Genomic DNA, 45,730 nt, shown 5'->3' with positions numbered 1-45,730 from the left:
CCGCGCGCGGGGCGGGGCCCGGGGGGGGTTGGGGGGGGGGGGGGGGGGGGGGCGGGCCCCCCCGCGCGGGGGGGGGGGGGGGCCCGCCGCCCCCCCCCCCCCCCCCCCGCTCGGGTGATGCTCCGACGGTCCGTCAGACCTCCACGACCACAGGGAGGATCATCGGCCTGCGGCGATACGTGTCCGAGACCCACTTGCCGAGGGTGCGCCGAATGAGCTGCTGGAGCTGGTGCGGCTCCACCACACCGTCCTGTGCGGACCGCTCCAGCGCTTCCGTGATCCTCGGGATCACGTCGCCGAAGGCCGAGTCCTCGATGCCGGAGCCGCGCGCCTGGACGTGCGGACCGCCGGTGATCTTGCCGGTGGACGAGTCCACGACCACGAAGACCGAGATGATGCCCTCGTCGCCGAGGATCTTGCGGTCCTTGAGGGCCGGCTCGCCGACATCGCCGACGGAGAGGCCGTCGACGTAGACGTAACCCGCCTGGACCTTGCCGGAGATCTTGGCCTTGCCCTCGACCAGGTCGACCACGACGCCGTCCTCGGCGATGACGATCCGGTCGTGCGGGACCCCCGTCAGCGCGCCCAGTTCGGCGTTGGCGCGCAGGTGGCGCCACTCGCCGTGGACCGGCATGAGGTTCTTCGGGCGGCAGATGTTGTAGAAGTACAGCAGCTCGCCCGCCGACGCGTGGCCGGAAACATGCACCTTGGCGTTGCCCTTGTGGACGACGTTGGCGCCCCAGCGGGTCAGACCGTTGATCACCCGGTAGACGGCGTTCTCGTTTCCGGGGATCAGCGAGGACGCCAGGATGACCGTGTCGCCGTCGACGATCCTGATCTGGTGATCCCGGTTCGCCATCCTCGACAGTGCCGCCATCGGTTCGCCCTGGGAGCCCGTGCAGACCAGGACCACCTCGTGGTCGGGGAGGTCGTCCAGCGTCTTCACGTCCACGACCAGCCCCGGGGGCACCTTCAGATACCCCAGATCCCTCGCGATGCCCATGTTGCGGACCATCGAGCGGCCGACGAAGGCGACCCGGCGGCCGTACTCGTGGGCCGCGTCCAGGATCTGCTGGATGCGGTGGACGTGGCTGGCGAAGCTCGCCACGATGATCCGCTTGCGGGCGCCGGCGAAGACCTGGCGCAGCACGTTGGAGATGTCGCGCTCGTGCGGGGTGAAGCCCGGGACCTCGGCGTTCGTGGAGTCGGTGAGCAGGAGGTCGATGCCCTCCTCGCTCAGCCGGGCGAAGGCGTGCAGGTCGGTGAGCCGGTTGTCCAGCGGGAGCTGGTCCATCTTGAAGTCGCCGGTGTGCACCGCCATGCCCGCGGGGGTGCGGATGGCGACGGCCAGGGCGTCCGGGATGGAGTGGTTGACGGCGATGAACTCGCAGTCGAAGGGGCCGACGCGCTCGCGCTGCCCCTCGGCCACCTCGAGGGTGTACGGGCGGATCCGGTGCTCCTGGAGCTTGGCCTCGATCAGGGCGAGGGTCAGCTTGGAGCCGATCAGCGGGATGTCCGGCTTCTCGCGGAGCAGGAACGGGACACCGCCGATGTGGTCCTCGTGGCCGTGCGTGAGGACGATGCCCTCGACGTCGTCGAGGCGGTCCCGGATGGACGAGAAGTCCGGCAGGATCAGGTCGATTCCGGGCTGCTCCTCCTCGGGGAAGAGCACTCCGCAGTCGACGATCAGCAGGCGGCCGCCGTATTCGAAGACCGTCATGTTTCGGCCGATCTCGCCGAGACCGCCGAGCGGGGTGACCCGCAGACCTCCCTCGGGGAGGGGCGGGGGCGGGCCGAGTTCGGGATGCGGATGACTCAAAAGACTCTCCTCACCACACGCGCCACGTACCGGTCGGGCACGTGGCGCGTGAGACGTTCGTGCAGAAGCAGTTGTCGTTGTGGGGTGCGGGCACCGGTGGCCCGTCTCTTCTGTTGTTCTTCAGTTGTGAAGCCCGTGTGGTGCCAAGTCTGTTGTCAGAGCTGTACCCCGCCGGCGGCAAGATCGATCTTGAGCTGGGCGATCTCCTCGGGCGAGCACTCGACCATGGGCGAGCGCAGCGGGCCTGCGGGCAGTCCCTGGAGGGCAAGCGCGGCCTTGGTGGTCATGACGCCCTGGGTGCGGAACATGCCGGTGTAGACCGGGAGCAGCTTCTGGTGGATCTCGGTGGCCTTGACGACGTCGCCGGAGACGTACGCGTCGACGAGGGCGCGCAGGTCGGGGGTGACGACGTGGCCGACGACCGAGACGAAGCCGACCGCGCCGACGGAGAGCAGCGGGAGGTTCAGCATGTCGTCGCCGGAGTACCAGGCGAGGCCGGACTCGGCGATGGCCCAGCTGGCGCGGCCGAGGTCGCCCTTGGCGTCCTTGTTGGCGACGATCCGGGGGTGCTCGGCGAGCCGGACGAGGGTCTCGGTGTTGATCGGGACGCCGCTGCGGCCGGGGATGTCGTAGAGCATGACCGGCAGGCCGGTGGCGTCGGCGACGGCCGTGAAGTGCCGGTACAGGCCCTCCTGCGGGGGCTTGTTGTAGTACGGCGTGACGACCAGCAGGCCGTGTGCGCCGTCGCGCTCGGCCTGGCGGGCCAGCTCGACGCTGTGGTGGGTGTCGTTGGTTCCGACGCCGGCGACGACGTGGGCGCGGTCGCCGACGGCCTCCAGTACGGCTCGTACGAGGTCCGATTTCTCCGCATCGCTGGTGGTGGGGGACTCGCCGGTGGTCCCGTTGATGATCAGGCCGTCGTTGCCTGCGTCCACCAGATGGGCGGCGAGCCGCTGCGCGCCGTCGAGGTCGAGTGCGCCGTCCGCCGTGAAGGGCGTGACCATGGCGGTGAGGACCCGCCCGAAGGGGGTCTGCGGAGTCGAGGTCGGAGCCATGGGTAACACGCTACTCGGTGCTCCCTGTGCGGTCTGCCCTCGGGGGGTCGGGAAAGTCAGGACAAATGCGGAGCCCGGCACTGCCTGCTCGGGGGTTCAAGCAGTGCCGGGTCCGTTTGATCAGGCTAGATGAACTTCTCTAAATGCCGCAATACGGACACTTCGCCAGGCTGATCCGTACATCCGTTCCGGGCGGGGGAACAGGGCTTCGTAGGCCTTTCTTACGGGGCCACGCGCCCGTTCGCGTTGAAGGCGGCGTACGTCAGCGGCATGAGCTTCGCCCACTCCGCCTCCATCTTCTCGCCGACCATCTCAATCTCCCGTTGCGGGAAAGAGGGCACCTTGGCCAGTTCGTGCTGGGTGCGCAGGCCGAGGAAGTGCATCAGGGAGCGGGCGTTGCAGGTGGCGTACATCGAGGAGTAGAGGCCGACGGGGAGGGCCGCGCGGGCGACCTCGCGGGCGACGCCCTCGGCGAGCATCTTCTGGTAGGCCGCGTACGCCTGCTCGTACGACTCCCGCAGGGTGCTGGAGACCGCCTCGTGCTGGGCCGGGGTGCCCTCGACGAAGACGTACTTGCCGGGGCGGCCCTCCTGGACCAGCTTGCGGTCGGTGCCGGGGACGTAGAAGACCGGCTCGAGCTCCCGGTAGCGGCCGGACTCCTCGTTGTAGGACCAGCCGACGCGGTGCCGCATGAACTCGCGGAAGACGAAGATCGGGGCACTGACGAAGAACGTCATCGAGTTGTGCTCGAACGGGCTGCCGTGCCGGTCCCGCATCAGGAAGTTGATCAGTCCCTTGGAGCGCTCGGGGTCCTTCTTCAGCTCGTCCAGGGACTGCTCGCCGGCGGTGGAGACCCGCGCGGCGAAGAGGACGTCGGCGTCCGAAGCGCTGGACTTCACCAGCTCGACGGTGACGTCACTGCGGAACGTGAGCGACTCGGGGGTGGTCACGGAGGTTGGGGTCCTTCCCATCACAGCTGCGGTTCGCGCCCACCTTACGGGGCACCCGCCCGGCCCACGGCAGTACCCGGCCTCGAAAATCCCACCAAGGATTTTTTCCGACATGGGCACCTTTTGTGTCACTCGATCGTCTGTATCGGTGAGAATCACTCGTTCGGTCCCGAAAGGAGACGTACCCACGATGTTCCGTCGGCGTGAGCCCGTGCCCTTCGCCTTCCTGGACGAGGCGGACAGGTTCCGGAGCAATGTCACTCCCCCGCCCCGTCCTCGGGCGTCCTTCGGGGAGATAGCCGGGCGCTGGCTGCTGGGCCTGACCCTCGTCGCAGGGCTGGTGGGAGCCCTGATCCTCGGCATGCCGGCGATGTCCACCCCGTCCAGTACGCCGACGCAGCAGTCCCAGGCCTCTCAGGGGCACTGACCCTTCCGGCCACCCAAGGGTGGTGAGCGGGAACAGCGGCGGATAGCCTCACGTCACAGCCACGCACGCATCGAGTGAGGACCAGCCGTGCCCCTGTCCTTTCTGACGGCCGACCGCACCTTCGAGGCCGCTTCCGAGAGCGCGTTGCCCTACGACGACCGGGAGCGCTGGCGGCGCCCGTACCGTCCCGGTCCCTGGCGTGTGGCTGTGGCGGCGCTGGTGCTGCTGCTCGCCTCCTTCGTGCTGTTCTCGGCGGTGGCCATAGCCCTGACCCGCTCGGTGTCCTCCGCAGGGGCGATCCTGACAGCCGGGCTCGTGGTCATAGCCGGCGCGCTGCGGCTGCTGCGCATGGGCGTGTGGGTGAGCGGGCGCGGGCTGCGCCACGTCGGCTTCCTGGTGACGCGTACGGTGCCGTGGGCGCGGGTGATCTCGGTGCGGACGGTGCAGCAGCCGGTGCGCTGGCTGGGGCTGCCGCGGGCGGTGCAGGGGCAGGCGCTGGAGCTCGTACGCAAGGACCGGCCGGCCGCGGACACGCCGCCGCTGCTGACCACGCACACGCTGGACTTCCTGGGCCGCCCGGCCGCCTTCGACCGCGCGGCGGACACGGTGGAGGCCTGGGCGGCGGAGTACGGCCGCAGGCGCGGCTGAACGGCAGGGTGGCCGGGTGCTGGTGCCGGCCGGCCGTGGGGTTGGACCGCTTACCGGCGTCGGCAGGGTGCCGCCTGCGCGGAGAAAGTTCGGCGCCTGAGCGCCGCCGGCCGGCGTCAGGCCCCGGCCGGCTTGCCGTCGTGCAGGGCGATGGCCCTTTGCATCGCCTTGCGGGCGCGGGGCGTGTCGCGGGCGTCGTGGTAGGCGACGGCGAGGCGGAACCAGCAGCGCCAGTCGTCGGGGGTCGCCTCGGTCTCGGCCTTGCGCTTGGCGAAGACCTCGTCGGCCGAGTCCCGGTCGATCCGGCCGCTGGGCAGGCGCTTCAGCTCGTCCACGGGCAGTCCGCCCTCGGCGTCGAGTTCGGCGGCGAGAGCGTTGGCCCTGCGGACGAACTGGGTGTTCTTCCACAGAAACCACAGGCCGATGACCGGCAGGATCAGGACCGCGACCCCGAAGGTCACGGTCACGACCGTGCCGGACTGGATGAGCATGACGCCGCGGCTGCCGACCAGGACGAAGTAGAAGACCAGGACGGCGGCCGTGACGAGGTAGGAGATCTTCGCGCGCATCGGGGAGTCTGTCTCAGCTCAGGTCCAGGAAGTGCTCCAGGCCGAAGGTCAGGCCCGGAGTGGTCACCACGCGGCGGGCGCCGAGCAGGATGCCCGGCATGAAGCTGCTGTGGTGCAGGGAGTCGTGGCGGATGGTCAGGGTCTCCCCCTCGCCGCCGAGCAGCACCTCCTGGTGGGCCAGGAGGCCGCGCAGACGGACGGCGTGGACCGGGATCCCGTCGACGCTGGCGCCCCGCGCGCCGTCGAGGGCCGTCACCGTGGCGTCCGGGGCGGGGGCCGTACCGGCAGCCCTGCGGGCCTCCGCGATGAGCTGGGCCGTGCGCGTGGCCGTACCGCTCGGAGCGTCCACCTTCTTCGGGTGGTGCAGCTCGACGACCTCGACCGACTCGAAGTACGGCGCGGCGATCTGCGCGAACTTCATCGTCAGGACGGCGCCGATGGAGAAGTTCGGCGCGATGAGCACACCGGTCTCCGGGGACTCGGCCAGCCAGCCCTTCAGTCGCTCGAGGCGCTCCTCGGTCCAGCCGGTCGTACCGACGACCGCGTGGATGCCGTGGCGCACGCAGAAGTCGAGGTTGTCCATGACGGAGTCGGGGGTGGTCAGCTCCACGGCGACCTGGGCGCCGCTCTCCGCCAGCGTCTGGAGCTTGTCGCCCCGGCCGAGGGCGGCGACCAGCTCCATGTCCTCGGCGGCCTCGACCGCCTTGACCGCCTCGGACCCGATCCGGCCCCTGGCACCGAGGACCGCCACGCGCAGCTTGCTCATCTCTTGCTTCCTTAGGGAGTGACCGGGAGGTGACTAGGCGACGGCGTCGTGCAGCCGCGCGGCCTGCTTGTCCTTCAGCGGGCCGATGACCGACAGCGACGGGCGCTGTCCCAGGATGTCGCGGGCGACCGAGCGGACCTCGTCCGGGGTGACCGCCGCTATCCGGTCCAGCATGTCGTCGACGGACATCTGCTCGCCCCAGCACAGCTCGCTCTTGCCGATGCGGTTCATCAGCGCGCCGGTGTCCTCCAGGCCGAGGACGGTGGAGCCCTGGAGCTGGCCGATGGCGCGGGCGATCTCGTCGTCGGTGAGGCCGTTGACGGCGACATGGTCGAGTTCGTCGCGGCAGATCTTCAGCACGTCGTGCACCTGGCTCGGCCGACAGCCGGCGTACACGCCGAACAGGCCGCAGTCGGCGAAACCGGAGGTGTACGAGTACACGCTGTAGGCCAGGCCCCGCTTCTCCCGGACCTCCTGGAAGAGGCGGGAGGACATGCCGCCGCCGAGGGCGGTGTTGAGGACGCCCATGGCCCAGCGGCGGTCGTCGGTGCGGGCGAGGCCCGGCATGCCGAGGACGACGTGCGCCTGCTCGGTCTTGCGGCCGAGCAGCTCGACCTTGCCGAAGGTGCGGATCGCACGGCTGCCGTCGCGCGGGCCGATGGGCTGCGCGTCGAGGCCGTTGAAGGCGCCCGCCTTCTCGAAGGCCGCGCGGACCTGTCGTACGACCTTGGCGTGGTCGATGTTGCCGGCGCAGGCGACCACCAGGTGGGTGGGGTCGTAGTGCTTCTTGTAGAAGCGGCGGATGCGGTCGGCGGTGAGGGCGTTGACCGTGTCGACCGTGCCGAGCACGGGGCGGCCGAGGGCGTTGTTGCCGAACATGGTGTGCGCGAACAGGTCGTGCACACAGTCGCCCGGGTCGTCCTCGGTCATGGCGATCTCTTCGAGGATCGCGCCGCGCTCGACGTCGACGTCCTCCTCGAGGATCAGCGAGCCGGTCAGCATGTCGCAGACGACGTCGATGGCGAGCGGCAGGTCGGTGTCGAGCACGCGCGCGTAGTAGCACGTGTACTCCTTCGCCGTGAAGGCGTTCATCTCGCCGCCGACGGCGTCGATGGCGGAGGAGATGTCCAGCGCGCTGCGCTTGTCCGTGCCCTTGAAGAGCAGGTGCTCCAGGTAGTGCGTGGCGCCGTTCAGGGCCGGGGTCTCGTCGCGGGAGCCGACGTGCGCCCAGATGCCGAAGGTCGCGGAGCGGACCGAGGGCAGGGTCTCGGTGACGATGCGCAGGCCCCCGGGGAGGGTGGTCTTGCGGACCGTGCCGATGCCGCCTGTGCCCTTGATGAGGGTTTGGGTACGGGCGACGGCCCGCGCCTCCGAAGAGGGGCGGGCCGTCACCTTGGAGCTACGCGACGTCACTGCTCGGCGTCGTCCTTGTCCGAGTCGTTGCCTTCCTCGCCCTCGATCACCGGAATGAGGGAGAGCTTGCCGCGGGAGTCGATCTCGGCGATCTCGACCTGGACCTTCTGGCCCACGCCGAGGACGTCCTCGACGTTCTCCACGCGCTTGCCGCCGGCGAGCTTGCGGATCTGCGAGATGTGCAGCAGACCGTCCTTGCCGGGCAGCAGGGAGACGAACGCACCGAAGGTGGTCGTCTTGACGACCGTACCGAGGTAGCGCTCGCCGACCTCGGGCATCGTCGGGTTGGCGATGCCGTTGATCGTTGCGCGGGCGGCCTCGGCGGAGGGGCCGTCGGCGGCACCGATGTAGATCGTGCCATCGTCCTCGATGGTGATCTCGGCGCCGGTGTCCTCCTGGATCTGGTTGATCATCTTGCCCTTGGGGCCGATGACCTCGCCGATCTTGTCGACCGGGATCTTGACGGTGATGATCCGCGGGGCGTGCGGGCTCATCTCGTCGGGCCGGTCGATGGCCTCCATCATCACGTCGAGGATGTGCAGGCGGGCGTCGCGGGCCTGCTTGAGGGCCGCGGCCAGGACGGAGGCGGGGATGCCGTCCAGCTTGGTGTCGAGCTGGAGGGCGGTCACGAACTCCTTGGTGCCGGCGACCTTGAAGTCCATGTCGCCGAAGGCGTCCTCGGCACCGAGGATGTCGGTGAGGGTGACGTAGTGCGTCTCGCCGTCGATCTCCTGGGAGATCAGACCCATGGCGATACCGGCGACCGGGGCCTTCAGCGGCACACCGGCGTTCAGCAGCGACATGGTGGAGGCGCAGACCGAGCCCATGGACGTCGAGCCGTTGGAGCCGAGGGCCTCGGACACCTGACGGATCGCGTACGGGAACTCCTCGCGCGTCGGCAGCACCGGCACGAGCGCGCGCTCGGCGAGGGCGCCGTGGCCGATCTCGCGGCGCTTCGGGGAGCCGACGCGGCCGGTCTCACCGGTGGAGTACGGCGGGAAGTTGTAGTTGTGCATGTAGCGCTTGCGGGTCACCGGGGAGAGGGTGTCCAGCTGCTGCTCCATGCGGAGCATGTTGAGGGTGGTGACGCCCAGGATCTGGGTCTCGCCACGCTCGAACAGCGCGGAACCGTGCACCCGCGGGATGGCCTCGACCTCGGCGGCGAGGGTACGGATGTCCGTCACCCCACGGCCGTCGATGCGCTTCTTCTCCTTGATCACGCGCTCACGGACCAGGCTCTTGGTCAGCGAGCGGTACGCGGCGGAGATCTCCTTCTCGCGGCCCTCGAACTCCGGCAGGAGCTTCTCGGCGGCCAGACCCTTGACGCGGTCCAGCTCGGCCTCGCGCTCCTGCTTGCCGGCGATGGTGAGCGCCTGGGCGAGCTCGGGCTTGACCGCTGCGGTCAGGGCCTCCAGGACGTCGTCCTGGTAGTCCAGGAAGATGGGGAACTCGCCGGTCGGCTTGGCGGCCTTGGCGGCGAGGTCGGACTGGGCGCGGCACAGGACCTTGATGAAGGGCTTGGCGGCCTCCAGACCGGCGGCGACGACCTCCTCGGTCGGCGCCTCGGCGCCACCCTCGACCAGCTTGATGGTCCTGTCGGTGGCCTCGGCCTCGACCATCATGATCGCGACGTCGCCGTCCTCCAGGACGCGGCCGGCGACCACCATGTCGAAGACGGCGTCCTCGAGTTCGGTGTGCGTCGGGAAGGCGACCCACTGGCCGCGGATCAGCGCGACGCGGACGCCGCCGATCGGGCCGGAGAAGGGCAGACCGGCCAGCTGCGTGGACGCGGACGCGGCGTTGATCGCCACGACGTCGTACAGGTGGTCGGGGTTGAGCGCCATGACCGTGCAGACGACCTGGATCTCGTTGCGCAGGCCCTTCTTGAAGGACGGGCGCAGCGGGCGGTCGATCAGGCGGCAGGTGAGGATGGCGTCCTCGGACGGCCGGCCCTCACGGCGGAAGAAGGAACCGGGGATCTTCCCGGCCGCGTACATGCGCTCCTCGACGTCGACCGTGAGCGGGAAGAAGTCGAGCTGGTCCTTGGGGTTCTTGGAGGCGGTGGTGGCCGACAGCACCATGGTGTCGTCGTCCAGGTACGCCACGGCGGAACCGGCGGCCTGCTTGGCCAGGCGGCCCGTCTCGAAGCGGATCGTACGGGTGCCGAAGGCGCCGTTGTCGATGACGGCCTCGGCGTAGTGGGTCTCGTTCTCCACTAGCGTTTTCTCCGTTACATATCGTCTTTCGTCCCTTGGCTGCCCGTGTGGCAGGGGGACGGCGGTGGAGAAGCGCGCCGTGCGGTGCGGGCCGGTCTTCGATCGAAGCACCCGGGGCTCGCTTCCCCCCGGGGGCCACTACCGAGGACCGGCGGCGGCTAGGTGCGCTTCTCCTCGTTCTGTGTTGTACGTCGTTCTGTGTCGTACGTATTGCGTTGTGCTACCACACTACAAAGCGTGAGTGACACTCCGCACGTTTCCGCACGTGCGAGCAAGGATTCCGCACGTACGACGAAGGGAGCGGTCCCCGGGTGCTTCCGGGAACCGCTCCCTTCACGGCGTCTTACTTGGCGCCCGCCGCACCACGGCGGATGCCGAGGCGGTCGACCAGCGTACGGAAGCGCTGGATGTCCTTCTTCGCCAGGTACTGGAGAAGGCGGCGGCGCTGACCGACCAGGATCAGCAGGCCACGACGGGAGTGGTGGTCGTGCTTGTGGGTCTTGAGGTGCTCCGTCAGGTCGGAGATCCGACGGGAGAGCAGGGCGACCTGGACCTCGGGGGAGCCGGTGTCGCCCTCCTTGGTACCGAACTCGCCGATGATCTGCTTCTTCGTAGCGGCGTCGAGCGACACGCGTACTCCTCATAGTCTGTTGAGTGCCACCGAGTGCCCCCGGTCTACGTCTCGGGAGAGCTTCCGTTACTCGGGAGGCGGGGATCCGCTGGGCGCGGCCACCAGAGCCTTTTCACAGAGCTCCGGAGGTGCGTACACAAACGGCCGTCACTCAGGGTACCAGCACGGTTCGGCCGTCCGTGTCACCGGTCGCGCTGGGCGTTCCAGACCAGGAGGGCCACGATCACGAGGATCAGGGCGATGACCGTCAGCCACACGAAACCGCTGCCGCCGGATCCGTGGCTCCCGTAGTGGTGGTAGCTGCCGTGATAGCCGCTGTGGTAGCCGCCGCCCCGGCCGCGCCCAAGGGCGAGGACGTCGGTCGACGGGAGGAACACTGGGGCAGTGCCAGGCATGCTCATGCCCGGGAATTTACGTGGGCATGGCATGCCATGGGTGCGCCCGTTGCCCGCCTGTGACGAAACCTCCGCTCTCCGGGCACAAGCGGCCGCCCGTCCGGCCGGCCCCTCCTCCGGGCGTTGACCAGGCGATTTCACCGTACGCGTGCGTGGCCTCCCAGTAGGGTGACAACGCAATGCTGTCCGTATGCCGAAGGGGGCCGCTTCACCATGGCCGAGACACAGGGCACGAGCACCGGGACACCGGCGCCGGAATCGCAGGAAGACGTCGAGGCACGCAAGGAGCGGGAACGGGACGAGCTGTACGCCCTCGACATCTCCGGCGCGGAGTGGCACTGCGCGCCCGGCACGGAGGAGCACGAGGAGCGCGTCGAGATCGCGTACCTGCCCGGCGGGGCGGTGGCGATGCGCTCCTCCCTCGACCACGACACCGTGCTGCGCTACACCGAGGCGGAGTGGCGGGCGTTCGTCCTGGGGGCGCGGGACGGGGAGTTCGATCTGGAGCCTTCGGAGCGGAACGGGGGGCTCGGAGGGTAGCGAGCGGAACGTGAGAAAGGGGCGGCACGCATGTGTGCCGCCCCTTTCTCCGTGGCTTTCCCCGGCGCCGGTCCTCAGCTGGTCATCGCCCGTGCACGCGCGTACACGTCGAACACGGCCAGCGCCAGCGGAATCAGCGTGAGCAGGACGAAACTCTCGGCGATCTCCAGGAAGCGGCCCCAGAAGGGGGTGACACCGCGGCGCGGAGTGATCAGACCGATCGCGGTGACCAGGGCGGCGGCCGCGCCGACCGCCGCGGCGAGCCAGAGGCTGCGGATGTCGAGCGACGAGGTGTCGCCCCGGAAGGCGTCGATCAGGTAGCCCCGGGGCGGGTTCAGGGCGAGCCCGAGGCCGAGGAAGACGAGGGCGGCGAGGCCGGCCGCCAGGGTGGCACCGACCTGCGCGGTGTAGCGAAACAGGTGCGCCCGCATCAGCATCGCCACGCCGGTCGCGAGGGCCAGGAGCTGGGCCCAGACGTTGCTGGAGAAACCGAGGACGATCGACGCGCCCACGGCGACGAGGGCACAGCCCCCGACGAGGCCGACGAGGAGTTCGTGGCCGCGCCGGGCCTGGGCGGCCACCCGCTCGGCGTCCACGGGCTCCTGCGGGGCGGGCTCGCCGGTGTCGTAACCGCCGCGGGAGGGGTTGGGCGGTTCGAAGCCGATGGGCAGCCGCGCGAAGCGCATGGACAGGCCCGGCAGGAAGGCCAGCGCCACGACGGACAGCGGGGCGCAGATGGCGGCCGTCTCGATGGGCTTCAGATCGGTGAGGGTCGCGATGAAGGTGGTGACCAGACCGATGGCGGAGGCGAAGAGGAACGCCACGAAGGGTCCGTCACCGCCGGGCGAGACCAGGGTGAGTACCAGGGAGGCGACCAGGACCGCCGTGCAGGCGAGCAGGAACTGGAGCCGTCCGATGCCCTCGTGATCGGCGAGCGGCAGCAGTCCCGAACCGGCCACGCCGATGTTGGGCAGGGCGCCGAGCCCCAGCGCGACCGCGGAGCCCCGGTCGTCGTACACACGCGCGCGTACGCAGGCGAGGGTGACCAGCAGGATGCCGGTGACGCCCGCGATGATGCCCTGCAGGCTGTGCATGTCGTGGTGGACCTGGGAACTCCAGGCCACGAAGGCGAGCAGCGCGGGCAGGATGCCGCCGGCGACGAGACCGGCGGCGCGGGTGAGGTCGCCGCTCCACAGGGTGCGGTCGCGGGTGACGGCGGAGGCCACCGCCTCGGAGACGTCGTCGAGGACGGCGGGCGGCAGCGACTCGGCGAACGGGCGCAGGGTGAGCAGCTCGCCGTCGAGGATGCGTTGCGCCGTGAAGGACCGGGCGCCGTCGAGGACGGTGCCGTCGCGCCGTACGAGGTGATAGCCGACCGGAGCGCCCTCGGCGGGGCTCTGCTGGGACAGGCGCAGTATCTCCGGGTACAGGTCGGCAACTGGTACGTCGTCGGGCAGCGCCACGTCGATGCGGCTGTCGGGCGCCACGATGGTGACCCGGCAGAAGCCGAATCCCATGCCCGCCCCGGAAGGGGCTCCGGTGCCGTGTCCGCCGGGCGCGCCGGCCGGCGCGGAGGCCGTCATGCTCACCTGCTGTTCCCCCTCGTCGGTGGTGGGGCGGTCCGCGGTGCCGCCGCGCACCTTCCGCCCGTAAAAATCCTGTGTAGGTTGTGCGGCGCCGCACGCTCCACCGGTGAACCGAGCGGTCTCATCCGGGGTTTGCGGGGAGGCGCCTCCTTCGAACCGTTGCGGATTGCCCGAGTTTTCCCAGAACGATTCGCAACTGCTCACGCGTCTCACCGGCACCCTACCGCCAGCCGTTGTCAGTGGTTGTCAGTAGGATCGCGCTTCGCGATCGACGTTCGCCTGACACGGGGCGGCGGACGAAAAATCTCGGTCCGGCAAGGGAATTGGTGCGTAGTGAGCCACATCGTCGTCAAGCGCCCACCGCGGGCACTGCCGAAGGAAGTGCCCACGGACGAGGTCCTGCTGCAGGCTCCGCCGGAACTCCCGCGCGGCCAGCAGGAAAGCGCTTGGATGCAGCTCCTGCCCATGCTCGGCATGGGTGGATCGGTGGTGTTCTTCTTCAATCCCCAGGCCCAGCCCTTCATGAAGATCATGGGCCTGTTGATGGTGGCCTCGACGGTCGCCATGGGCATCTCGATGCTGGTCCGCTACCGGCGCGGCAACCAGGGGCAGATGGCCGACATGCGCCGTGACTACCTGCGTTACCTGTCGCAGACCCGGCGGTCCGCCCTGGACACCGCGCAGGCCCAGCGCGACGCGCAGTACTACCTGCATCCTTCGCCGGAGCAACTGTGGGCGCTGGTCGCCGAGGGCAGCCGGGTGTGGGAACGGCGCACCGGGGACGAGGACTTCGGGCAGGTGCGCGTGGGTCTCGGTCCGCAGTCCCTGGCCACTCCCCTGATCCCGCCGCAGACCGGCCCGGTGGACGAGCTGGAGCCGCTCACCGCGGGCGCCATGCAGCGCTTCCTGGCCACGCACAGCACCCTCGAAGAGCTGCCGATGGCAGTCTCGTTGCGCGCCTTCTACCACGTGACGATCAGCGGCGAACCCGGCACCGTGCGCGGCGCCGCCCGTGCCGTCACCGCCTCCCTCGCCTCGCTGCACTCCCCCGAGGACCTGGTCATCGCCGTCGTCTCGGAGCGCCAGTCGGCACCCGAGTGGGAGTGGGCCAAGTGGCTGCCGCACGTGCAGGCCCCGGGCCTCGCCGACGGCGCCGGCAGCATCCGTCTGATCACCACCGACCCGGTGGAGCTGGAGGACCGGCTCGCCGCCCGTCTCCAGGGCCGCCCGCGCTTCCACCCCGGTGGCCCCCCGGTCCCCGAGCAGCCGCACGTGGTGGTCGTGCTCGACGGCGTCTCCCTGCCCCCGAACTCCCTGCTGGCCAGCCCCGAGGGCATGCAGGGTGTGACGGTCCTGGAGATCGTGCCGGGCGATCTCACCATCGGCCGGGGCGACCTGTCCGTCATCGTGCAGCCCAAGGAGCTGCGCCTGGAGTCCGCGCACGGCATGGTCTACGAAGGGACGCCCGACGTCCTGTCGTACGAGGCCGCCGAAGCCCTCGCCCGTCAACTGGCGCCGCTGCGGGTGGCGTCGGGCGGGGACGACGACGAACCCCTGCTCGCGAACCTGGAGTTCACCGACCTGCTGAACCTGGGCGACGCTGCCTCGGTCGACCCGAAGCGGACCTGGCGGCCGCGCTCGCAGTCGGAGCGGCTGCGGGTGCCGATCGGTGTCGGTGAGGACGGCCGGCCCGTCATGCTCGACCTCAAGGAGGCCGCGCAGGAGGGCATGGGCCCGCACGGCCTGTGCGTCGGCGCGACCGGCTCCGGCAAGTCGGAGCTGCTGCGCACGCTGGTCCTCGGCCTCGCGGTGACCCACTCCTCCGAGACGCTGAACTTCGTCCTCGCCGACTTCAAGGGTGGTGCCACGTTCGCGGGCATGGCCCAGCTGCCGCACGTGGCGGCCGTGATCACCAACCTGGCCGACGACCTGACCCTCGTCGACCGCATGGGCGACTCGATCCGCGGTGAGCTGAACCGCCGCCAGGAGCTGCTGCGCGACGCGGGCAACTACGCCAACATCCACGACTACGAGAAGGCCCGCGCGGCCGGCGCCCCCCTGCAGCCGATCCCGTCCCTCGTCCTCGTGATCGACGAGTTCAGCGAGCTGCTGACCGCGAAGCCTGACTTCATCGAGATGTTCGTGCAGATCGGCCGTATCGGCCGTTCGCTGGGCGTGCATCTGCTGCTGGCCTCGCAGCGCCTGGAGGAGGGCCGCCTGCGCGGCCTGGAGACCTATCTGTCGTACCGCATCGGTCTGCGCACGTTCTCGGCGGCCGAGTCCCGCGCCGCGATCGGTGTCCCGGACGCCTACGAGCTGCCGAACGTCCCGGGTTCCGGCTTCCTGAAGTTCGGCACCGACGAAATGCTGCGGTTCAAGGCGGCGTACGTCTCCGGCGTGTACCGCACGAGCTCGCAGCAGGCCGCGGCGTTCGGCGGCCCGCTGCCCGTCGACCGCAGGCCGGTCCTCTTCACCGCGGCCGAGGTGCCGGTGCAGTACGCGCCGGTTCCGAAGCAGCGTCAGGAGTCGGTGGACGAGCGGCAGGACGACGCGCTCGCCGACACCGTCCTCGATGTGATCGTGCGGCGCCTGGAGGCGCAGGGTCCGGCCGCCCACCAGGTGTGGCTGCCCCCGCTGGACAGCCCGCCGTCGCTCGACGCTCTGCTGCCCGGCCTCGCCCCGGTGCCCGGCCGTGGCATGACCCAGCCGGGCTACGAGGGCGCCGGCCGGCTCGTCGTCCCCGTCGGCCTCATCGACAAGCCCTACGAGCAGCGGCGCGACCCCCTGTGGCTCGACTTCGGCGGCGCGGCCGGCCATATGCAGATCATCGGCGGCCCGCAGTCCGGCAAGTCGACACTGCTGCGCTCGATCATCGCGTCGTTCGCCCTCACCCACACCCCTTATGAGGTGCAGTTCTACGGCCTGGACTTCGGTGGTGGCGGTATGGCGGCGGTGGCCGGCCTGCCCCACGTGGGCGGCGTGGCCTCACGCCTCGACCCGGAGAAGGTCCGGCGTACGGCGGCCGAGGTGTACGGCGTCATGACCCGGCGTGAGGAGTACTTCCGGTCCGCGGGCATCTCCTCCATCGCCGAGTTCCGCACCCGTCGGGCGCGCGGCGACATCTCGGTGACCGACCAGCCCTGGGGTGACGTCTTCCTCGTCATCGACGGCTGGGGCAACTTCCGCACGGACTACGAGGCCCTGGAGCCGCTGGTCCTGGACATGGCCCAGCGCGGGCTCGGCTACGGCATCCACGTGATCATCACCGGGTCGCGTTCGATGGAGGTCCGGGCGAACCTCAAGGACCACCTGATGAACCGCCTCGAGCTGCGGCTCGGTGACCCGATGGACTCGGAGATCGACCGCAAGATCGCGGCCAACGTGCCCACCGGGGTGCCTGGCCGCGGCCAGACCCCGCAGAAGCAGCACTTCATGGCGGCGGTCCCGCGTATCGACGGTCTCTCCTCCGACACGGACCTGGCGGAGGCCACGACCGCGCTGGCGGCCGAGGTCACCCGGCACTGGCAGGAGCCCGGCGCGCCCGAGGTACGCCTGCTGCCGCGCGAGTTCCCGGCGACCCAGCTGCCGCCGGGCGACCGGTTCCCCACCCGGGGCATCTCCTTCGCCCTCGACGAGGACAACCTCGAGCCGGTGTTCGTGGACTTCGAACAGGACCCGTTCTTCCTGGTGTTCGGCGAGAGCGAGTCCGGCAAGTCGAACCTGCTGAAGCTGCTGATCAAGCGCCTCACCGAGCGCTACGACGGCAACGACTGCAAGCTGTTCGTCGTCGACAACCGGCGCTCGCTGCTCGGCGTGACCCCGGACTCGCACCTGGCCGAGTACATCCCCATGTCGAACCAGATGCAGCACCACATGGACGCGCTGGCCGACCTGATGCAGCGCCGTACGCCGACGGCCGACGTGACCCCGGAGCAGCTGCGCAACCGCAGCTGGTGGCGGGGGCCCACGGTGTACGTCGTCATCGACGACTACGACCTCGTGTCCACATCGAGCGGCAATCCCCTGGCGGGCCTGACGGAACTCCTCCCCTTCGCCCGCGACGTCGGCGTCCGCTTCATCATCGCCCGCTCCACGGCGGGCGCCGGCCGCGCCGGCTACGAGTCCTTCATGCAGCGCATCAAGGAACTCGGCGCCCAGGGCGTGGTCCTCGCGGGCGACCCGGCCGAGGGCGAACTGCTGGGCGGAGTACGGCCGCGGGCGATGCCAGCGGGGCGGGGCATCTTCGTCTCGCGGAAGCGGGGGAAGCCTATGGTGCAGGTGGGGTTGGCGGAGTCCTAGCGGACAGTCGTCCTTTCGAGCAATACGGCCCTCGGCCGACCCGGATGCCGCCGACCGTGAAGGTCCGCGGCATCCGGCCGTTGTGCGCAGGACTGGCTGGCGTGGAGGCCCTGTGCGTATCCGGCAGCGCCGCTGTCTCCGATCCGGCGTCCTGCTATTTTTACCGGCGCTAGACGATCCAGAGGGATGTGCCAGACGGTCCATATGGACATCGATGACCGAGCGGGCACTGCGCGGGGGATGATCATTCATGGCATGGGACGAGTGGGAACAGCTCAAGGCGGACGCGCAGGCGCGTCGGCAGGGTGGGGCGACACACATGCGGCTCAACCAGCTGGCTCCCGACAGCGGAGGCGGCGGCGGAAGCACCCGTGGTGACCTCACCGTTCAGCAGAAGGACCTCGCCGCGATCGGTTCCGCGGCGCACGAGCTGTTCAATGACTTCAGCCACTACAGCGATGGCGCCCGCCTCTCCTCCATGAAGGCGGCCGGAGGACTCAAGAGCCAGGGATTCGCCATAGGTGGCGCCCTCGATCACGTCGCCGAGCACTGGGTCGACCAGGTGCAGACTCTGCTCGACGCCTGCGCCCACATCTCCAATCACCTGCGGTACACCAAGAACCAGCATGCCGCCGACGAGTCCTACATCGCCGGCACGCTGAGCAGCATCTCCCAGCTGGACCACGGCTTCGACGAGCGGAAGGGCAGCTGACGCAGTGGATCTGGATGTGTTGCGCCATGGAAATTTCTCACAGCTCGGTGAGGCCATCACCGACTGGGAGAAGATGACCAAGGATCTCGCGACCCTGAAAGAGGACGCCCGCAGGAAACTCAAGGGCGCGGCTGACAAAGCCAGTTGGGCTGGAGTCAATGCCCAGGTGAGCCGCGAGTTCATCGACAAAACGGCACAGGAGTTCGCAGACGCCCATACCCAGGCGGACTCCATCACGAAGATCCTCAAGGACACCCGCGGCGAACTCATCGGCTACCGCGACGAACTGAACGACACCCTCGAGCGCGTCCCGTACAAGTACTGCACGGTCATCGACACGGGTCACGGCACGTTCACTGTCACCGGGAATCCCCGTCCCGACTGGGCCTCCGATCCGAGCGGCGAGACAAGCGCGGTCAGCCAGAAAGACGTCGACGATCTCCGCAACGAGATCCAGCGCATCCTCAACAAGGCGACCGAAAGTGACAACACCGCAGCAAAGGCGCTCAAACTTCTCGTCGACCAGGCCAAGTACGGGTTTTCCAGCGCCCACTACGAGAACCGCGACGAAGCTGCCGAGGCAGTCGCGGACGCCGACCGGATGGCCAAAATCCTCGCGAAGAACCCGCATGACGTGACCACCACAGAGCTCGCGTCGCTCAACTCCACCTTGGCCAAGTACAAGAACGATCCCCTCTTCGCGGAGGAGTTCGCCACGCAGGTAGGCCCCAAGAAGGTGCTCACCTTCTGGGCCGGCATCGCCGATCCCTACCAGGGCACGTACGACCCCGACCGCGCCAAGCAGGCCAAGCAGCTTCAGAAGAACCTCGGGACCACGATCGGTCTGGCCACGCTCTCCGACAGCGACAAGATGGAGAGCTGGGAGAAGCAGATGATCAAACTGGGTCCTGATCAACTCGGCATCGACGACGCCAGCAATCCGACCGGTTACGCCGTCATGAGTAACCTCATGCGTTTCGGTGACTACGACGACCAGTTCCTCAACGACTATGGCGACAAGCTCCTGGCGTATGACAAGAAGGTCAACGGCGAGGGCATCAACCTCTGGGTCAACAACGCCAACCAGGGCGACCTGAATTACTGGGGCTACAAGAACGACCGCGGCCGCGATCCCGTGACCGGCTTCCTGGAAGCGCTCGGGCACAATCCGGACGCCTCCACGCAGTTCTTCGCACAACCCGACGGCACCGGTGACACCGTCAACAAGGACTCCGAGGTCAACGACCATCTGAAGTTCCTGACCAAGGAACGCGTCTGGGTGTCTGACACCACTCTTGACGGCAAGCATGACTACATCGCCGGACGAGACTCGCTGGGGCGCGCGCTCGAAGCAGCCACCACCGGGTACTCGGCCGACGCCAGCGCGAAAGACGTTGTAGCGGGCGATCGACGCACCGCAGCCACGGCGGGAGTAATGGAGCAGGTCGTCTACCTCTACGGAGGTCAGGACGGGCCGAAGATGCTGCACGACCAGCCCGAACTCGCCGACAGCCTGGGCAAGATGGGCGGTGCGTACATCGATGACATCGATTACGAACTCTCTGGAATCGGTGACCACGGCAAGGACGGAGCCGAGTTCCCTGCTCGGTACGCGGGGCGCGCACGCTTCGGGAACCAGGGAGCCATCGATTTCCTGAGCGTTCTCGGACAGGACGAGAACTCGCACAAGGTTGTGACGACCGCCCAGCACTTCTACACCTTGAGCATGCTGGATGCGCACCCGCCGACCAGTGATGCGAATATGGACCACGCGCGGGACATCATGACGGTGGGTGCGGAATCCCGCGGCATCCTGGACAACTCTCGTGTACAGCAAGCAGAAACGACGTACGGCGAGAATTCCGAAGAGGCCAACAAGGCACTGGGCCGGTCGGCCGACTGGAAGAAACTGATGGTCGGAGCAGTCGTCGCGGGCGGTGTGGCAGCCGTCCCCCTCCCCGGCTCAACGGCCGCCGCTCTCTTCATCGCCCCACTCGCGGCGGACACGGTCACCGATGCGGCCAACACGCTACTCGGCCAGGAAATCGACAAAGCCACGGACGATGCGGAATCCGATCCACTTGTCCCGTCTCAGATGACCAGCCGAGAGTTCTACGGCCAAGGAGTGGACGACCTTGGTTCGACCTATGACTCGTACTTCAAGGACCACCCGCAGGCAAGAAACAAGGCAGACGAACAGCAATGGGTCCAAGAAGTAAAGAGCAGCTATCTGGGTACCGGCTCACATGAAAACGACTATCGAGGCCGGCCGCCGTACAAGGATTGATCAGGGATGGAAGATGCAACCTCTGTCAGTACACGGTAGGCGCAGCACGGCCCTTTTTATCGCAGCTGTGACGCTGCTCGTCGGCGGTTGCGGAGACAACTCCCAAAAGGGCGACAAGGAGGAGTCCGGTACGGGCGTCGCTGCGGGCACGATCTGCGATGGAACGCTCGACGCCGCAGCCGTGGAAGCGCTGCAGCGTCTGGCCGGCACGAGTCGGTTCGATGAAGGCACAGGAGCCAATGAGGCGGGTGAGCCGCGCAAATTTTCCTTGAGGAACGCGGTCGAGCACCTGCATGACGAGTACCGCAAGCGAAGCGCATGCTGGGTTTACAAGGCGGGTGACGACAGCGGGGAGCCACTCCTCGAGATCCGGTTCTCGGCATCAAACAGCCATCCCTCGGCCACTCAAAAGGAATCCAGCGGCCATCAGACCACATATCCCCTGGGCGTGTATGCCAACGCAGGACCCGATGGAGCGGATCTGTTCTTTCGATGCGCCACCAAAGCGCCATCCAAAGATTCGTACATCGGCGATACCAAATATGTAAAGGCGGAGCTGTATTCTGCTGCCACCAAGATGCGAGGCGAGAGTATCAACAAGGACCGAATGGTGATTCTCAATTCCATTTCTCGCAAATTGACTCAGGAAGCGGGATGCTCTTCCGAGGCCGACCTTCCGACCGAGGTGGCCTATCAGTAATATCTGTACACCTTTCAGCAGGAATAAGCCCTTCCGGCGGAGAAGAAGTCCTCGTCCATGAAGAGCGGCGGCTCCTCGGTGCGTCAACACCGCTCAGAACGCCGCAAGAGCGATGACCGAACTGTCGTGCAGAACGAAGACACGATTACCGGCGGCGGCTAGGCGGGCGTAGTCCGACTGGGGCAGCTGGTAGCTTCGTGCGCGCTCTCCGTCGGATACTCGCACGGAATTGACCAGCAGCGCGGGCCGGTTCGCACTGTTGTCGAATTCAAGCGCCCAGACGGCGTGGCCCTGCCGTACCACCGGGCTCGCGGAGTCCGCACAATCGAAGGCATTCCACAGCACCTTGCCATCCTTCTTGGACAGGTATCGGATGCCGTCCCCCGCGCTGGCATAGACCGCGTCCTCGTAGGCTGCGGGAGGGCCCCACTTGTCCCAGTCGGTCTCCCAGTCGCCGAGCCTGGTGCTCCAGATCTTCTCTCCGTCGCTCAGCCGGCGGGCGTCCAGGTACTTGCCGTTGATGTACACGGTGTCGTTGTAGACAGCGGGACGGACAGTGACTTCCTGGTGGTCGAGACGGGTCCACGCCGTGCGGCCGTTGCCGGTATGCACGACCAGTACGGTGCCGTCCACGGTCGACATGACAAGCATGCCCTGGCCGATCACGGCCGGGTTGAGCAACTTGCCGAGGAAATCGACAGGGACGGGCACCGTCCAGCGAACCTTGGCCTCGGAGCGGTTCACGCTGCGCAGCTTGTTGTCCTTCGTCACGAAGTACACCGCATCCTCGTCAGCCGCGAGGAGCGTGGCCGCCTCGGCCGCCGGGCACGTCCACTTGGGTTCACCGGTGGAGGGCACGAAGGTCCGCAGCACGCCCTTGCCGTCGGCCCCGATGACGAGCCGGTCGGAGAGGGAGAGGTAGCCGCTCTTCGTTCTGAGGTGAGGCGCGGTCCAGCGACGCTTCCCGTTCGTGATGTCGAAAGCCGCGACACCACCGGTCGCGACACCGAAGACGATGACGTCTCCGACCGGCAACAACGGCCGGGAGTAGGCATCTGCTTCGTTGGCCACTTCCCACAGATCCGTCGGCTGGACGTCATTGCTGAACGGTTCCTTGACACCCTTGATGTCCAGCTTCTGTGCAGGCATGCGCACAGCCGGAGGAATGTCGAAGGGGTCGCTCTTCCTCTTCGTCGACCCGGCCCGCGAGCCGATCCACCACGCCGCCGTACCGCCCCCGCCCGCCAGGACCACGCCTCCCGCGGCGAGCCCCGCGAGCAGACGCCTACGGGTGACGGACGGGGCCGTCTCCATCGTGACAGGCGTAGTCAGCCGACGTGCCCCGGCCTCCCGTTCCTTGATGCCGTCAGCGATCGGTCCACGCCGCCACACCCGGTCGGCCCCCTTGGGCGCTGCCATGGCCTGGATGATCTGGGCCGGAGCGGGACGCGCGGCGGGGTCCTTGGCCAGGCAGGGCAGGATCAGTGCCTGCAACGGCGGGGCGATCCCGTCGAGCCGAGGCTCGCCGTGTACCACTTCGTACTGCACGGCCGCGATATGCGAGCCCTCGTACGCCCGTCTGCCACTTGCCGCATAGGCCAGCACCGCGCCGAGCGAGAACACGTCAGCCGACGGAGCCACCCGCTGGCCGAGCACCTGCTCGGGAGCGCCATACCCCGGGGTGACGGGCACCTGCCCGGTCGTTGTGAGAGTCAGCCCGTGTTCGGGTCGGGCGATGCCGAAGTCGATGACTCGCGGACCGGACGAGGTCAGCACGATGTTGGGCGGCTTGAGGTCCCTGTGAATGAACCCGGCCGCATGGATGTCGGCGAGGGTCCGGGCGAGCGCGCTGGCCAGAGCACGCAGCGCCGGCCCGTCGAGAGGACCGTAGGTGTCGACCGCCTGGTCCAGAGTGAGCCCCGCGAGAAATTCGGTAGCGATCCAGGGCCGTCCGCCCTCGGTCCACGCGCCGAGCACGTTCGCGATGCCGCTGCTCCGCACCGCCTGCGCGGCCTGCGCCTCGCGCACGAACCGCTGGGCGAGGTTGGTGTCGTGGGTGAGCTCGGGCCTGAGCACCTTGACGGCGGCCAGGCTGCCAGCGCCGTCTTGGCCGACGTAGACCTTGCCCATGCCGCCTTCGCCGAGGACCCCGAGGACGCGATAGGGACCGAGGCGGAGTGGGTCGCCAGTACCAAGGGGTTTCATAGGGGGGTCCTTCTGCCCGGAGGTGATGAGTGGGGGCGGACGAGCGGCGAGGCCGTGGCCAGGCGTCGCTGAGCGCGATCCGCGGTTTCGCCGCTTCCGGTCATGTCACTTGAGGGGATAGGCGGTCAGGTCGGTGCTGCTCACGCCGAGAACCAACTTTGAGTCCGTGTCCGCACGGAACTGCTTTCCGCTCGTCTGGTAAGTCAGCGCAGTGGCGCGGTCCGACAGGCTGACCACATGCAGCAAGGCCGCGTTCTTGTAGTACGCGTACTCGGTTCCGAGGACGGGCTGCCAGGCGGTGGATGCCTCGTCCGCCGCTCCGCCCTTCTCGGTCCACAGCACTCGTCCGCTGGCCGCATCGAACGCCGTCAGCCCGGTCCCCGCACCCACCGCGTACAGCACGCCCGCCCTGAGCGCCGGTGGACTGTATGCACGGTCCGTCGTGGTCTGCCAGGCCACGGCCCCGTCGCTCAGCCGCAGCGCTCGCAGCCGTCTGCCACCGAGATACACATGATCGCCATCCGCGGCGATCCCGCCGCGGAGGATGTCCGGATCGTCGATGTCATACGGCCTGTCCCACACCACAGCTCCGGTCGAGGTGTCCCGTACGACGATGTGTACGGTCCACTCCTGCACCTCTTGGAGTGTCACCAGGCGGCGGCCAACGGCCCGGGCGGCGAGAAAGTGCAGCCTCTTGCTGTCGTCCGGCCGTGCAGGCAATGCCTTCGACCACAGCTGCTTGCCGGTCCGAAGGTCGGCGGCGCGGAGGGTGAAGGTCTGCCGGGCCATCATGTAGCCAGTTCCATCCTCCTTCCCGTTACCAACGACGACGTACGCGACGCGATCGGTGACGTAGAGGAGTTGATGTGTTGAGAGCTCGTCGTTGGTATCCGCGAGCCGGACCAGTGTCTTGGCCGTCTTGCCATTGTGCGGATCGACGGTCCGGAGGCTGACGGCGGACCCGAACCCGTCGTCGGTCACACTCCCCAGCGTGAGCCCGTAGAGGCGGCCACCTGCCACGATCATCTGCCAGCCGCTCTCTTGGCTGTACACCTGCCACTTGCTCGCGCCGCTCTTGGGACTCACGCCATGGGTATATCCGCCCATGGGAACCACGATCATCCCGCCGATCCCCTGGGGGACGACCATGCCGAAGACGTCCGTGAGCATCGGGGAGTCGAACTGGTACGACCACAGCGGATCGAGGTTCCGCGTCCGGCGGGCGCTGCCCTGGCCAGTCGTACCTTCACCGCCCCGCGCTGCGGCGCGCTCCTGCCACCACCACGCGCCTCCGCCCGCCACCGCACCGGCGGCAAGTACGCCGGCGAGAGCGAGGAACCCGCGGCGCGACGGGCGACCACCGGCCGTCGTGGTATCCACCGCAGCCTCCGGACCGATCGCCGGCGCGGGTAGCCGCTGTGGCACCAGCTGCCAGACGTCGGCAGCCCGCCGCCCGATGTCCGCGAGCATCTCGTTGGGCAGGTGGTCCGCGAACTCGCCTCTGCCGTCGTGGAGTTGCTCTGCGAGCTGCCCCGTGGTGGGACGGGCCCCCGGCTCCTTGACCAGACACTGGGCCAGCACCGGCACCAGCCCGGCCGGTACACCGCTGAGGTCCGGCTTCGCGTACCGCACCCGGTACAGCAGATCCGCTGCCTGCCCGTGCCCGAACGGGCCGCGCCCGGTGGCCGCGTACACCAGCACCCCGGCGAGCGCGAAGACATCGCCGGACGCGTCGTGCTCCTCCCCCGTCGCCTGTTCCGGGGACATGAAGGCCGGAGTGCCGACGGCGGCGCCGGCGCGGGTCAGGCGGTCGTCGCCGATCGCCCGCGCGATGCCGAAGTCGATGACCTTCGGCCCGTAGGCGGTCAGCAGGATGTTGGACGGCTTGAGGTCGCGGTGTACGACGTCCGACCGGTGCAGCTGGCCGAGTGCCGAGCACAGGGCGGCGCCGAGAGCGCGTACGGACTGCTCGGGCAACGGTCCCCCGGCCTCGACAGCCGCGTCGAGCCGGGGGGCCGAGCACGTACTCCGTGGCCAGCCAGGGCGTCTGAGCGAGCGGATCCGCGTCCATCACCCGCGCCCCGAACTGCTCGCCGATGACCCGGGCCGCGTCCACCTCCAGCCGGAACCGGGTGCGGGCCGCCGGATCGGTGGCGATGGCGGCGTGCATGGTCTTCAGGGCGACGGTACGGCCGCCGGCGGAACGCGCCACGTAGACGGTGCCCATGCCTCCGCTGCCGAGCCGGGCGATGAGCCGGTACGGGCCGAGGGCGACGGGGTCGTCGTGGGTGAGAGGAGTCGGCATGGGGTTCTTGTCGTCAGTGGCTGGGGTGGCTTGCTGGGGCCGGGGACGGCGCTCCGCCGGGCGGCCAGGACGCATGCACCGGTGCCTGTGCCGGCGTCGGCAACTGCACCTCGGCGGCCAGGACCGATGCTGACTGGTGGACGATGGCGGCGACGAGCCGGGCGGGCAGCCAGCCGGGGGCGAGGAAGGCGTCCGCTCGCGAGGGCGGAGCGAAACCGACCGGCGTGTCCGGCTGAGCGCCTCCCGCCAACTCATCGATGACCTCAGAGAGTTGGCAACGCTGGGCCGGGTCGCGGGACAGACACCGCGGGACCAGCGAGCGCAGGGCGGGCGGAAGTTCCTCCCGTTCCGGCATCGTGTACCCGGTGGCGGCGTAGGCGAGCGTCGCGCCGAGCGCGTACACGTCGCCGAGCGGGCGCGGTTGCCCACCGGCGGCCTGCTCTGGCGGCAGGGAGCCGGGGTCGAGCCCGGGCACCTCCTGCCGGGGGGCACCGTCCGGCGCGGCGGCCCGTATCGCCCCGAAGCAGGTGAGCCGGGGTCCGTCCGCGGCGATCAGCACGGCGGCCGGGCAGAGCCCGGCGTGGGTCAGGTTCTGCCCTTGCATGACGGCCAAGTTCTCGGCCAGCGCGACGCCGAGCGCCCGGACCGTCCGCTCGGGCAGCGGTCCGCCGTGGAGGGCAAGGGCGATGGGGAGCGGAAGTGCGGGCACGTAGGGACGCGCGTGCCATGGTTGCTCGCCCGGGGCGGCCAGTTCGACGGCCGGGAGGACCCAGGAACCCAGGAGATAGCGGGAGGCGTCGGCTTCGGCCATGAAGCGCTGCGGGTCGACCGTTGCCAGGGGACTGCTGAGCAGTACGGTGCGGTCGCCGTCGGCGCTGCGGGCGATGAAGCGGTACTCGGGGACGGGCGTGTGCGCGGGAAGGCCGGAGTCGAGCCGCGTGACGACCGTGTACGGGCCGATCTGCCGGGTACCTCGGCTACTCGGTCCGATGCTTGACGCCCGCATGCTCACTCTTCGTCCCTCTGATTCAACAGCTCGGCCTTCGTCGCTCGGCACAACAGCAGGGTGGGCGCCTCCCGCGCGCGCCCACCCTGGAGTTGCTTCTGCGAGCCGTGTCCTACTGGAAGTAGGAGGCCGCCTTCTTGTCGCCTTCCATGTACGTACCGCCGGACTGGGCGACGACGTGCCCGATGCCCTGGAGCGCCTGGTGGATGTCGTTCGCTTCCTTGTCCCAGCGCTGCAGCTTCTCGTGGAAGGTGCCCTGCGCCTGGCCCTCCCAGTACTGCAGGCTGTTCACCACCAGGCCGCGCAGGTCGTGCAGATCCGACTCGAGCTGGCTCGCCTGGTTACCGATGCTGGTCGCCGCGGTGTCGAGCCCGTCGTAAGTGACTGAGAGGCCCTCAGCGTTGTTGGCCATGCCTGTCTACCTCGTCTCGCTGGTGTGTAGCTGGTGAGTGCGCCGGTTGTCCGGCAGATGTCCTGTGGGTCGCTCGACTCAGTAGGAGTTCAGAGCGGACGTCGGAACGGTGGAAGCGCCGTCCTGGAGGTCGATCTTGTTGACCGCCGCGCGGACCTCGTCTTCCTTGCTGTCCTTGATGTTGCGCGTCGTGGTCATGGCCTCGATGACGTCGCCGAGGATGTTGCCGATGTTGCGCAGCGACTGGTTGATCTCGTACTGCTTCTTGTCGAAGGCGGCACGGCCGATACCCTGCCACTGGCCCTCGAGACCGTCGATGACGCCCTGCAGCGCGTGCACGCGCTTCTGGATGTTCTCGTACTTCTCGAGCATCTGCTTCTGCAGACGGATTACTGCATCATCTTGGAGCTTCTGCGTTCCGCCGGCCATGATCGGCCCTGCCTTTCGTGTGTCCGTTGTTGATCTGACGGTTTCGGATCACCGCTGTCGCCTGTCGCTTCCAGCGGCGAGCACGCAGTGCCTGTCCTTGGCCGAACGGCACTGGGTTGCTGCGGCAGTTGGTGTCGAGGGGCTCACCTGGCGCGCCGTGCCCGCGCGATGGCCAGGGCGCCGCCGCCGACCACGACGACCGCGCCAACGGCGCCGAGTGCGATCCAAGTGGTGTTTCCGCCATCACTCGATGACTCCGCGCTCGATCCTGCCGCCGAGGTTGCGCCGGTGGAACCCTTGTCCTGGGCTTGTGACGAGGCTGGTGCAGAAGGAGAAGAAGACGCTTCAGGGGCGACAGGGGCGACGCTTTCCCACTCCTTGCTACGGTCCTGTTTCTGGAGCGGGTCGACATCGGCGGGGCCGGGGTCGTAGTTCTTGTCCGCCAGGACCACGCGGGGACGGATGATTCCGTAGCCGAGGTACTTGCTCGGTTTGTCCTTCGACCAGGTACGCCCAGCGGTGTCGAGAAGGGCCCGTTCGACCTGATACACAGTCCAGTCGGGGTGTGCGGACCAGATCAAAGCGGCGGCGGCTGAGGTGAGCGCGGTAGCCGGACTCGTGCCTTGCCGGTTGTCGCAATAACGGACGGTGCCGCCATCGCAATAGCCCGGATATCCCTCACCAGGAGCTGCAAGGTCGGCGTAGCCTCCGCTTGAGGAAAAGCTCGACACCGTGAGCGACTTGCCGACGGACGCAACGCCGAGGACGTAGGGGTAGGAGGCGGGATAATCGGCATGGCCGTTCTTGCCGTTGTTACCCACTCCCGCGATGATCAGCTTGCCCTTCGAGAGCGCGTATTTGACGGCAGCCTCGTCTTCCTTGAGGCTCATCCCGATGAACGAAATATTGATGATCTTTGCGTCGGTGTCGGCAGCAGCCCTCAGCGCCTGATCGGGATCCGGGGTCCTGGCCTCTTCCTTCGCGCCTTTGATGCCTTCGAGCTTGACGCGATAGGGAACGATCTTCGCTCCTGGTGCCAGCCCCTTCAGTCCACCACCTGCGCCGGTACCTGCGATCAGCTCGGCCATGCTCGTGCCGTGGCCCGAGTAGTCGGCCGTCGCGTGGTAAGCCACCGACTTGGGGACCTCATCGGCCAGGACTTGCCCCTTGAGCGACGGCGTATTCGCGTTCACTCCGGTGTCGATGACCGCGATCTTGACGCCCTTGCCCGTGCTCACCTTCCACATCTGTTCGGCTTGCATGGGGCCCAAGTACCACTGCTTCGACTGTTCGTCGGACGCGGCGGCCCCTGGGGACAGTCCGACGGTCACAACGGTCAGGGCGCCGACGACCGCGCCCACCGCGCGCACTCGTCTTCCGCAGCGCGCCCTGCGGACGTCAGCCTGCTCGGCTCGTCGGCTGGTCCCTGACTTCATGGCGTTGACTGTCCTCGCTTGCGTTCAGTTGGTGACCGGCGGCACTTCGCGCCGGGGCTTGTTCGGCAGGTGTGTCTCTTCGTCCTCGACCACGTAGTCCGGGCGCGGGGCTGCGTCCGTCTTCCGCTGGTCGCCGGGCTTCCCCTGCTGGCCGGCGCCGCGCGTCAGGCCTGCGCCACCACGGGTCATGCCTTTGCGTTCGGCTCCTGCCTCGGAGTTGCGCGCGGTCGGCCTGCCGGTGACGGCTTCGGCCGACCCGGCACCGGAACGGGACCCGGTGACACCCGAACCCGGCCGCGCGGAGGACTCGGGCGCGCCGAAGACACCCCGCTGGCCCAGCCGGCCGGTCGTGGGCCGGGAGTTGGCCTCCTCCTCGCCGCCGATGACCGTGCCGCGCGGGATCCTCGACCCGTTCTTCGCCGGCGGATTCGTGGCGGACGGCCGTCCCCCGACGACTCCATTGGACCGGGCCGCGCCGGTGGCCGGCCCGCTGCCCGTACGTGGTGCCGCCGTGCTTCCGGGTCGTGGTGTGCCGCCCGTGACTCCTCGGCCCATCGGCGAGGACGACCTCGGTCCGGAACCGGCACCCCTGACAGCGGACTGGCCCGTCGAAGTGGCGCGGCCCATCTGGTCCATGGGTCCTCGCCCCACGGCGCGCCCCGAGCCCGGGTTGGACAAACCGGATGTACCCGCCCGCCCCTGTGCTGACGGCGGGGTGCGGAAACCGCCGACACCACTCAGGCCGCGACCTGACGTGGCATTGGGCACGGGAAGCCCGAATCCACCGCCGTCGAACACGCTGGGCTGGCCACCACCGGTGGGAGGCGTGCCGGTCACCGGCGGCGTGTGGCCGGGCCCGGGTGTGGTGGTCGTGGGCGGCGGCAGCGTGCCGGTGGTGTCGATGTGCGTACCCACCGGCACGTGCGGGTGCTTGGCTCCATCCGTGACGTCTGGCCTGGGAGTCGGGGTGTCGCTTACAGGTGCCGGCCTGTGGATTGTGCCGCTCACGTCCGCGTGCCGCACCGGATCCACTACCGGATGATGCCCTCCGACCGTGCTCGAGCCCGTGCCGTGCGAACCGGAGCCCTGCGGAGCGGGATCGTTGTAAATCTTGGGCCTGGGCACCCCGACGCTCGGGAGGCCGCCGAAGTCAGGCGCGCTCTTGTGCCAATCCTGCAGCGATTGGTTCGACACCGCGTAATACGACGCCAACCGGTTCATCTGGTTGACCGCCTCTTGGCGGTGCTTCTCCACCTGGACCGCGGCGGCGTAGTCCTTGTTGCTTGGCACCTTCTCCTGCGCCGGGAAGTCCTTGGCCGGCGTCGCATGCGCTCGCGTGTCACGAGGAGGCATGGCGTTGCGGACAGACGCCAGCCCCTCGGCGGCCGCGGTGATCGAGTCGCCGGCTCCGCCCGCGAATTCGGCCAGCCCGTGTGCGTGCTTGACGAGGTTCTCGCCCCAGGTACGGAAGCTGTCACCCGCCTTGCCCACCCAGGGAACCGTGTCGAACTTCCCCTTGAGTGTGTCAGCCGCCGCTTTGATGGCGTCGCGCGCGTCCCAGAGGGCCCGGCCGGAGGACTCCAGGTCCTCCGGATCCGTCCGCTCGACCAAGTCGATCATCGCGTTGAGGTCGTAGTCGTCGAATTCCGTTCGCTTGACCATGGCCTGCCCGTACGGCGTGCTCTTGGCCATGGCGCGAAGGATTTCGACGGGATTGAGAAAGAGACCGCCAGTGCTGGGCTGGTCCCCGAGGCCCCGGGCAAAGTCGGTGAACCCGTTCTCCGCGGAGACTCGGTCCATGTCCGCCTTGTGCTTGTCGGTCATCCTCAGATCCCTCCCTTCTCCCCGCCGCCGGTGTTCTTGGCGCCCTGCGAATTGAGCTGTTTGATCTCCGACTGGATCTCGTAGAACCGGCGCCGCTGCTCTTCCTCGAGGTCGTCGAAGGTGCCGTTCGCACCCTTGACGGCGATGCCGATCGCCTCGATCTGCAGATGCAGGGTCTTGGAAAGGTTCGTGAGCGCCTGGTGAACCTCGTTGAACGTCCCGTAGAGTGCGTCGGCCTCATGGAAGCCTGCAGACCCGCTGCGGAGTGACGTGTGCCGGATCGTCTGCTCTCCGACTCGCGCCGGATTGCCCGCCGACTTCTCGAGATTCTGCAGAACGCTGTCCACTGTGTTGACGAACTGCGTCAGGATGTCTCCGCTGACCTCGAGGTTCGGCCCTGACCCGCCCCCGCTCATGTTCCTCCCCGTTTCCCCGTACACCATCGGCCCCGTCCGAGGCGGGACCGGTCGTCGACCCACCGTACGATCGCAAAGCGAGCCGCGACTCACAGCACTTGACCACTGTAGTCAACCTGCCCAACGGGTCCAACCGGCATATGTGTTGACTCGGTTACGAGACTGAACCACGCATCTCGGTATGCCCGATTTGCGGGTGTGCGGTGAGGCGATGTGCAGGTGACCGCCGGGCGCTCTGGAGGCCGCCAGTCACCCCTGACCGTGATCGCCTGTGAAGGCGCGGCATCGCTGGATCTTTGCAGAACTTCCACATGCGACCGGTCGTTACCGACCGCGCTCCAGTTGCTGCCGACAAGGCCTCCCCGGCCGCGAGCTGACCGTGGTTCCCTTCGTAGGCTGACCACATGGGCCTCCTCGACAAACTCACCGGCACCCAGCACCCCCGGAGGGAGTACCGCCGGTCCCGGGCGAGGAGCTGCGGGCAGCTCTGCTCGGCCTCAACCGGGCCGATGTCCCGTACGTCATCCGTTACGGCGGCGGTGAGGGATGCGACCTGCTGGCGGAATGGCGGTTGACGGAGCCGGCCTGGCAGCACGTCTTCGTGCAGTTCGAGATCAGTCACGCCGTGCGGATCCGGATGCGGATGGACCGCAAGGAGCACGAGCTGCGCGCTCTTGAGGAGCAGTGGGAGATCAAGCGCGTCGGGCATCCGACGAGGCTTGAGGTGACGTCCGCATACACGCGTGGGCCGAGCCGGACCGTCAGCCGCTCGGGAACGATCAGGCGGGGAGAGAACGGTCGGCTGGAGGTGACCGAGACCTTCCGCTTCGACAGTGCCCAACTGCGCGACCCACTGCGGGACACCGTCCTCAAGTCCGGCTGGACCTGGCGCGGAGTGGTCTTCGGCAAGCTGTGACGTCAGCCGGCCCGGCATCACTCCGCCGGTCAGCACTCGCCCTTCTGCGTCGCCACGGCGATCCGGTATCCCCGATAGGTCAGTGAGCCCTTCCCGCCGGTGATACCCGGCGGGGTGTAGTCGTCCTTCTTGGAGCGGCTGCGCTCGACGTGGGTGCAGAACGACGCGTCCGCGCCGTCCGCCGTGACGGTGAGGTGCGCGTCGTCGGCCGTGTCGGTGTCGGACGGGGTGACGGTCACGCCGGTCTGCGGGGCGTCGCCGCCTCCGTGCTCGACCACCTTGTCCTCGACCAGCGACGCGTAGTCGTCGAAGTAGAGCGGCGTGCCGGAGCCGTCGACCGTGAACCGGTAGCCGTCCAGGTCGTCCGTGGCCTGATGCACCGCGCTGGTCAGCTCGCCGTCGTCCCACGACGTGCGGTCGGCGACGCCCATGGTCTGGACGGACGTGTAGACGCCGAAACCGGCCACGGTCAGGAGGATGACGCGCGCCACGACGAAGGCGGAGTCGGGCAGTTCCTCCGCCGACGGGTTGATGCTCGCGCGCCAGGCGCGGACCCGGTCCGCCTTCACGCACGCCATGGCCAGCAGCACGGCGCACAGGCACAGGCCCAGCACGTTCAGCTGGCCCAGGGCGTTCATCGCCCGGTCTCCAGCATGCCGCGCCTGCGCCGCGCGTCGCGTACCGCCACCGCCGTACCGCTCAGGCCCGCCACCAGGACCAGGACGCCCACGACCACGTAGGTCGCCATGCGGCTGTTCCGCTCCTCCGCGGTCTCGCCGAAGTGCAGCGGTGTGCCCGACGGGGCCTCCGCCTTGGACACGCCGCCCTCGGGGTGCGGGGACTGGACGGGGTGCTCCGGATCCACGTCCGAGAGCGCCTTCACCGGGTCCACCACGCCCCAGCCCACGAGCCGGTCGTGCCCCGGGATAGAGCGTTCCGCGGTCTGTTCGATCTGGGCGACGACCTCCTGGGCCGTCCAGTTGGGGTGCTTGGCCTTCAACAGGGCCGCCACGCCCGCCACATAGGGGGCCGAGAAACTCGTGCCGTTGTCGGAGCAGTGGCCACCGCCGGGAACCGTGGAGATCATGTCGACGCCGGGTGCGGCGACGCCCACCGTGTCCTGCGACTGGGAGAACGGCGCCCGTTCGTTGTTGCGGTCGGACGCCGCCACGGCCAGGACGCCCTTGTACGACGCCGGGTAGGTCAGCTTGACGTTGCCGCCCAGGCCGTCGTTGCCGGCCGAGGCCACGACCACGACGTGCCGGCTCAGGGCGTAGTCGACGGCCGACTGCAGCGCCGGGCCACCCGAGACCGCGTTGGCCGTGTCCTGGGAGATGTTGATGACGTCCGCGCCCTTGGCGACCGCGTCGCGAATCGCCTGGGCCAGCTTGTCCGCCGTGCCGTCGCCTTCGGCGTCGTTCTGCTTGATCGGGATGATCGTCGCGTCCGGTGCCAGGCCGACGAAGCCCGTGCCCTTCATCGGGCGGGCCGCGATGATGCCCGCCACGCGCGTGCCGTGGCCGACCGAGTCCGTGGTGCCCGACTTGTTGCCGCGGTCTATCGCCTCGCCTTTGGCGTTCTTGGCCGGCAGCAGATTCTCGCCCTTCAACGCGTCCACGGCCTTGGTGAGCTGCGGATTCTTGACGTCGACCCCGGTGTCGATCACGGCCACCTGAACGCCCTTGCCCGTCGACAGCGCCCACAGCTCGTCGAGGTTGACGCGCTGCAACGCCCACGGCCGGCCCGTGTACGGCTTCGACGGGAACGTGCACTGGCCGTCGTCCGCCAGGGCCGGGGCGGCGGGGAGGGCGATCACCGCCGTGGTCGCGGTGAGGACCGTCGCTGCGGTCAGGGCCGCCGCTCTTGCCGCGGTCCCCGGCGTGCCTGCCTTCGCCTTCAGCATGATTCCGTTCTCCTCCGCCCCGCCGCTAGGAGCCCTGCGGCTGCCGTGCCGCCGCCTCCGACAGGCGCGGGCCCGTCGGCAGGAACGTCGACCACTCCATCGGGACGGGGGCGGGAGACACCTTCTCGTAGCCGAGATGGGTCTGGGCGATCCTCGCCTCCTGCAGCTCCTCCTTGCGCTTCTTGGCGGAGGTGCCGATGCCTTCGTTGTTGCTGTCGCTGTCGCTGTTGGACTGCAGGGCGTAGCGCAGTCCGGTGTCGGTCACCAGGAAGACACCGCCGACCGAGGTCTCCGTGCCCTGGAACTGGCGGTAGAGCTGACCGGAGCCCGGGGTGACGTACCCGCTGGAGGAGCCGGTGGGCAGCTGGGCGGGGAAGTCCTCGCCCACCCACGTCGACAGGGTGGTGCCGCCCTTCGCGCCGACCGAGCGCAGGACGTTGCAGACCGTGTTGCGGCCGCTGGTGGCGCTGGAGCCGTCGTTCACCGTCCTCGGCTTGTACGTCGGCCAGTTCCTGCCGCCCTCGAACGTGGTGCTGTCGGCGACCGCGCCGGGGCTGACCTTCTGCGCCTCACCGGCCTGGCCGACGTCGACGAGCTGTCCGCTGTTGAGCAGGAGCGTGGCCGTGAACTCGGAGATGCGGGCGACCTTGCCCCGCAGCACGACGTAGTACTGGAGGGTTTGGCCGTCGTACGCCTTGATGACCTCGCCGACCTTGTCGTACTGGTCCGGCAACCCTGCACCGGCCTTCGCGCCGGGCGTGCCCTGGATGCGGGGGATCGAGACCGAGTCGCCCTTGTGCAGGGTGGCGAGCCACTCCTGGGAGACGCGCTGCGGGGCGCGGCCCTGGGTGTCGAGGGCCTTGAGCAGTTCCTTGTCGTCCGGGTTCTCGATCTGGTACGCCGTGCCGTGGGCGTCGACGACGTACTGGGTCTTGCCGTCCGGGGCGACGACGTACATCAGGTCGCCCCGGCTGAGCCGGTCGGCTCCCTCCGTCTTGGGCCATTCCTTCTTCGCGAGGACGAAGGCCGCCTTCTGGATGGCCCGGCCGCCGGCGCCGGGCCGCTCGCAGACCGCCCAGCGCTTGGCGGCCGAGGCCTCGTCGGCGGAGGGCAGGCGGTCGGGGGCGTAGGGGATGCCGATGGTGACGCCGTGCGGGGGCTTGCCGCTGTCCAGGATCTTCTCGTCGACGGTGATGACGCTGTCGTTCTCGGGGCTCAGCAGCAACTTGGCCGAGGCCATGTTGAGGACCGGGTGCAGCTGCACCTGCTTGCCCGTCTTCAAGACGACGTACCGCGTCGTCGACTCGCTGGCGACGATGACGTGTTTCTCCGGGTCGTCCCACCCCTTGGGTGCCGTCGGACTGAACATCCCGATCGCGCCGAACACCGCGAGGACCACGGCGCCGACGACGAGACCGGGCACCAGTGCGCCCAGGGGCTTGGGGGCGCCTTCCTCCGAGCCGGAGGGCGAAGGCTGAAGGAATGCTGCGAGCGTGCGGCGCTTCGCGAAGGTGTAGGCGTTGAGTTCGTGCCGCCGTGATGCCATCTGTGTCCGCTCTCTCCCCGTTGCGGAGCCGTGGGGGACCTGTGAAGATCCGTCCCCCGCCCTCGGTTGCCTCTGGTGACTCGACTGTCAGACCCGCCCCCTACTATGCCTGTTGCGTGGGTGTGCTTGTGGCACGGGTAGGGTGCTCACGGCTTGAAGGGACCGGAGCTCAAAGGGTTTCCGGGTGAGTTCGGGGGTTTTGGAGTGATGGCTTCCGCAACGCGGACCCGGTCGCGATCGCAATCGGGATCACGACCTCGTCGCACGCGCCGCTCGAGTGCCCGCGGCTCGTCTTCCTCCCATCCCACCACCCAGCAGGTACCGGCCACTTACCAGGGTTCGTTCACGCCGCATCCGGAGTCCCGTTCGGGCCGCGGCGGTTCGTTCGCGCTGCAGCGGCTGGTGCTGCTGGAGATCGCGGGTGCGCTCGTGCTGTGCGGGTGGCTCGTGGGGACGGTCGCGCTGATCGCCGTCGCCCCGGTCGCCGCGCTGTTCGTGGTGCTCGCGGTCGTACGCCGCCGGGGACGCTCCCTGCCGGAATGGCTCAGCACCCTGCTGGCGCTGCGGACCCGCAAACGGCGGGCGGCGAGCACACCGGTGCCGGCGGGCACCGACGCCGGACTCGCACCGGCCGTGGAGTGCGACCCGACCCTGCGCACCTACAGCTACAGCCGCGGCGACGACCGCGACCAGCGGCCGATCGGCATGGTCGGCGACGGCGGCTTCCTGACCGCGGTGCTCCAGGTGGAGTCGGACGCCGACGCGCTGCGCGCGGAGCGCGGCCGCAGACCGCTTCCGGTAGGCCTGGTGCGGGACGCCCTCGAAGTCGACGGAATCCGGCTGGAGTCGGCGCAGATCGTCGTGCACACCCAGCCCGCGCCCGCGCTGCATCTGCCCCAGCAGTCGGTCGTGGTCAGCAACTACGCGCCGCTGCAGGCCCAGACCGGCTCCCCCGCGGTGCGCATCACGTGGATCGCGCTGAAGCTGGATCCCGAGCTGTGCCCGGAGGCGGTGGCCGCGCGCGGCGGCGGACTGCAGGGCGCACAGAAGTGCCTGACCCGCTCGGCCGAGCATCTGTCGAGCCGGCTCACCGGCGCCGGATTCCGGGCGAGCGTGCTCACCGAGGAGGAGCTGACGGCCGCCATCGCGACGTCCGCGTGCGCCAACCCCATGGTGACGGCCCAGGCCGGGCGCGGCGAGGCGCCGCAGCGCCGCACCGAGGAGTCCCTCCGCAGCTGGCGCTGCGACAACCGCCGGCACACCACCTACTGGGTGCGCCGCTGGCCTCAACTGGGCGGATCGGGTGGCTCGCTGGCGCAGTTGGTGGCGCAGCTGACCGAGGTGCCCGCCCTGGCGACGACCTTCAGCCTGACCCTGGCCAAGGGCGCGCAGCAGGACGTGGCCATCACCGGCCATGTCCGCATCACCGGCCGCAGCAACCAGGAACTGACCGACGCCCGGCGCAATCTGGAACAGGCGGCACGGTCCACGCGAACCGGACTCGCACGCCTGGACCGTGAACAACTCCCCGGCGTTCTGGCCACTCTGCCGCTTGGAGGTGCCCGCTGATGGCCCTGTCGACATCTCCCACGCCGTCCGGCACGGCCTCGCCGGCGCCCGGACTCGGCGAACGGCTGCGCACCGGCTTCGGCCTCCTCGGCCCCCGCCACCCGCGGCATGTGCTGCCCGTGGAGCAGGCCGACGCGCTGTCCCTGCCCATCGGTGACGACGGCGTGGTCGTCGGCGTCAACGCCGAGGGCCAGCCCGCCGTGCTCGGGGTGAACCGCCCCACGCCGTACGACATCGTGCTCATCGGCGGCCTGTGGACCGCGCAGGTGATGGCGCTGCGGGCGGCGGCGACGGGGGCGCGCGTGGCCGTCGAGACGGGGCGCGCACAGGCCTGGATGCCCATGGTGCACGCCATGGGCGGCGGACAGAACGGCCTCGCGGTGTACGACGTCGGCCGCGTGCCCCCGCAGGGCGCCTCGGCCGGTACGCCCGTGCTGGTGGTGCGGGACTGCGGCATGCGGCCGCCGCGCGGACGCGTGGTGTCGGCTCCCTGGCAGTCGGTGCTGACGCTGCTGCCGTATCTGAGTCCGGTCGCGCCGCGGTTGATGCGTCAGGCGCGCCTGGTGGGCGTGCAGCGGGTGTCGCCGGACGAAGCGGTGGAGATCGGGCGGGTGATGGGGCTCCCGCGCCCCGAACTCGACACGCTGCCCACGCTTCCGGACGGAGTGACCCTCTGGTGCACCGAGCGGGACCGGCAGTACGTGGTGACTCGGGCGACCGATGCCGAGACGGGACTGCTGGGCGTGGCACGCCGGATGGACTGACGCGTCCAACTTGCCTGGTTTTTCACGAGCACTGTTGTCACGTTTTGGTGTACGTCCGAGTGCGCCGTGGCCGTCTCGGGCCCGGTGTGACGCGTCGGACGGGCATGAAGGGGCAGCCGGGCCTGCCAGTCGCGTCGCTTTCGTGATTAGGCTGGGGTCGGGCGGTGCGCGCGCTGCGACGCAGGGGTCCGTCGACCCAAGGGGGAAGCCCGGCGAATCGTGCGACAGGAACGGTCGCCCCCAAGCACGGCATGAGGGTGTTCGACCACACCAGGAGGAACTGTGAACAGCGATCGGGACGGGATCCGCGGGGGCTGGGACACACCCGACGACGACCAGACCGACGCGGAGTCCGCCATCGAGATGACGGGCGAGTTCACCATCGACTACGCGCCGCCCGCCTGGTACACGCAGAACGCGCAGGGTTCCTCCGGTGCGCCTTCGCCGGCTCCGGTACCCCCGCCGCCCCCACAGGGCGCTCCGTTCACGCCGCCGCAGGGGACTTCGTACGCGCCGCCGCCCCCACCGGCCCAGGGCGCGCCCTATGCTCCGCCCGCACCGGCCGAGGGCACCCCCTACTCCGCGCCCGCGCCGCCCGTCGGGAGTCCCGTTCCGATGCCGCGGTTGCCGGAGGGCTTCGAGGCGCAGCCGCCGCAGGCCGCCCCGCTGGCTCAGCAGGCGCAGCCGGAGGCGCCGGCGCCCACGGTGGAGCCGGAGACGGGCGACGGGGACCTGGAGAGCGGGGCCACCATGCGGTTCTCCGCCGTGGCCCTGAAGCGCGAGATCGCCGAGGTCGCCGAGCGCGCGGCCGCGATGCGGGACGGCGCCGGCGACGAGGGCTCGACGGAGGGTACGGCCACGGGCTCCGCCGGTGCCGAGAGCGACACGGCCGAGGGAGCCGGGGAGCTGTCGGGTGCGCAGTCCGCGGAAGCCGGTTCCGGGGAGGAAGCGGCTGTCTCCGAGGCCGATGCGGATGAAGGCGAAGGCGAAGGCGAGAGCACGGCCCAGGTCGAGGACACGGCCGAGGGCGACGCCGGGGCCGAGGCCGGTGACACCGACGGTGCCCGGGACGGGGCCGCCGAGGATGCCGAAGCCGAGGTCGCCGAGGCCGACGACACCGAGTCCGGCGACGCCGACCCCGACGCCTCCGGATCCACGGACGCCGTGGCGCGCGGTGCCGTCGACTCCGATGGCACGACCGCCGACGCCACCGCGCAGGACGGCGCGTCGCAGACCGGTGCGCCCCAGGCCGCCGTGCCGCCCGCTCCCGCCCAGGACGCCCAGCCCGGCTGGACGCCTCCGCCCGCGCCGCAGAGTGGTGTGCCCCCGCTGCCGCCCTCCTATCAGCCCGCGGCGCCCGCTCCGGCGGCCCAGTGGCCCGCGCAGCAGCAGCCCGGCCCGATGCCCGGCCAGGGGCAGCCATCGGCCGCGCAGGGCACCGGTGGCGGGCCCGGCCAGCAGCCGCCGTTCCAGCCGCAGGCCCCGCAGCCCGCGCCCGCCGCCTGGCACCAGCCCAACCAGGCGAACCAGGCGAACCAGCCCGGCGTGCCCACCGCACCGCGGCCCGGTCAGCCGAACCCGGCGGGCCCCGCCGCGACGGGCGGTTACGGCTTCCCGCAGCCCGGCACCCCCAACCCCCAGCCTCAGCCCGGCGGTTACGGCTTCCCCCAGCCGCCCGCGCCGCAGCCGAACCCCAACGTCCCGAACGCGGCAGGCGGTTATGGCTTCCCGCAACCGGGCACCCCCAACGCCCAGCCGCAGCCGCAGGCCCAGCCCCAGCCCGGCGGTTACGGCTTCCCCCAGCCGCCCGCGCCGCAGCCGAACCCCAACCACCCCAACGCGGCAGGCGGTTACGGCTTCCCGCAGCCTCCGCAGGGCTCCGACGGCGCGCCGGCGGTCGCCGAGGGACAGCAGGCCCCGCAGCCACCCCAAGCCCCCCACATGCCCCAGACCCCCCAGACCCCCCAGGTCCCCCAGGCGCCGGTGGATCCGCGTTCCGGTGCGGCGTGGCCGCAGCCCCTCCAGCACGACCAGCGGCAGCCGACCAACCCCGGTGCCGCGCCGCTCGGTTACACGGCCGCCGTGGAACTGTCCTCGGACCGGCTGCTGAACAACAAGAAGCAGAAGGCGAAGAGCGGTCGGCCCGCGGCGGCGGGCGGCCGGTTCAAGCTCGGCGGCAAGAAGGAGGAGGCCGAGCGGCAGCGCAAGCTGCAGCTGATCCGTACGCCGGTGCTGTCCTGCTACCGGATCGCGGTCATCAGCCTCAAGGGCGGCGTCGGCAAGACGACCACGACCACCGCGCTGGGCTCCACCCTCGCCACCGAGCGGCAGGACAAGATCCTCGCCATCGACGCGAACCCGGACGCCGGTACCCTCGGGCGGCGCGTGCGCCGGGAGACGGGTGCCACCATCCGCGACCTCGTCCAGGCGATCCCGTATCTGAACTCGTACATGGACATCCGGCGCTTCACCTCGCAGGCGCCCTCCGGTCTGGAGATCATCGCCAACGACGTGGACCCGGCCGTCTCGACCACGTTCAACGACGAGGACTACCGGCGCGCGATCGACGTCCTCGGCCGGCAGTACCCGGTCATCCTGACCGACTCCGGCACGGGTCTGCTGTACAGCGCCATGCGTGGCGTGCTGGACCTCGCCGACCAGCTGATCATCATCTCCACGCCCTCCGTGGACGGTGCGAGCAGCGCCAGTACGACGCTGGACTGGCTGTCCGCGCACGGGTACGCCGACCTGGTCTCCCGGTCCCTCACGGTCATCTCCGGGGTCCGTGAGACCGGCAAGATGATCAAGGTCGAGGACATCGTGTCCCACTTCGAGACGCGGACCCGCGGCGTCGTGGTCGTGCCCTTCGACGAGCATCTGGCGGCCGGTGCCGAGGTCGACCTCGACATGATGCGGCCGCGGACGCGCGAGGCGTACTTCAACCTCGCCGCGCTGGTCGCCGAGGACTTCGTACGGCACCAGCAGGCGCACGGCCTGTGGACCAGCGACGGCAACCCGCCGCCGGTCGCCGCCCCGCCGATGCCGGGCCAGCCGATGCCGGGCCAGCCCTACCCGCCGGCACCGGGCCAGGAGCTGTACACGGGGCCGCCGCAGCCCTACCCGCCCCAGCAGGGACAGCCGCCGTACCCGCAGGCACCGGGTCAGCAGCCCTACCCGCAGGCACCGGGTCAGCAGCCGTACCCGCAGGCCGCGCCGGGTCAGCAGCCGTACCCGCCGCAGCAGGGCCAGCCCCAGCAGCCCGGCCAGCCGTACGGCTACCCGCAGCCCCCGCAGGGACAGCAGCCGCCGCAGGCCCCGCCGCCGCAGCAGTAGCCGCAGCAGACGAAAGGGGCGGCCGGTGCTCATCGCACCGGCCGCCCTTTCGTGCAATGGCAACGCCGAAGGCCTACTCCTCCGCCGCCACGATCTCCCGGCACCGCTTCACATCCGCGGCCATCTGCTCCAGCAGGGCCTCCAGCGACTCGAACTTCGCCTGGCCGCGCACATAGGCGAGGAAGTCGACGGCGACGTGCAGGCCGTACAGGTCGAGGCCGACGCGGTCGATGGCGTACGCCTCCACCGTGCGCTCGGTGCCGTCGAACTGCGGGTTGGTGCCGACGGAGATCGCGGCCGGCATGGCCTCGCCCTCGACGTGCAGATAACCGGCGTACACGCCGTCGGCGGGGATGGCGGTGTGCGGGAGCGTCTCGACGTTGGCCGTCGGGAAGCCCAGTCCGCGGCCGCGCTGGGCGCCGCGGACGACCACGCCCTCCACCCGGTGCGGGCGGCCCAGGATCTCGCGGGCGCCCTCGACGTCGCCCTCGGCGACCAGGCGGCGGGTCAGGGTCGAGGAGAACGGCTGTCCGCCGCCCGCCTCGCCGGTGACGTACAGATCGACGACCTCGACGTCGTAGTCGTAGGTCTTGCCCTGCTCGGCCAGGAACTCCACGTTGCCGGCGGCCTTGTGGCCGAAGCGGAAGTTCGGGCCCTCCACGACCGCCTTCGCGTGCAGCTTGTCCACCAGGACCTTCACCACGAAATCGGCGGGCGAGAGCTTCGAGAACTCGGTGGTGAAGGGGAGGATCAGGACCGCGTCCACGCCCAGGTCCGCCATGAGCTCCGCGCGGCGGTGGTGCGGGGCGAGCAGCGGCGGGTGGCTGCCGGGGCGGACGACCTCGCTGGGGTGCGGGTCGAAGGTGACCACGACGGCGGGGACGCCCAGCTCACGGGCGCGGTCCACGGCGTGCTTGATGATCAGCTGGTGGCCGCGGTGGACGCCGTCGTAGGAACCGATGGTGACGACGCTGCGCCCCCAGTCCTGGGGGATGTCCTCCAAGCCACGCCAGCGCTGCACTGTGACCGCTCCTCGAACCCGTGTCCATATCGACGCCTAAGACTTGCGCAGGTCTAAGGGTGCCATGCCGGGTGCCCCGGACCCGCATCGGTATCGGGGCTGTGACCGGGCGCACGTTCGCGGCACCTCCCTGTCACCGCTCACGCCGGTACCCGGACGCCGGCGAGGTTCTCCAGCATGCGGCGGGTGCTGGGGCCCACGACGGCGGCCCAGTCCTCCGGGGCGGCGGCCAGCCAGCCGGCCATGCGCGCGGCGAAACCGGGCACGTGCCGGCCCAGGTCGACCAGGCCGCGGTCGAAGCGGGTGGCGCCCTCGGGGGTGCGGACGAGGAGCAGACCGGTGCGGTGGACGAGCCCGCGGACCTCCTCCTCCCGGCCGTCGTCGCAGCCGTCACCGTGCTCGGCCGTCGCGTGCAGTACGGCGTCCAGCACGGACGGTTCCTGTTCCCGGGCGAGCAGCAGCTCCAGCAGCTCCCGGCGCAGTGGGCGGGAGGCGAGGGAGCCGGCGGCGGCGAGGACGGTGGCGAGGGCGGCACGGAGCTGTTCGGGTGCGCCGTCGAGCAGGCCGGTGACCAGGGGCAGCAGGACGGGGCGGGCGGTGGGGCCCTCGGCGAGGCGGCGGTCGACGTGGCCGGCGACGGGTCCGGCGGTGTGCGGGCGCAGCCGTGCCGTCTCCTGCAGCACGGGGGCGACGCGGCGGGCCAGGGCCGGGGTGGCGACGTCCGTGAGGGTGCGAAGCACCTCCCCCACGTTGTCCGGCGCCTCCCCCGCGCGCGGGCCGCACAGCCGGGTGCGGAAGGCCTCCAGGACCGGTTCGGGGTGGGTGGCCAGGGCGGGGGCCAGGGCGCTCGGCGGGATCTGCGGATCGCCGTCGGCGAAGTGCCGCAGGGCCGCGGCGAGGTGCCGGTCGCGGGTGTGCGGGTCGCGGACCAGCAGGCCGAGGGCGCCGCCGTGCAGGGCGCGGTCGGCGGGGCGGGCCAGCAGAGCGAGCGCGGCGTAGCGCAGCAGCTCGCGGTCGGCCTCCGTACGGACGTGCGGGGCCGCGCGCAGGCCGTGGGCCACGGCCGCGGCCCGGCGGGCGGGGCGCTCGTCGTGCGCCCAGCGGTCGACCGCCCGGCAGACGGCCGACGGCTCGTCCTCGGCGAGGGTCGCGAGCAGTTCGTCGGCGCGCCGGTGGGCACTGGCCGCCAGGATCTCGGTGAGGTCGTCCAGCGCGCCGTGCCGGTGGGTGTGCAGCAGCGCCAGCGCGGCGGTCGCGACGGTGGCGTGCGGGGTCGCGGGCAGCGGCCGTTCGTCGTCGAACCAGCGGGTCAGCCGCGGCTGTACGACGGCGGGCGCGGCGGCGAGCAGCCGGGCGACGGCGTCCAGGTAGCGCTCGCCGCCCTCCGGAGGCGCCTGGTCGGCCAGCACGAGCCGGCGCAGCAGATCGAGCCGCTCGGTGTCGCAGACCGGCAGTTCGGTCCAGAAGCCGGGACCGAACTCGGCCGGCACGGGCCGCCGCGCGCGGCGCCAGGCGACGATGCGGTCGGCCAGCAGCCGCAGCACCTCGGTGTACGGGGTGGCGTCCGGGACCTGCAGCAGGGTCCGGGCGAGCAACCGGGCGGCCCACCAGGAGCCGGGGTCGCGGTCCAGGGCGTCCGTCAAGTCCTGTAGCCGGGAGAGGAGTTGGCGGTCTCCGTGTTGCCGGGCGAGGAGCAGCAGGGCCTGCACGACGGGGCCGACGCGATGGTGCGGCACCGGCACGGGAGCGGTTTCGCGGTCGGTGCGCGGGCGGTGGACCAGGGCGCGCAGGGCCTCGTCGAGGTCCAGGTGCATGCCCTGGATCCAGTCGGCCAGCTCCTCGTGCGCGAAGCGGTAGCCCGGGCCGGCCGGGACGAGCAGGCCCTCGGTCAGTACGGCGGACGCCCATCCGGTGCCGCCGCCGAGCCGGGCCGGCGCGGGCCCCCAGGGGAACACCGCCTCGAACGACGCCCGGTCCAGCTCGCCCTGCCCTGGGCCGAGGCTCCGCCGGGCGGCCTCGTGCACCTGCCCGGCCACGCGAGCGGCGAGCCGGCGTACGGCGGTGCCGCGCAGGCCGCTCTCCGCGGCCAGCCGGACCGCGATCCGCAGGCACATCAGGTCCAGGTGGGCGGCGAACACCTCGTGCCGGTCGACGGGTCCGGCGCCGGCCCGGACGTCCGGGGCGGCGGCCCGCACCTCGGACAGCAGCCGGAGGGTGAGCGGATGCCGGGCGTCGCGCTCGGCGAGGAGGCCGTCCGGCAGCCCGTAGCGGGCGCGGGCCAGGCGGGCCTCGTCCTCCGTCAGGTCGGGGAGGCGCAGGCAGGGCGGGAGGGGGGTGGGGGATGCGGTGCTGGTGGTTTGTGGGGTGGGCGGCGCGCCGAGGCTGGCGGCGGGCGTCGGGGAACCGTGGGCGGTGACCGGGGTAGCGAGTGCCACGGGATCGGTCGGAGCAGCGGAGGCCGCCGGCGCGGCGCCGGGTGCTGCGGGAGGCGTCGGAGCGTGCAGCAGGTCGGCGGGGAACTTCGCTCCCGCTCGCTCCCAGTACTCCTCCCGGCAGGCCACCACCAGCCGTGCTCCGGTCCGGCGGAGCCAGGCGGCCGTTGCCCTGGTCCAGTCGGGAAGGCGGTGGGCGAGGACGGGGGGCATCTCCTCGGGGCCGTCGAGGAGGAGCAGGAGCGGGCGGCCGGCCCGGGCGGCGAGGCGGGCCAGGTGTTCGGGGCCGAGGTCCCCGAGGGATTCGGGCTGGACGGAGCGGGCGGCGGCGACGATCCTCGCGGCCCGTTCCAGGGTGCGGCGGGCCGCGTCGGCCACGCAGTCGTCGGCGTCCTCCAGGTCGGCGCCGCGCAGCCACAGCGTCGGGACGGCCCGCTCGCCGCGGGCCCGGCGGGCGGCGAGGGCCGCCAGTGCCGTCGTACGGCCGCTGCCGGGCGCGCCGACGAGCCCGAGCACGGCCCGCTCGCCGTCCGTGAAGGCGGCCAACTCCCTTGCGACTCCGTGGCGTTCGACCGGCTCCACGGCACCGGCGGGATAGCCCTGGGGGCCGTCCTGGCCGACCGAGGTGGCGGTCAGCTGCAGAAGGCCGGCCAGGTTGAGGTCGCCGCCGTAGGCGGGCACGGTGGACGCGTTGCGGGCGAGCAGTTCGCCGAGGGGGCCGTCGGCGGGCCGGAGCGGCATCGCGAAGCCCGTGTCGCCTTGCGCGGAGTGCAGGGCGGTGCCGAGGACGCCGATCACCGCGCCGGTCTCCGCGTCGAGCACCGGTCCCCCGGCCGCCCCGCCGCCCAGCCGCAGCGCGTCCCGGCCCGCGGTGCCGATCGCCAGTCCCAGGGCGTCCTGGAGGAGGTGGAAGCGGTCGGTGGCGGTGTACGTCACCTCGGTGGCGTCCAGTACCCGCGCCTGGCGCCAGCAGCCCGCGGGGATGCGTACATAGGTTCCGGCGTCGATCCGCTCCCGCACGGACAGCGGCAGCGGGTCGAGGCCCAGGCCCTCGGTGCGGACGAGTGCCAGGTCGCGCTCGGGCAGCGGGGTGACGGCGTGGGGGGGGGCCCCCCCCCCCCGCGGGGCCCCCCCCCCCCCCCCCCCCCCCCCCGCCCGGCGCCCCCCCCCCCCCCGGGGGGGGCCCCGGGGGGGCCCGGG

General features: G+C 70.1%; 33 protein-coding genes and 1 pseudogene. 11 read left to right on the top strand and 23 right to left on the bottom strand.

All coding sequences use genetic code 11. The features are described 5' to 3' along the window. Positions 1-133 precede the first annotated feature (133 nt). The 3 genes from ACIBJF_RS38450 to thyX form a co-directional block, all read right to left on the bottom strand. Positions 134-1,819 (bottom strand): ribonuclease J, encoded by a 1,686-nt coding sequence (locus tag ACIBJF_RS38450; protein WP_399181001.1) that lies wholly within the window; start codon positions 1,817-1,819, stop codon positions 134-136. Positions 1,820-1,974: 155 nt separating this feature from the next. Next, positions 1,975-2,874 (bottom strand): 4-hydroxy-tetrahydrodipicolinate synthase, encoded by a 900-nt coding sequence (gene dapA, locus ACIBJF_RS38445; RefSeq protein WP_351807061.1) that lies wholly within the window; start codon positions 2,872-2,874, stop codon positions 1,975-1,977. A 221-nt stretch (positions 2,875-3,095) separates the two neighbouring features. Next, positions 3,096-3,845 (bottom strand): FAD-dependent thymidylate synthase, encoded by a 750-nt coding sequence (gene thyX / locus ACIBJF_RS38440; protein WP_399180999.1) that lies wholly within the window; start codon positions 3,843-3,845, stop codon positions 3,096-3,098. A gap of 169 nt (positions 3,846-4,014) precedes the next feature. On the opposite strand from thyX, the gene ACIBJF_RS38435 reads away from it, so the two are divergent. After that, a complete protein-coding gene (locus ACIBJF_RS38435) occupies positions 4,015-4,251 on the top strand; it encodes a hypothetical protein (RefSeq protein ID WP_399180998.1) in 237 nt (78 codons plus the stop codon). Positions 4,252-4,338: 87 nt separating this feature from the next. After that, entirely contained in the window at positions 4,339-4,899 is a 561-nt protein-coding gene (locus ACIBJF_RS38430; protein WP_399180996.1) for a hypothetical protein, read from the top strand. A gap of 116 nt (positions 4,900-5,015) precedes the next feature. Here the strand turns inward: ACIBJF_RS38430 and ACIBJF_RS38425 are convergent, their stop codons facing one another. From ACIBJF_RS38425 to ACIBJF_RS38400, 6 genes are all read right to left on the bottom strand, one after another. After that, positions 5,016-5,468: a hypothetical protein gene (locus ACIBJF_RS38425; RefSeq protein ID WP_399180995.1), complete on the bottom strand. Its 453-nt coding sequence runs from the start codon at positions 5,466-5,468 to the stop codon at positions 5,016-5,018. A gap of 13 nt (positions 5,469-5,481) precedes the next feature. Continuing rightward, on the bottom strand, positions 5,482-6,234 hold the full coding sequence (gene dapB, locus ACIBJF_RS38420) for a 4-hydroxy-tetrahydrodipicolinate reductase (RefSeq protein ID WP_399180993.1): 753 nt from the start codon (positions 6,232-6,234) through the stop codon (positions 5,482-5,484). A 33-nt stretch (positions 6,235-6,267) separates the two neighbouring features. Next, positions 6,268-7,647, bottom strand: coding sequence for a M16 family metallopeptidase (locus ACIBJF_RS38415; RefSeq protein ID WP_399180991.1), 1,380 nt, complete (start codon positions 7,645-7,647; stop codon positions 6,268-6,270). Beyond that, positions 7,644-9,863 (bottom strand): polyribonucleotide nucleotidyltransferase, encoded by a 2,220-nt coding sequence (locus ACIBJF_RS38410; RefSeq protein ID WP_399180990.1) that lies wholly within the window; start codon positions 9,861-9,863, stop codon positions 7,644-7,646. The genes ACIBJF_RS38415 and ACIBJF_RS38410 overlap by 4 nt, the downstream gene beginning before the upstream one ends. Before the next feature lie 343 nt (positions 9,864-10,206). Continuing rightward, positions 10,207-10,494, bottom strand: a complete 288-nt coding sequence (gene rpsO, locus ACIBJF_RS38405) for a 30S ribosomal protein S15 (protein ID WP_053664877.1) — start codon at positions 10,492-10,494, stop codon at positions 10,207-10,209. A 182-nt stretch (positions 10,495-10,676) separates the two neighbouring features. Further along, positions 10,677-10,895 (bottom strand): hypothetical protein, encoded by a 219-nt coding sequence (locus tag ACIBJF_RS38400; RefSeq protein WP_399180988.1) that lies wholly within the window; start codon positions 10,893-10,895, stop codon positions 10,677-10,679. Between the two features lie 207 nt (positions 10,896-11,102). Here ACIBJF_RS38400 and ACIBJF_RS38395 point away from each other — a divergent pair, with 207 nt between their 5' ends. Beyond that, positions 11,103-11,429: a DUF397 domain-containing protein gene (locus ACIBJF_RS38395; RefSeq protein ID WP_399180986.1), complete on the top strand. Its 327-nt coding sequence runs from the start codon at positions 11,103-11,105 to the stop codon at positions 11,427-11,429. Between the two features lie 74 nt (positions 11,430-11,503). On the opposite strand, the gene eccD is transcribed toward ACIBJF_RS38395, so the two are convergent. Beyond that, positions 11,504-13,012 carry a type VII secretion integral membrane protein EccD gene (eccD, locus tag ACIBJF_RS38390; RefSeq protein ID WP_399181007.1) on the bottom strand — a complete coding sequence of 503 codons (1,509 nt, stop codon included), beginning with the start codon at positions 13,010-13,012 and terminating at the stop codon, positions 11,504-11,506. Positions 13,013-13,348: 336 nt separating this feature from the next. On the opposite strand from eccD, the gene eccCa reads away from it, so the two are divergent. The 4 genes from eccCa to ACIBJF_RS38370 all read left to right on the top strand — a co-directional run bounded on the left by eccCa (position 13,349) and on the right by ACIBJF_RS38370 (position 21,013). Next, the gene (gene eccCa, locus ACIBJF_RS38385; RefSeq protein WP_399180984.1) at positions 13,349-17,314 is read left to right on the top strand and encodes a type VII secretion protein EccCa; all 3,966 of its coding nucleotides are present in this window, start codon (positions 13,349-13,351) and stop codon (positions 17,312-17,314) included. A gap of 250 nt (positions 17,315-17,564) precedes the next feature. Further along, positions 17,565-18,026 (top strand): hypothetical protein, encoded by a 462-nt coding sequence (locus ACIBJF_RS38380; RefSeq protein WP_356306087.1) that lies wholly within the window; start codon positions 17,565-17,567, stop codon positions 18,024-18,026. 4 nt (positions 18,027-18,030) lie between these two features. Next, a complete protein-coding gene (locus ACIBJF_RS38375; RefSeq protein WP_399180982.1) occupies positions 18,031-20,313 on the top strand; it encodes a hypothetical protein in 2,283 nt (760 codons plus the stop codon). A gap of 67 nt (positions 20,314-20,380) precedes the next feature. Beyond that, positions 20,381-21,013, top strand: a complete 633-nt coding sequence (locus ACIBJF_RS38370; RefSeq protein WP_399180980.1) for a hypothetical protein — start codon at positions 20,381-20,383, stop codon at positions 21,011-21,013. Positions 21,014-21,106: 93 nt separating this feature from the next. Here ACIBJF_RS38370 and ACIBJF_RS38365 read toward each other — a convergent pair whose 3' ends face one another. The 8 genes from ACIBJF_RS38365 to ACIBJF_RS38330 all read right to left on the bottom strand — a co-directional run bounded on the left by ACIBJF_RS38365 (position 21,107) and on the right by ACIBJF_RS38330 (position 31,046). Beyond that, positions 21,107-23,218 carry a protein kinase gene (locus ACIBJF_RS38365; RefSeq protein WP_399180979.1) on the bottom strand — a complete coding sequence of 704 codons (2,112 nt, stop codon included), beginning with the start codon at positions 23,216-23,218 and terminating at the stop codon, positions 21,107-21,109. A gap of 105 nt (positions 23,219-23,323) precedes the next feature. After that, the gene (locus ACIBJF_RS38360; protein WP_399180978.1) at positions 23,324-25,195 is read right to left on the bottom strand and encodes a PQQ-binding-like beta-propeller repeat protein; all 1,872 of its coding nucleotides are present in this window, start codon (positions 25,193-25,195) and stop codon (positions 23,324-23,326) included. A 341-nt stretch (positions 25,196-25,536) separates the two neighbouring features. Next, positions 25,537-26,529 carry a serine/threonine protein kinase gene (locus tag ACIBJF_RS38355; protein WP_399180976.1) on the bottom strand — a complete coding sequence of 331 codons (993 nt, stop codon included), beginning with the start codon at positions 26,527-26,529 and terminating at the stop codon, positions 25,537-25,539. A gap of 112 nt (positions 26,530-26,641) precedes the next feature. Beyond that, positions 26,642-26,941 (bottom strand): WXG100 family type VII secretion target, encoded by a 300-nt coding sequence (locus ACIBJF_RS38350; RefSeq protein ID WP_351807079.1) that lies wholly within the window; start codon positions 26,939-26,941, stop codon positions 26,642-26,644. Positions 26,942-27,019: 78 nt separating this feature from the next. Next, positions 27,020-27,370 carry a WXG100 family type VII secretion target gene (locus ACIBJF_RS38345; protein WP_351807080.1) on the bottom strand — a complete coding sequence of 117 codons (351 nt, stop codon included), beginning with the start codon at positions 27,368-27,370 and terminating at the stop codon, positions 27,020-27,022. A 143-nt stretch (positions 27,371-27,513) separates the two neighbouring features. Then, positions 27,514-28,740 carry a S8 family serine peptidase gene (locus ACIBJF_RS38340; protein ID WP_399181005.1) on the bottom strand — a complete coding sequence of 409 codons (1,227 nt, stop codon included), beginning with the start codon at positions 28,738-28,740 and terminating at the stop codon, positions 27,514-27,516. Positions 28,741-28,830: 90 nt separating this feature from the next. Further along, on the bottom strand, positions 28,831-30,630 hold the full coding sequence (locus ACIBJF_RS38335) for a hypothetical protein (protein ID WP_399180975.1): 1,800 nt from the start codon (positions 30,628-30,630) through the stop codon (positions 28,831-28,833). Between the two features lie 2 nt (positions 30,631-30,632). Next, positions 30,633-31,046, bottom strand: a complete 414-nt coding sequence (locus ACIBJF_RS38330) for a hypothetical protein (RefSeq protein ID WP_399180973.1) — start codon at positions 31,044-31,046, stop codon at positions 30,633-30,635. A 404-nt stretch (positions 31,047-31,450) separates the two neighbouring features. Here ACIBJF_RS38330 and ACIBJF_RS38325 point away from each other — a divergent pair. After that, positions 31,451-31,962, top strand: a pseudogene (locus tag ACIBJF_RS38325) (hypothetical protein). A 29-nt stretch (positions 31,963-31,991) separates the two neighbouring features. Here ACIBJF_RS38325 and ACIBJF_RS38320 read toward each other — a convergent pair. From ACIBJF_RS38320 to eccB, 3 genes are read right to left on the bottom strand one after another with little or no spacing between them, the layout of a single operon-like run. Continuing rightward, on the bottom strand, positions 31,992-32,600 hold the full coding sequence (locus tag ACIBJF_RS38320; protein WP_399180971.1) for a hypothetical protein: 609 nt from the start codon (positions 32,598-32,600) through the stop codon (positions 31,992-31,994). Beyond that, on the bottom strand, positions 32,597-33,865 hold the full coding sequence (mycP, locus tag ACIBJF_RS38315) for a type VII secretion-associated serine protease mycosin (RefSeq protein WP_399180969.1): 1,269 nt from the start codon (positions 33,863-33,865) through the stop codon (positions 32,597-32,599). Before mycP ends, ACIBJF_RS38320 begins: the two co-directional genes overlap by 4 nt. Positions 33,866-33,890: 25 nt before the next feature. Then, entirely contained in the window at positions 33,891-35,411 is a 1,521-nt protein-coding gene (eccB, locus tag ACIBJF_RS38310; protein ID WP_399180967.1) for a type VII secretion protein EccB, read from the bottom strand. A gap of 207 nt (positions 35,412-35,618) precedes the next feature. Here eccB and eccE point away from each other — a divergent pair, with 207 nt between their 5' ends. From eccE to ACIBJF_RS38295, 3 genes are all read left to right on the top strand, one after another. After that, positions 35,619-36,980, top strand: coding sequence for a type VII secretion protein EccE (eccE, locus tag ACIBJF_RS38305; RefSeq protein ID WP_399180966.1), 1,362 nt, complete (start codon positions 35,619-35,621; stop codon positions 36,978-36,980). After that, positions 36,980-37,744, top strand: coding sequence for a hypothetical protein (locus ACIBJF_RS38300; protein ID WP_399180964.1), 765 nt, complete (start codon positions 36,980-36,982; stop codon positions 37,742-37,744). Before eccE ends, ACIBJF_RS38300 begins: the two co-directional genes overlap by 1 nt. 282 nt (positions 37,745-38,026) lie before the next feature. After that, complete coding sequence (locus ACIBJF_RS38295) at positions 38,027-41,077, top strand: SCO5717 family growth-regulating ATPase (protein ID WP_399180962.1); 3,051 nt, start codon at positions 38,027-38,029, stop codon at positions 41,075-41,077. A gap of 73 nt (positions 41,078-41,150) precedes the next feature. Here ACIBJF_RS38295 and ACIBJF_RS38290 read toward each other — a convergent pair whose 3' ends face one another. Both ACIBJF_RS38290 and ACIBJF_RS38285 read right to left on the bottom strand, forming a co-directional pair. Further along, positions 41,151-42,098 (bottom strand): bifunctional riboflavin kinase/FAD synthetase, encoded by a 948-nt coding sequence (locus ACIBJF_RS38290; RefSeq protein ID WP_399180960.1) that lies wholly within the window; start codon positions 42,096-42,098, stop codon positions 41,151-41,153. Between the two features lie 140 nt (positions 42,099-42,238). Beyond that, positions 42,239-45,616, bottom strand: coding sequence for a serine protease (locus ACIBJF_RS38285; RefSeq protein ID WP_399181003.1), 3,378 nt, complete (start codon positions 45,614-45,616; stop codon positions 42,239-42,241). Between the last annotated feature and the right edge of the window lie 114 nt (positions 45,617-45,730).

Source organism: Streptomyces sp. NPDC050743 (assembly GCF_044456925.1).
Classification (GTDB): domain Bacteria; phylum Actinomycetota; class Actinomycetes; order Streptomycetales; family Streptomycetaceae; genus Streptomyces.
This window is presented reverse-complemented; position numbering and strand designations above follow the sequence as displayed.

What these genes read in the sequence shown, in the direction of transcription:
- ACIBJF_RS38335 (WP_399180975.1), bottom strand. Translation starts at nt 30,630, where the DNA reads ATGACCGACAAGCACAAGGCGGACATGGACCGAGTCTCCGCGGAGAAC.
- ACIBJF_RS38400 (WP_399180988.1), bottom strand. Translation starts at nt 10,895, where the DNA reads ATGAGCATGCCTGGCACTGCCCCAGTGTTCCTCCCGTCGACCGACGTC.
- ACIBJF_RS38395 (WP_399180986.1), top strand. Translation starts at nt 11,103, where the DNA reads ATGGCCGAGACACAGGGCACGAGCACCGGGACACCGGCGCCGGAATCG.
- ACIBJF_RS38300 (WP_399180964.1), top strand. Translation starts at nt 36,980, where the DNA reads ATGGCCCTGTCGACATCTCCCACGCCGTCCGGCACGGCCTCGCCGGCG.
- ACIBJF_RS38435 (WP_399180998.1), top strand. Translation starts at nt 4,015, where the DNA reads ATGTTCCGTCGGCGTGAGCCCGTGCCCTTCGCCTTCCTGGACGAGGCG.
- ACIBJF_RS38365 (WP_399180979.1), bottom strand. Translation starts at nt 23,218, where the DNA reads ATGAAACCCCTTGGTACTGGCGACCCACTCCGCCTCGGTCCCTATCGC.
- eccD (WP_399181007.1), bottom strand. Translation starts at nt 13,012, where the DNA reads ATGACGGCCTCCGCGCCGGCCGGCGCGCCCGGCGGACACGGCACCGGA.
- ACIBJF_RS38380 (WP_356306087.1), top strand. Translation starts at nt 17,565, where the DNA reads ATGGCATGGGACGAGTGGGAACAGCTCAAGGCGGACGCGCAGGCGCGT.
- ACIBJF_RS38425 (WP_399180995.1), bottom strand. Translation starts at nt 5,468, where the DNA reads ATGCGCGCGAAGATCTCCTACCTCGTCACGGCCGCCGTCCTGGTCTTC.
- mycP (WP_399180969.1), bottom strand. Translation starts at nt 33,865, where the DNA reads ATGCTGAAGGCGAAGGCAGGCACGCCGGGGACCGCGGCAAGAGCGGCG.
- ACIBJF_RS38355 (WP_399180976.1), bottom strand. Translation starts at nt 26,529, where the DNA reads ATGCGGGCGTCAAGCATCGGACCGAGTAGCCGAGGTACCCGGCAGATC.
- thyX (WP_399180999.1), bottom strand. Translation starts at nt 3,845, where the DNA reads ATGGGAAGGACCCCAACCTCCGTGACCACCCCCGAGTCGCTCACGTTC.
- dapB (WP_399180993.1), bottom strand. Translation starts at nt 6,234, where the DNA reads ATGAGCAAGCTGCGCGTGGCGGTCCTCGGTGCCAGGGGCCGGATCGGG.
- ACIBJF_RS38345 (WP_351807080.1), bottom strand. Translation starts at nt 27,370, where the DNA reads ATGGCCGGCGGAACGCAGAAGCTCCAAGATGATGCAGTAATCCGTCTG.
- ACIBJF_RS38350 (WP_351807079.1), bottom strand. Translation starts at nt 26,941, where the DNA reads ATGGCCAACAACGCTGAGGGCCTCTCAGTCACTTACGACGGGCTCGAC.
- ACIBJF_RS38330 (WP_399180973.1), bottom strand. Translation starts at nt 31,046, where the DNA reads ATGAGCGGGGGCGGGTCAGGGCCGAACCTCGAGGTCAGCGGAGACATC.
- ACIBJF_RS38320 (WP_399180971.1), bottom strand. Translation starts at nt 32,600, where the DNA reads ATGAACGCCCTGGGCCAGCTGAACGTGCTGGGCCTGTGCCTGTGCGCC.
- dapA (WP_351807061.1), bottom strand. Translation starts at nt 2,874, where the DNA reads ATGGCTCCGACCTCGACTCCGCAGACCCCCTTCGGGCGGGTCCTCACC.
- eccE (WP_399180966.1), top strand. Translation starts at nt 35,619, where the DNA reads ATGGCTTCCGCAACGCGGACCCGGTCGCGATCGCAATCGGGATCACGA.
- eccB (WP_399180967.1), bottom strand. Translation starts at nt 35,411, where the DNA reads ATGGCATCACGGCGGCACGAACTCAACGCCTACACCTTCGCGAAGCGC.